The sequence below is a fragment of the Blastopirellula sediminis genome (assembly GCF_020966755.1).
Lineage (GTDB): Bacteria > Planctomycetota > Planctomycetia > Pirellulales > Pirellulaceae > Blastopirellula > Blastopirellula sediminis.
Map to the genome: position 1 here is coordinate 3743300 of NZ_JAJKFT010000010.1, position 57671 is coordinate 3800970.

The 57671-nt window shown below is 59.7% G+C and carries 44 protein-coding genes (1 of these 44 cut by a window edge); 18 read left to right on the forward strand and 26 right to left on the reverse strand.

Annotation, left to right across the window (positions count from 1 at the left end; translation table 11 throughout):
• Nucleotides 1-33 precede the first annotated feature (33 nt).
• The 4 genes from LOC68_RS26905 to LOC68_RS26920 are packed head-to-tail and all read right to left on the reverse strand — an operon-like array spanning nucleotide 34 to nucleotide 4036.
• A complete protein-coding gene (locus LOC68_RS26905) occupies nucleotides 34-249 on the reverse strand; it encodes a hypothetical protein (protein ID WP_230224896.1) in 216 nt (71 codons plus the stop codon).
• A gap of 19 nt (nucleotides 250-268) precedes the next feature.
• Nucleotides 269-1765, reverse strand: coding sequence for a glycerol kinase GlpK (gene glpK / locus LOC68_RS26910; protein ID WP_230224897.1), 1497 nt, complete (start codon nucleotides 1763-1765; stop codon nucleotides 269-271).
• A gap of 21 nt (nucleotides 1766-1786) precedes the next feature.
• Nucleotides 1787-3349 (reverse strand): glycerol-3-phosphate dehydrogenase/oxidase, encoded by a 1563-nt coding sequence (locus LOC68_RS26915; protein ID WP_230224898.1) that lies wholly within the window; start codon nucleotides 3347-3349, stop codon nucleotides 1787-1789.
• Nucleotides 3350-3373: 24 nt separating this feature from the next.
• On the reverse strand, nucleotides 3374-4036 hold the full coding sequence (locus LOC68_RS26920) for a hypothetical protein (RefSeq protein WP_230224899.1): 663 nt from the start codon (nucleotides 4034-4036) through the stop codon (nucleotides 3374-3376).
• Nucleotides 4037-4170: 134 nt separating this feature from the next.
• On the opposite strand from LOC68_RS26920, the gene LOC68_RS26925 reads away from it, so the two are divergent.
• Nucleotides 4171-5286 (forward strand): hypothetical protein, encoded by a 1116-nt coding sequence (locus LOC68_RS26925; RefSeq protein WP_230224900.1) that lies wholly within the window; start codon nucleotides 4171-4173, stop codon nucleotides 5284-5286.
• A gap of 63 nt (nucleotides 5287-5349) precedes the next feature.
• Here the strand turns inward: LOC68_RS26925 and LOC68_RS26930 are convergent, their stop codons facing one another.
• Complete coding sequence (locus tag LOC68_RS26930) at nucleotides 5350-5712, reverse strand: response regulator (protein ID WP_255670696.1); 363 nt, start codon at nucleotides 5710-5712, stop codon at nucleotides 5350-5352.
• A gap of 462 nt (nucleotides 5713-6174) precedes the next feature.
• Between LOC68_RS26930 and LOC68_RS26935 the strand changes: the two genes are divergently transcribed.
• The 7 genes from LOC68_RS26935 (at nucleotide 6175) to LOC68_RS26965 (ending at nucleotide 14563) form a co-directional block, all read left to right on the forward strand.
• Nucleotides 6175-6687: a chemotaxis protein CheW gene (locus tag LOC68_RS26935; RefSeq protein ID WP_230224902.1), complete on the forward strand. Its 513-nt coding sequence runs from the start codon at nucleotides 6175-6177 to the stop codon at nucleotides 6685-6687.
• Between the two features lie 132 nt (nucleotides 6688-6819).
• Nucleotides 6820-8904, forward strand: coding sequence for a methyl-accepting chemotaxis protein (locus LOC68_RS26940; RefSeq protein WP_230224903.1), 2085 nt, complete (start codon nucleotides 6820-6822; stop codon nucleotides 8902-8904).
• 110 nt (nucleotides 8905-9014) lie between these two features.
• Complete coding sequence (locus LOC68_RS26945) at nucleotides 9015-9893, forward strand: CheR family methyltransferase (protein WP_230224904.1); 879 nt, start codon at nucleotides 9015-9017, stop codon at nucleotides 9891-9893.
• A gap of 1 nt (nucleotide 9894) precedes the next feature.
• On the forward strand, nucleotides 9895-12873 hold the full coding sequence (locus tag LOC68_RS26950; RefSeq protein WP_230225202.1) for a chemotaxis protein CheA: 2979 nt from the start codon (nucleotides 9895-9897) through the stop codon (nucleotides 12871-12873).
• A 9-nt stretch (nucleotides 12874-12882) separates the two neighbouring features.
• Nucleotides 12883-13500, forward strand: a complete 618-nt coding sequence (locus tag LOC68_RS26955; protein WP_230224905.1) for a chemotaxis protein — start codon at nucleotides 12883-12885, stop codon at nucleotides 13498-13500.
• 48 nt (nucleotides 13501-13548) lie between these two features.
• On the forward strand, nucleotides 13549-14019 hold the full coding sequence (locus LOC68_RS26960; protein ID WP_230224906.1) for a chemotaxis protein CheD: 471 nt from the start codon (nucleotides 13549-13551) through the stop codon (nucleotides 14017-14019).
• 31 nt (nucleotides 14020-14050) lie between these two features.
• Nucleotides 14051-14563, forward strand: coding sequence for a response regulator (locus LOC68_RS26965; protein ID WP_230224907.1), 513 nt, complete (start codon nucleotides 14051-14053; stop codon nucleotides 14561-14563).
• Nucleotides 14564-14620: 57 nt separating this feature from the next.
• Here LOC68_RS26965 and LOC68_RS26970 read toward each other — a convergent pair whose 3' ends face one another.
• From LOC68_RS26970 to LOC68_RS26985, 4 genes are all read right to left on the reverse strand, one after another.
• Complete coding sequence (locus tag LOC68_RS26970) at nucleotides 14621-14929, reverse strand: polyhydroxyalkanoic acid system family protein (protein ID WP_230224908.1); 309 nt, start codon at nucleotides 14927-14929, stop codon at nucleotides 14621-14623.
• 77 nt (nucleotides 14930-15006) lie between these two features.
• Nucleotides 15007-15225, reverse strand: a complete 219-nt coding sequence (locus LOC68_RS26975) for a hypothetical protein (protein ID WP_230224909.1) — start codon at nucleotides 15223-15225, stop codon at nucleotides 15007-15009.
• Between the two features lie 150 nt (nucleotides 15226-15375).
• Entirely contained in the window at nucleotides 15376-16116 is a 741-nt protein-coding gene (locus tag LOC68_RS26980) for a (5-formylfuran-3-yl)methyl phosphate synthase (RefSeq protein ID WP_230224910.1), read from the reverse strand.
• Nucleotides 16117-16118: 2 nt separating this feature from the next.
• Complete coding sequence (locus tag LOC68_RS26985) at nucleotides 16119-16559, reverse strand: hypothetical protein (protein ID WP_230224911.1); 441 nt, start codon at nucleotides 16557-16559, stop codon at nucleotides 16119-16121.
• 387 nt (nucleotides 16560-16946) lie between these two features.
• Here LOC68_RS26985 and LOC68_RS26990 point away from each other — a divergent pair, with 387 nt between their 5' ends.
• Together LOC68_RS26990 and LOC68_RS28675 are read left to right on the forward strand one after the other, a co-directional pair.
• A complete protein-coding gene (locus LOC68_RS26990; protein ID WP_230224912.1) occupies nucleotides 16947-18593 on the forward strand; it encodes a sodium:proton antiporter in 1647 nt (548 codons plus the stop codon).
• 116 nt (nucleotides 18594-18709) lie between these two features.
• Nucleotides 18710-19882 carry a ribonuclease D gene (locus LOC68_RS28675; protein ID WP_230224913.1) on the forward strand — a complete coding sequence of 391 codons (1173 nt, stop codon included), beginning with the start codon at nucleotides 18710-18712 and terminating at the stop codon, nucleotides 19880-19882.
• 422 nt (nucleotides 19883-20304) lie between these two features.
• Here LOC68_RS28675 and LOC68_RS27000 read toward each other — a convergent pair whose 3' ends face one another.
• Nucleotides 20305-21969 carry an AAA family ATPase gene (locus LOC68_RS27000; RefSeq protein WP_230224914.1) on the reverse strand — a complete coding sequence of 555 codons (1665 nt, stop codon included), beginning with the start codon at nucleotides 21967-21969 and terminating at the stop codon, nucleotides 20305-20307.
• Nucleotides 21970-22693: 724 nt separating this feature from the next.
• Nucleotides 22694-24961, reverse strand: a complete 2268-nt coding sequence (locus LOC68_RS27005) for a DUF11 domain-containing protein (RefSeq protein WP_230224915.1) — start codon at nucleotides 24959-24961, stop codon at nucleotides 22694-22696.
• 145 nt (nucleotides 24962-25106) lie between these two features.
• Between LOC68_RS27005 and LOC68_RS27010 the strand changes: the two genes are divergently transcribed.
• Nucleotides 25107-25427: a tetratricopeptide repeat protein gene (locus LOC68_RS27010; protein ID WP_230224916.1), complete on the forward strand. Its 321-nt coding sequence runs from the start codon at nucleotides 25107-25109 to the stop codon at nucleotides 25425-25427.
• Between the two features lie 4 nt (nucleotides 25428-25431).
• Complete coding sequence (locus tag LOC68_RS27015) at nucleotides 25432-25953, forward strand: gamma carbonic anhydrase family protein (protein ID WP_230224917.1); 522 nt, start codon at nucleotides 25432-25434, stop codon at nucleotides 25951-25953.
• 8 nt (nucleotides 25954-25961) lie between these two features.
• On the opposite strand, the gene LOC68_RS27020 is transcribed toward LOC68_RS27015, so the two are convergent.
• Both LOC68_RS27020 and LOC68_RS27025 read right to left on the reverse strand, forming a co-directional pair.
• Nucleotides 25962-26525 carry a PSP1 domain-containing protein gene (locus LOC68_RS27020; protein WP_230224918.1) on the reverse strand — a complete coding sequence of 188 codons (564 nt, stop codon included), beginning with the start codon at nucleotides 26523-26525 and terminating at the stop codon, nucleotides 25962-25964.
• 85 nt (nucleotides 26526-26610) lie between these two features.
• A complete protein-coding gene (locus tag LOC68_RS27025; RefSeq protein WP_230224919.1) occupies nucleotides 26611-27450 on the reverse strand; it encodes a hypothetical protein in 840 nt (279 codons plus the stop codon).
• Nucleotides 27451-27711: 261 nt separating this feature from the next.
• Between LOC68_RS27025 and bioB the strand changes: the two genes are divergently transcribed.
• Complete coding sequence (gene bioB, locus LOC68_RS27030) at nucleotides 27712-28758, forward strand: biotin synthase BioB (protein WP_230224920.1); 1047 nt, start codon at nucleotides 27712-27714, stop codon at nucleotides 28756-28758.
• A 126-nt stretch (nucleotides 28759-28884) separates the two neighbouring features.
• On the opposite strand, the gene LOC68_RS27035 is transcribed toward bioB, so the two are convergent.
• The 10 genes from LOC68_RS27035 to LOC68_RS27080 form a co-directional block, all read right to left on the reverse strand.
• On the reverse strand, nucleotides 28885-30402 hold the full coding sequence (locus LOC68_RS27035) for a hypothetical protein (RefSeq protein WP_230224921.1): 1518 nt from the start codon (nucleotides 30400-30402) through the stop codon (nucleotides 28885-28887).
• Between the two features lie 152 nt (nucleotides 30403-30554).
• Nucleotides 30555-30992: a nucleoside deaminase gene (locus tag LOC68_RS27040; protein ID WP_230224922.1), complete on the reverse strand. Its 438-nt coding sequence runs from the start codon at nucleotides 30990-30992 to the stop codon at nucleotides 30555-30557.
• 63 nt (nucleotides 30993-31055) lie between these two features.
• Nucleotides 31056-31862: a hypothetical protein gene (locus LOC68_RS27045; protein ID WP_230224923.1), complete on the reverse strand. Its 807-nt coding sequence runs from the start codon at nucleotides 31860-31862 to the stop codon at nucleotides 31056-31058.
• Between the two features lie 185 nt (nucleotides 31863-32047).
• Complete coding sequence (locus LOC68_RS27050; RefSeq protein WP_230224924.1) at nucleotides 32048-33733, reverse strand: putative sensor domain DACNV-containing protein; 1686 nt, start codon at nucleotides 33731-33733, stop codon at nucleotides 32048-32050.
• A 37-nt stretch (nucleotides 33734-33770) separates the two neighbouring features.
• Nucleotides 33771-34766, reverse strand: coding sequence for a hypothetical protein (locus LOC68_RS27055; protein ID WP_230224925.1), 996 nt, complete (start codon nucleotides 34764-34766; stop codon nucleotides 33771-33773).
• A 182-nt stretch (nucleotides 34767-34948) separates the two neighbouring features.
• Nucleotides 34949-35542, reverse strand: a complete 594-nt coding sequence (gene leuD / locus LOC68_RS27060; RefSeq protein WP_230224926.1) for a 3-isopropylmalate dehydratase small subunit — start codon at nucleotides 35540-35542, stop codon at nucleotides 34949-34951.
• A 50-nt stretch (nucleotides 35543-35592) separates the two neighbouring features.
• The gene (gene leuC / locus LOC68_RS27065; RefSeq protein ID WP_230224927.1) at nucleotides 35593-37005 is read right to left on the reverse strand and encodes a 3-isopropylmalate dehydratase large subunit; all 1413 of its coding nucleotides are present in this window, start codon (nucleotides 37003-37005) and stop codon (nucleotides 35593-35595) included.
• A 252-nt stretch (nucleotides 37006-37257) separates the two neighbouring features.
• Complete coding sequence (locus LOC68_RS27070; RefSeq protein WP_230224928.1) at nucleotides 37258-38913, reverse strand: serine/threonine protein kinase; 1656 nt, start codon at nucleotides 38911-38913, stop codon at nucleotides 37258-37260.
• A gap of 213 nt (nucleotides 38914-39126) precedes the next feature.
• Complete coding sequence (locus LOC68_RS27075) at nucleotides 39127-39666, reverse strand: hypothetical protein (RefSeq protein ID WP_230224929.1); 540 nt, start codon at nucleotides 39664-39666, stop codon at nucleotides 39127-39129.
• Nucleotides 39667-39864: 198 nt separating this feature from the next.
• Nucleotides 39865-40656 (reverse strand): DUF1570 domain-containing protein, encoded by a 792-nt coding sequence (locus LOC68_RS27080; protein WP_230224930.1) that lies wholly within the window; start codon nucleotides 40654-40656, stop codon nucleotides 39865-39867.
• 220 nt (nucleotides 40657-40876) lie between these two features.
• Here LOC68_RS27080 and LOC68_RS27085 point away from each other — a divergent pair, with 220 nt between their 5' ends.
• A complete protein-coding gene (locus LOC68_RS27085) occupies nucleotides 40877-41902 on the forward strand; it encodes a ketoacyl-ACP synthase III (protein WP_230224931.1) in 1026 nt (341 codons plus the stop codon).
• 115 nt (nucleotides 41903-42017) lie between these two features.
• Nucleotides 42018-42572 carry a YqgE/AlgH family protein gene (locus LOC68_RS27090; RefSeq protein ID WP_230224932.1) on the forward strand — a complete coding sequence of 185 codons (555 nt, stop codon included), beginning with the start codon at nucleotides 42018-42020 and terminating at the stop codon, nucleotides 42570-42572.
• Between the two features lie 6 nt (nucleotides 42573-42578).
• On the opposite strand, the gene LOC68_RS27095 is transcribed toward LOC68_RS27090, so the two are convergent.
• Nucleotides 42579-43688, reverse strand: a complete 1110-nt coding sequence (locus LOC68_RS27095; protein ID WP_230224933.1) for a M24 family metallopeptidase — start codon at nucleotides 43686-43688, stop codon at nucleotides 42579-42581.
• A gap of 227 nt (nucleotides 43689-43915) precedes the next feature.
• Here LOC68_RS27095 and LOC68_RS27100 point away from each other — a divergent pair, with 227 nt between their 5' ends.
• On the forward strand, nucleotides 43916-44590 hold the full coding sequence (locus tag LOC68_RS27100; RefSeq protein ID WP_230224934.1) for a metallophosphoesterase family protein: 675 nt from the start codon (nucleotides 43916-43918) through the stop codon (nucleotides 44588-44590).
• Nucleotides 44591-44843: 253 nt separating this feature from the next.
• Here the strand turns inward: LOC68_RS27100 and LOC68_RS27105 are convergent, their stop codons facing one another.
• Nucleotides 44844-53450, reverse strand: coding sequence for a cadherin domain-containing protein (locus LOC68_RS27105; protein ID WP_230224935.1), 8607 nt, complete (start codon nucleotides 53448-53450; stop codon nucleotides 44844-44846).
• A gap of 662 nt (nucleotides 53451-54112) precedes the next feature.
• On the opposite strand from LOC68_RS27105, the gene LOC68_RS27110 reads away from it, so the two are divergent.
• Nucleotides 54113-55474 (forward strand): porin, encoded by a 1362-nt coding sequence (locus LOC68_RS27110; RefSeq protein WP_230224936.1) that lies wholly within the window; start codon nucleotides 54113-54115, stop codon nucleotides 55472-55474.
• 180 nt (nucleotides 55475-55654) lie between these two features.
• Complete coding sequence (locus LOC68_RS27115) at nucleotides 55655-57061, forward strand: porin (protein WP_230224937.1); 1407 nt, start codon at nucleotides 55655-55657, stop codon at nucleotides 57059-57061.
• A 25-nt stretch (nucleotides 57062-57086) separates the two neighbouring features.
• On the opposite strand, the gene LOC68_RS27120 is transcribed toward LOC68_RS27115, so the two are convergent.
• A protein-coding gene (locus LOC68_RS27120; RefSeq protein WP_230224938.1) for a peptidylprolyl isomerase crosses the window boundary here: on the reverse strand, nucleotides 57087-57671 show its 3' end. The gene runs 2826 nt beyond the window's last position; the window shows 585 of its 3411 coding nt (coding positions 2827-3411); its start codon lies beyond the right edge, outside the window; the stop codon is at nucleotides 57087-57089.

Genomic DNA, 57671 nt, shown 5'->3' on the forward strand with positions numbered 1-57671 from the left:
GAATCAACAAATCGCAGGAGGCGCCGCGGACATTTATGGAAACGTCAAGAAGCTGACCGCCAGCACGAGCAGCAGCACGCCCAGCACGGCGAGAAAAGTCCGCGATGAACGTCGTCCCCACCGTTTCTCGACCCACGCGACCTTTTTCAGGGCGAAAGCGTTGTCATGGTTCGACCACGCGGCCCAAATCGCTCCCAGGCCGATGGTCGCCGCTACGGCGAACATAAAGGGGTTAGGCGGAAGCTGCATAAAAATCTCCTTCTCTCCGCTATTCTTCTTGCGCCCAGTCGCGGCTCCGCCCAACCGCACGTAACCATTGTCCGTACATCTTTTCGATTTGCCCTTCGTCGGCGCTGGCGTCGAACTCGCGATCGAGTTGCCAATTGCGCTTCAGCGAATCGAAATCGTCCCAATAACCGACCGCCAGGCCGGCGAGATACGCGGCGCCGAGGGCAGTCGTCTCAAAGACCTGCGGGCGGCGGACCTTCGTTCCGAGCAGATCGGCTTGGAACTGCATCAATTCGTCATTGACTGCCGCGCCCCCGTCAACTTGCAACTGGGCGAGCTTCACCCCGGCGTCGCGCTGCATCGCTTCGACCAGATCGCGGGTTTGGAACGCCATCGATTCGACCGCCGCTCGGGCGATATGTCCGGCCGTCGTGCCGCGGGTCAGACCGAGAATCGTCCCGCGAGCCCGGGGATCCCAATACGGCGCTCCGAGGCCGACGAACGCCGGCACAAAGTAGACGCCGCCGTTGTCCGGCACTGAATGGGCGAGCGGTTCGATGTCGCTGGAAGTTTCGATGACGCCCAGTCCATCACGGAGCCACTGGACGACGGCGCCGGCGACGAAGACTGACCCTTCCAGGCAATAGGTCGTCTGATTACCGACTTTCCAGCCGACGGTGGTCAGCAGGTTGTTCTCGGAAGCGACCGGCTGATGCCCGACGTTCATCAGCATGAAGGCGCCGGTGCCGTAGGTATTTTTCGCGCTGCCGACATCGAAGCAGGTTTGCCCGAACGTCGCCGCTTGTTGGTCGCCGGCGATCCCGGCGATCGGAATTCTGCGTCCCAATATCGAAACGTCGGTCATGCCGTAGACTTCGCTGCAGCTGCGAATTTCGGGCAGGATCGCCGCAGGGACGTCCAGGATTTCTAGAAGCTCCGGATCCCACTCGAGCGTATGGATGTTCATCAACATCGTCCGGCTGGCGTTGGTCACGTCGGTGACGTGCAGTCGGCCGCCGGTCAATCGCCAGAGGAGGAACGAATCGACCGTGCCGAAACAAAGCTCGCCGGCTTCCGCACGGCGGCGCAGCGCAGGATCGGAGTCGAGCAGATAGCGGATTTTCGTGCCGGAAAAGTAAGGGTCGACGACCAGGCCTGACTTTTCGCGGATGAGAGCGCCATGTCCGTCATGCGACAACTGATGGCAGATCGGCGTCGAGATTCGACTTTGCCAGACGATCGCATTGGCGACCGGCTTGCCGGTGGCACGGTCCCACAGCAGCGTCGTTTCACGCTGGTTGGTGACGCCGATGGCGATAATCTGCTCGATGCCGATCTGGGCGGCGGCGATCGCCGCTTTGGCCGTTTCGATTTGCGTGCGCCAGATGTCTTCCGGATCATGCTCGACATGTCCCGGCGTCGGGAGGATCTGGCGAAATTCTTGTTGGCTTTGGCCGACGATCTTGCCGTGATGATCAAAGACGATCGAGCGACTCGATGTCGTTCCTTGATCAAAGGCGAGGATGTATTGTTGCACGGGCGTTTCTCACTAGGGGCGTCAGGAGACTCGTTTGCCGTAACGTTTCTGCAAACGATGGATGTAGTGGTCGACCTCGGCGTCGATCTCTTGACGCTGGAGCCAGCCGGCGTCGGCCAACTGTTCCGCCAAGACGCAAAGGCATTGTCGCGACAAATTGGGATCGAAGACAAGCATCAGTCGACGCTCGACCAGGTCCGAAAGGGTCTTTGCCGCGAGGTGTTCGATGGCGTAGGCTGAGTGGGCGATTGGAGCATTGACGTCGGGCAGCAGCGGCGCGTCGAGCGGAGTTTCGCCAAAGTTGGCGGGCGGCAACGCGCGGTCGCGCGAATTGCGGGGGACTTCCTGGCCGAGATCCGGGAGCACCACTTTCACAACGTCTTCGGCCAACGATCGACAGGTCGTCAGCTTGCCGCCGATGATCGAGTAGAGCGGAAATGGGGCGCCAGGGTGGCGATGCACGACGTGACTGCGTGTGATCGACGAGGTCGCTCCTTCGCCAACCGCCGGCAACGGACGAACGCCGCAGTAATGTTGCTGGATATCGTCGCGGGTCAAGCCGACGTCAGGGAAGATCATGTTGGTCGCGTCGATCAGGTACTCAATTTCGTCTGGTTCCGCGACCGCTTCGGCCGGATCGCCGTCGTAGCGAATGTCGGTCGTCCCGATCAAACAGGCGTTGTTCCACGGCAGGATAAAGATCGGTCGCCCATCAGCCGCTTCGGCATAGACGCCGCGGGGGCCAAGCGTCTTGCACAGGTCAGGCGCCCGGGTGATCAAATGGCTCCCTTTCGTGCCGCCGATCAAACGGGGCGACGGGACGTTCAGTCCGGCTAGGGCGGTATCGACCCAGGGTCCGGCGGCGTTGATCACCGCGGCCGGCGTGACGGCGACTTCGCCCCCGCCGTCGCTGCCATGGTTGGGATGAATCGTCGAGAAGAAGAGGGTTTCCGCTTCGCGGCGAACATGTTGATAGGTCCGCAGAGAAAAGGCGCCCCCCTCCTCTTTCGCCGCGGCCTGAGCGTCTTGCACCAGCGCCAGGACGAACTGCTCAGGAAAGGTCAGCTGCGCGTCGTAGTAGCTGAAGGCGGTGAAAAACTTCTCGGTACTCAGTCCAGACTGGGCGAACTGCGCGGAAGTGAGTCGACGATGTCCCGGCACCGCGCCGCTGGCGAAGCGATCGTACAACGTCAAACCGAGCCGAACGACCAGCGAACCGCGACCATCTTTGGGAGCGGCCCCCGTCTTGAAGAAGAACCGCTGGGCGCCGCTGATCAGTCCGGAAAAGCGATTGCCGACCGGGATGACCAATTCCAGCGGATGGACCAGTTCCGACGCCAAACGAAGCAGACGATCCCGTTCGGTCAGCGACTCGCGGACGAGGGAGATCTCGGCGTATTCCAGATAGCGAAGGCCGCCGTGAATCAGCCGTGACGAATAGCTGGTCGTACCGCCGGCGAGATCTTCCGCGTCGACCAGCAGAACGTCGGCGCCTTGCAGAGTCAGTTCGCGGGCGATGGCAGCGCCGTTGATGCCGGCGCCCAGCACCACGATGGGTCCCACATTGAAGCGATCCGTCGCCATAAGTTTCTCCGCTTTAGGGGCGGGCTAGTTTTCCTCGAGCTGGCGTTCCAAGTAGCCGACCTGGCTACGTACCGCATCAAGGTTCGGGTTTAAGCGAAGCGCTCGGCGGAAGTTTTCTAACGCCAAAATCACTTCCCCCTGGTGCAAGTTGCACTGGGCCAGACAAATCGCCGCCGGAAAATGGTACGGGTTGATTTCGAGCGCCTGGTGGTTGTCGCGAGCCGCCAATTCCCAGACCTGACGTCGGAAATAAGCTTCGCCCCGAAAGTGATGCGCTTCGGCATACCAGGGAGCATGGTGGATCAGCGTGGTCGCGTCAATCACAGCGTCATGCCACGACGCCGATCGGAGATGTCCGGCGACCCGTTCCAACTGGCGACGTTGATTGGTCGATCCGGCCCGGATCCAGAGGTTGCGAATGCCGTTCTCGGCGATCAGACGAACGCCGCGGTCGATATCGGTCAGCCCGCGGCCGACGATCGCGTTAGAGCCGAAGTCGGCCAAAAAGCAGAGGGCCAAAACGGCCGCACGGCGCACTTCCGGCGAATTGCTTTCCGCCAGGCGTTCCAGCGTGCCAAGTCGATACTGCCCCGAGACGTCGCGAATAAACGCAGCGGTGTTTTCTCGCTGCAGATATTGGCGATAGTACTTCAGCAGCGTCGGAGCGCGTTCCGGTTGTTCGTTCACAGGGGGGATACCATCAGCAGGATTGCGGCGACGGGAGGCTTGACGCGCCCGCCGAACAAGATTCGAGTGTAATTGGAGCGAAACGAAACGGCAAATTGTTCTGCCGGGAGCAGTCCGGGGCGATGGAGCAGAAAATGAAGGACTTTCGACGGTTTTTCTTGCCACTTTTGATTGTGGGGACGCTAACCGCGGGGGCTTTCGGCGTCGAGTGGAAGACCGGAGTTGCGTTTGAGAAACATCTCGAATCGGAGGTCGACCTGCAATGGGAGGACGTGCCGCTGCGGGACGCGCTCCAGCGATTGGCCCAAACGCAGGAGATCGCCTTTTTTCTGGACCGCCGCATCGATCCGGACCGATTGGTCTCGCTTAGCGCCAACGCCGTGCCGCTGGAGATGGTGGTCCAGATGCTCGCTCAAAAGGCCGGCGGCGGCAGTTGCCATGTCGGTTCCGTCGTTTATATCGGCCCTGCCGACACGGCGCGTGACCTGGCGACCGTCGCCGCCGTCCAGACCGACTTCGCCCGGCAGTCGCGCGATCCGGCGATGCGCGAGCTGGTTGCGGCCGAAGCGCTGAGTTGGCCCGACCTGACCGAGCCGCGAAAGTTGCTGACCGATTTCGCGCAACGACGCAAACTGACGTTCGCCAATCTGGACGCGGCGGTCTCGCATGACTTGTGGCGCGCCAGCGAGTTGCCGAAGATCGCGCCGGCCGAGACGCTCACCTTGTTGCTCGCCGGATTCGGGGCGACCTACCGCTTTGGGAAAAACGCTGCGGGCGAAGCGCAACTGCAACTGATTCCCCTGCCCGAGAATCCCCAGCTGACCCGTCGCATTCCGTTTCGTGGCGATCTGAATGACGCGGCGTCCAAGATCAAAGCGGAGTTTCCGGAACTCGGAGTTGAAACGCAAGCCGGCGCCGTCATCGTGACCGGCCGGTTTGAAGAGGTGACGCTAGCCGGCAAGATGCTCCGCGGCGAGACGATCCGCCGTATGGACGTGACTCCCGCGAAAAAGCTCTACACGCTGGAAGTGAAACAACAGCCGCTTGGCGCCGTGCTCGCCAGTCTGGCCAAGTCGTTGGCGCTGAAGGTCGAAGCGGGAGACGACGTCGAAGAGACGCTGCATCAACGCATCTCCTTCTCCGTCGACAAGGTCGACGTGTTGCAACTGCTGCAAGCGACGATGGCCGAAGTGCCCGTGCGTTGGGAGCTCAAAGACGACGTGCTGACGATTACGCCGAACAAGAAATAAAAAACGCCCGAACGTCGACATGCAACGTAGTCGGGCGGCGGTGTTCGAAGTGGAACGCTCAGCTTAGCAGCCGTGCTTTTCCAGCTTTTCGCGAAGCGTGTCGGCCGTGAACGGCTTGACCAAATAGTCCGAGACGCCGGCTTGAATCGCTTCCAAAACGCGCGACTTTTCGGCTTCGGTCGTGACCATCATGATCTTGACGTCCTTGTCGATCTTGCGAATCTCTTGAACGACTTCCAGGCCATTCTTGCCCGGCATGTTCCAGTCGGTCAGCACCAGGTCGAAATCGCCCGGCTTGAAAATCTTGAGCGCTTCGTCGCCATCCGCCGCTTCGGTCGCGGTCGGAACGCCTACGGCTTGGAGCGAACGGAGAATGATTTTGCGCATCGTGCTTGAGTCGTCAGCAACAAGAACTCGAGTGGACATAGAACTGGTGACTCCTGAGTCTAACCCTATGAATTGCGTAATAGGGCGCCGCCGTCATTAGCACGCGCCACTGCCCACCTGTCTTGGGCTAACGAACGATAGGTTGCGGCGACCGCTCGTCAAGCAATCCGATGGCATACGTCAGGAAAAGTTTGTGATTGCGGGTCACCGTGCGGAGCGGCCGCAATCAGGCAGCGCCCTGCTCCTTCGACGCGATCGCTGCAACCGAACGGCGCCGGTCCGGTCGTAACGGTTGGTGAGTCTAGGGCAGCAGGGCATCCCCATGAAGTTGGGAAAACTAATCGGCTTGGCTAATTTGTGCGGGGTCCCGTTGCCGAATTCTCCAAGGAACGACTTGTCCTTGGGGGCAAATCGGGGGGAGCGAACGCGGTGCGACGACCAAAGTCGACGCGCGGCGGCCGCTTCAGGACTAGTTTTCCACAACAAGCAAGGAAACGAATCTTGTCCGCCACGATTCAAGACATCGGTTCGGAGCGTATGACGAGCGGTACGCACGGCGAAACCGCCAACTCAATGCAGTTGGTCAGTTTTCGTCTCGCTCAAGAGGAATACGGCATTGAGATCACCCGCGTTCAGGAAATCATCCTGATGGGCGAGATCACGCGAGTTCCGCAAACTCCGGAGTTCATCAAGGGACTGATCAATCTTCGCAATACGGTCATTCCGATCGTCGACTTGCGTCGCCGCTTTGGCCTGCCGGAAGAAAAGGCCAGCGACGAAACCCGCATCATGGTCATGAACGTCGCAGGCAAGACGATCGGCATCATTGTCGACGCCGTCAGCGAAGTCTTGCGAATCGGGAAAGATCAGATCGCTCCTCCGCCGCCGACGGTGGCCGGTTTGGGGCGAGACTATCTGACCGGTTTGGTCAAGCTCGACAAACGACTGCTCATTCTGCTCGATATGGACAAGATCCTGACGAGCGGCGAGAGCGTCATCGTCGAGTCGCTATAAGCCTGTGCTTTGCGACTACCCTTGCAAATGCCGACTGGAAAACCAGCCAGGTTCGCATGACCTAGGTCCGCCTACCCGCCAATTTTTCATACCTTTACGCATTCCAACCTCCGATTCGAGAAAGCGATAGCGATGGCAGCCACCAATTCACGCACCAAACCGACCGCGGGCGATCAACTGAAACGCGAACTCTCGCTCGCCAAGGCGATGAGCGACAACTCCCCCATCAACATTCTGGTCGCCGATCGCGACCTGGTCATCACCTACGCGAACGCCGCCAGCATCAACACGCTGAAGCAACTGCGGAAGTTCCTGCCGATCGATCCGGAAAAGATCGTCGGACAGTCGATCGACATCTTCCACAAAGACCCGGCCCACCAGCGCCGCATGCTGGCCAATCCGAGCAACTTGCCGCATCGCACCACCATCCAAATCGGCGATCAATACGCTGACCTGCTGGTCAGCCCGACCTTCGACGCCGCCGGCGAATACCTCGGCCCGATGGTGACCTGGGAAGTGATCACTGAAAAGCGTCGCTTGTCGCAAGCCGCCGCCGAAATGACCGCGATGGTCGAAAACGCGCCGATCAACATCATGTTGGCCAACCGCGACAACGTCATCACCTACTTGAATCCGGCCAGCGTTCGCACGCTGAAGACGCTGGAAAAGCATCTGCCGTGCAAAGTGGACGAGATGGTCGGCCAGAAGATCGACATCTTCCACAAAGATCCGTCGTACCAACGCAATATTCTGAAAGACGCCGGCAATCTGCCGCGTAACGCCACCATCGAAGTCGCTGGCGAAAAGCTCGATCTGCTCGTCAGCCCGACCTTCGACGCGGAAGGCAAGTATTCGGGCGCCATGGTGACCTGGAGCGTCGTTACCGAAAAGTTGAAGCTAGAAAAGGCCGCGGCGGAAAAGACGGCGATCATCGAAAACGCGCCGATCAACCTGATGCTGGCCGATCGCAACGGCATCATCACCTACATCAACCCGGCCTCGGAACGAACCCTGCGTTCGATCTCGTCGATTCTGCCGATTCCGGTCGAAAAGATCGTTGGCGCTTCGTACGACATTTTCCACGCCAATCCGAGCAAGCAGCGTCAGCTGCTGGCCGATCCGAAGAACCTGCCGCACAAGACGAGCTTCGAGCTTCGCGGCGAATGGTTCGCTCTGGAAGCGGCCGCCATTTACGACGACAAGGGCGAGTACATCGGCCCGATGGTCTCGTGGGAACTGATCACCGATCGCGTCAACGCCGAGAAGGCCGAACAAGCTCGCTTGGAACGCGAACGGGAAGAGCAGGAAATCCTGAAGACGAAGGTCGACTCGCTGTTGGGCGTAGTCGAAGCGGCGGCCAAGGGGGACCTGACTCGCGAAGTGACGGTTGAAGGCGTTGATGCCATCGGCACCTTGGCGGGCGGCTTGAAGAAGATGGTCGTCGACCTCCGCGACGTGATCGGCCGCGTGATCGAAAGCGGCAGCCAGTTCGCCGAAGGCGCCGGTCTGATCGCCGAGAACTCGCAGCAAATGGCTCAAGGCGCCCAGACGCAAAGCGCCTCGGTCGAAGAAATGAGCGCCTCGATTGAAGAGTTGACTCGCTCGATCGAAGCGGTCAAAGACAACGCCGGCGAAGCGAACAAAGTCGCCGTCGACACCAGCCGCATGGCCGAAGAAGGGGGCGCCGCCGTTCAGAAGTCGGTCGAAGCGATGGACCTGATCAAGAACTCCTCGGAGCAGATCAGCGAAATCATCCAGGTGATTTCGGAAATCGCCAGCCAGACCAACCTGCTGGCCTTGAACGCTGCGATCGAAGCGGCCCGCGCCGGCGAACATGGCCTCGGCTTCGCGGTCGTCGCCGACGAAGTTCGCAAACTGGCCGAACGCTCGAGCGAAGCGGCCAAGGAAATCTCGTCGCTCATTAAAGAGTCGACCCAACGCGTTCAGGACGGCGCCAAGCTGAGCGAACAAGCCGGCGCCTCGCTCGAGAAGATCATTCACGGCGTCGAAGCGACCGCCGCGAAGATCGCCGAGATCGCGACTGCGACCGTCGAACAGGCTCAAAGCGCCAACGAAGTCGCCAACGCGATCCAATCGATTTCGCACGTGACCGAACAGAACGCGGCCTCGGCGGAAGAGATGGCATCGAGCAGCGAAGAGTTGGGCGCGCAAGCCGAAACGTTGCGTAACCTGGTTTCGCGGTTCCGCACCGAGTAACCATCCGTGCGGTCGGTAAGGCTCCTCGCAAACGGGTTGAGAGGAGCTGCGAGTAAACGATGACGCCCCCAATTGCGGGGCGTCGGGGCGACGAAGAAAGCAACGAGACGATGACCGTAAGACCTAGCCATGAACTGGTGACCGACTTGCAACTGAAGCGGTACGCCAAATTGATCTACGATGTCGCCGGCGTGGAAATCTCGCCGCAGAAGAAGCAGTTGCTCTCGAATCGCGTGCGTCGACGGTTGAAAGTGACCGGCATCGCCAATTTCGAGGACTACTACGAGACGCTCGTTTCGTTGCCGGTCACCGACGACGAATGGGATCACTTCCTGCAAGAGGTGACGACCCACGAAACTTATCTGTTTCGAGACGATAGCAACTGGAACTGGTTTCGCAACGAGTACTTGCCGCAGTTGACGTCGGAAGCTCGGCTCGGCGTGCGGAAGAAGTCGCTCCGCGTCTGGTCGGCCGCTTGCAGCACCGGCGACGAAGCTTGCACCGTCGCTTGTTGCGCCGCCGAAGGGCTGGCCGGACAAGCTGGCTGGGACGTCAAGATTGTCGGCACCGATATCGGCGTTGGCGCCGTCCGTGAAGCGAACGCCGCTCGCTTCGGCGAACGGTCGATGCGACTTGTTCCGGAGCCGCTGAAGAAGAGATTCTTCGATCAAGCGAAGAATACGCCGTTTTGGACGCCGAAATCGCAGCTGCGAAACATGATGTCGTTTCGGCAGCATAACTTGCTCGATCCGCTCCGAGAACGCCCGTTTGACGTCGTCCTTTTGAAGAACGTATTGATCTACTTCAATACCGAGTCGAAGAAGCGCGTCCTCGAAAACGTCAATCGCGTCATGCTGCCGGGTTCCATCCTGGTGCTGGGCGCCGCCGAAGGAGTCAGCGATCTGCTGGACGGATACGAACGAATTCGTCCTTGGTTGTACCGATGCGTCAATGCGGCCAGTCCGCCAAGCGGAAAGGCGGGTGTCTAAGATGACCGCGCCCGGGCAGGATGAATTCTTCGACAATCTGCTGAGCGACTTCCTCGACGAGTCGTCGCAGCTGATTGATCGTCTCAACGACAACTTGTTGGAACTGGACGAGTGGGCCAAATTGGCGGCCGAAGATGAGAGCGCCATTTTGGACGCCGATCTGGTGAACGACATGTTTCGTTCCGCACATAGCGTCAAAGGGTTGTCGGCGATGCTCGGGCTTCCGAACATCAATTGCCTGACCCATAACGTCGAAAACATTTTCGACGCCGCTCGCCGCGAAGAGCTGAAGGTGACGTCGCATGTGGTTGAGGTCGTCTTCAAGTCGGTCGACCTGCTCGGCGCGATGCTTACCCAATTGCGGGAAACGTCGTCGGACGACGTCCCCTGCGACGAGATGATCGATCAAATCAAAGCGGTTCTGGAACAAACCGGCTCGGTGCGTGAGCAAACGAGCCAGGCGGACGCCGAAGCGTTTCTGACGACGAGCGACGACCAGCCGGTCGCGGACACGAGCCCGGTTGCGGACGAGACCGTGGGCGCCGACGCGATTCGCGCCGAAGTGGCTGTCCTTTTCGCCGGCGTCGCCGACGAAGCCGAAATTCCCGCCAAGTACTGCTCGATCTTCATTGACGAAACGGAACTTGCGGTCGACGAATTGAGCGACGTGCTACTGGCGATCGACAGCGGAGTGGGTGAAACGGCGGAAGCGGCGACCAAGACGTTGCTCGTCACTTCGCACCGGATCAAGGGATCGGCCGCTTCGATCGGCTTGAACCGTCCGGCGCGACTCGCCCACGTGATGGAAGATATTCTGCAGGAAATCCGGGACTCCGGCGGAGTCGTCTGGGGAGACCTGGCCGACGCGCTGCTGCCTTGCGTCGACGGGATTCGCGTTTACGTCCAACAACTGAAGCAAGGCGCTGATAAGACCGACAGCTTTGAAGAGCTGACCGTTGATCTGCTGTCGGCTTGGCGATGTCGCGATGGCTCCGATTCGTCTCCCACGGCGACCGCTCCGGCGGAGTCGGCCCAAGCGGCCGTCGTCACGCCGACAATCGCACCGGGACTCGACGACGAAGGCGGCTACCGAATGGAGCTGGTCTTCGATCAGAATCTGCCCCTCTCGACGCTCAAGGCGCAACTGCTGCTGGAAAAGGTGAGCCGAGTCGGCGAAGTTCATCGCAGCGTTCCTTGCTACGAAGATCTCGATCGGTTGGAGCATGTCGACAGCCTGACGATTGACATCTCGACCGACGAAACGCTCGAGTCGCTCTACTCGTTGGTCGACGTCTCGGGCGTCGTCTCAGCGAAGATCTTCACTCGCGAAGAGCCGATCAAAGCGGCGCCGACGCGCGAAGTCGCTCCTCCACCGGTTCAAGCGGCCGCGCCTGTTGCGACTCCGGCGCCGGCGAAAGTCGAACACTCGGCCCCGGTCACGCCTCCCGTCGCTGAAAAGAAAACTTTGACGCCTGCGGCGCCGCCAGCCAAAGCTGCGCCGGTTGCGACGAAGCCCGCCGAGTCGACCGCCGCTGCGGATCGTACGAAAGCGACCGACGCCCTGGCGAAGCCGGCCGAAACGTTGCGTGTCGATATCGAACGTCTCGATCAGTTGATGAACCTGGCTGGACAGCTGGTGATCAACCGAGCGCGTTTCGAGCAGTTGACTGACGGGCTGCGGGAATCGCTTCCCCACAAGTCGTCGCAGCACAAGATGGCCAATGTGTGCGGGCTGAGCGGCAAGTTGCTGCAGATGATCGACGGCGTCGATCCGGCCACGGGCAAAGGGCAAAGCGAATGGAACGCGATCAAATCGCACATTCGGATGTTGCACGCCGATCTGGAGTCGATCGCCCGCGAGAACTCGCGCTACGCGACTCTCCGTAATCGCTCGAACGAATTGCATGAAGCGGTCCACCAGTTGGAACGCGTTTCGGACGGCATCCAGAAGTGCGTGATGGATACGCGAATGGTTCCGATCGGTCCGCTGTTTGGACGGTTCAAACGGGTCGTACGCGACGTGTCACGCAGCAACGGCAAAGACATTCGTCTCGACATTTCCGGCGAAAAGACGGAACTCGACAAGCGGATGATCGACGAGTTGGGAGATCCGCTGATCCACATGGTCCGCAACTCGGCCGACCACGGGATCGAATCGCCCGAAGTTCGCAAAGCGGCCGGCAAGCCGCCGCAAGGGACGATCAAACTCGACGCGTTCCATCGCGGCAACAGCATCATCATTCAAGTGACCGACGACGGCAAAGGCCTCGACCCGGTTTTGATTCTGCGGAAGGCGATTGACAAAGGGATCGTCGATGCGGCCGAGGCCGAAAAGCTGAACAATCAGCAGATTTTGCAATTGATCTGGGAACCGGGCTTCAGCACCGCGGAAAAGATCACCGAGATCTCCGGTCGCGGTATGGGAATGGACATCGTCCGCTCCAAGATCGAAAACGTCAACGGCGTCGTCGAAGTCGACAGCACGCCGGGTAAGGGAGCGACCTTCACGATCAAGTTGCCGCTGACGATGGCGATTTTGCCCAGCTTGATGACCCGCATCAACGGCGAGACGTTCGCACTGCCGATCGAGTCGATTACCGAGATCGTCCGCATTCCGCGTCATGACTTCCAAACGGTTCAAGGGGTGCAAACGGCCTCGATTCGCGGCCGCGTCATTTCGGTCGTGCGCCTGCACGAGCTGTTTGACGGCGAACCGGAACCCCAAACCGGCACTATTGGCGCAACTGATGCGACCGTCGTCGTAATTGGCCAGGAAGGTCGCGAATTGGGATTGGCGGTCGACGACTTACTTGGAGAGGAAGATATCGTTGTGAAGTCGATGGCGGAGAACTACGAGAACGTCGTAGGACTCTCCGGCGCCTGCATTCGCGGCGACGGTCGAGTCGCTTTGATTTTGGATCCTTCAGCCATGATTGACGCGGCGTCGCAACGCCGCAACTCGCCGATCGGCGTGAAATAAGGGAAGCAGATGTCAGATAAATCTCACAATAGCGGTATGCATCTGGAGATATTGCACCAGATCTTGAGCGCTGCGACGCATGAAGCCTCGGCTGCGATGTGTCGCTGGACCAGCGGCCTGATCACGATGTCGTTGGACGAAGTGCGCGAGATTCCGTTGGAAGCGGTTACGACCGAGTACGACTTTGGGCTCGATATGCTGACGATGGTCGTGCTGACGCTCAATGGCGAGATCGGCGGCTCGATGATCCTCTGCTTCGACGAAGACAATGGCCGCGATCTGGCGGCTTCGCTACTAAGTCGCAAGGAGCGCGGAGAAGGCGACTGGACGCCGCTCGAGCGATCGGCCTTGTGCGAGACCGGCAATATCCTGGGTTGCGCCTACCTGAACGCACTTACGCGTCTCTTGTCGGTTGAACTCGTGCCGTCCCCTCCCTACTTCATTCAAGATTACGGCGCCAGCGTGCTGGAGCAAGCGCTCATGGAGCAAGCGGCGATTGACGACCAAGTGATGATCTGCCGCACCCGGTTTACCCGTGGCGATCAAGAGTTGAACTGGAACGTCTTCTTCGTTCCTAACAGTCAGATGCGGCAAATGATGGAAGAGTCGCTGCATATTGACGCGTAGACGTAATACATCGGGCGGAAGCGGAATTGGCAGGAATCGGCTAGACGCATGGTTACAGCAGAACAACTAAACGTAGGGCTAGGGCAAATCGTGCTCGCCCGCAACGACGAAATACTCGCGTCGATTTTGGGGTCATGCATCGGCGTGGCGATCTACGATCCTTCCCAAAAAATTGCGGCGCTGGCCCATGTCGTCTTGCCCCTTTCCGGAGGACGCCCCGGTTCGCCGGGACGATTCGCCGATACCGCAATTGCCGCCATGTTGCAGGAGTTGCGTAATAAAGGCGCCAACCCTCAACAACTGCGAGCTAAAATTTCGGGCGGCGCTTGTATGTTCGGCAACAGCCAGATGAGCATCGGCGACCGCAATGCGGAAGAAGTTCGCCGTCAATTGAAAGACAAGAAGATCCCCTTGATCGCCGAAGACGTCGGCGGAACCAAGGGACGCAAAGTTTTGTTCTCCCCTTACACGGCGCAGATGGAAATTGTCATCAACGGCGTGAACTCCAAGATCATCTAAGAAGCGGATTTCCGAGCGTAGGATCGAAATTATGTCGAAGCGATTACTAGTTACCGACGACGCGATGATCATTCGAGAAATGATCAAAGAGACTGCGATCGCTGCGGGCTGGGAAATTGTCGGTGAAGCGGACAATGGCCTGGCCGCCGTTGAAGCGTATCGCGAACTGCGTCCCGACGCGATGACGCTCGATATCGTCATGCCGGAGTACGACGGCATTTACGCGCTCGAGAACATTCGAAACGAGTTTCCGACGGCACGGATCCTGATGGTCAGCGCCATCGATCAAACCAATGTGCTGAAAGACGCGCTTCGCAAAGGGGCGACTGACTTCATCATCAAGCCGTCGAGCCGCTGCGCCGTGCAAAGCGGCATTATGCCGGCGGTGCAAGCGTTCCTGCTTCGCTGCGAAAAAGAACAGGGCCTCCCCTGCCCGATCGACAAGCCGTGCGGCTGCATCGAATGTCGCGACGTCCGTCGCGTCGTCGAGCAATGGGACGAAGTCCGCGGATCGAAGGAAAGCGGCTCGCTCGCCGGAGCGTAGTTCGCAACTAGTCGAATGCCGCCGCAGTTCGTTGCGGCGGCGAGTGAACGTCCGCGACTACTTGCTGCGGACGATCTTTTCGAGTTCTTCGCCGATCGACTTCTCAATGCGGCCTTTGAAGAGCATCGCGGCGAACGGAAGGCTTCCCTTCACGACGACGATCTCTTCGAAGACTTCCATCGTGCCGGCGATATCGACTCCCATCGTCCGGAACGAGAAGCTCATCACGTGACCTTCCCACGTCTGCTGCATGTCCTTGACCTGGCCTTCAAACCGGCCTCGCATCTTTTCGAGTACCCACTGCACGCGTTCAATCGCGGCGTCTTGTCCAAGCGTGTGGGGTTTTTCGACGTGAAATCCTGGCATTCGATGACTCCGCGCCGATGGATCGACGCTAACGAAGGTTTTTGGTACCCGGACTATTCTAACGCAAATCCAGAGCGTTAGATCGAAAAAGACCGGGCAGCTTCATTATCATCGAAAGTACGGCGATCGCTAGGATGCCACAAGGGGAGCCCTTTCTCCAAGCGAGCGGCCAGAATGTCGAGTTTCTCTGAGGTGCCAGGCAAAGCGTCCGTCGATTCGAAATCGCCCGACGTTTTGTCGGTCGGTTCATAATCCCAGATGCCCATCTTGATCGCTTCAAGTACGGAGCTTGGCACGATAGAGTCTCCTACGGTGTGGATAGAACTGGAGTGGGGTGGCGCTGGGCCATCGTGCGTATTCAAGAAGAATCGCAAGTTCTCAATTCGACGCGCTCCGCCATTGGCGCCAAATCGGAACGGACAGTATCAAGCCGCGAATATAAAAAGTCAAGCAAAACGTGACTTGTCATTGCTCGCGTAGTGAACCTTTCCTTCGCCAACAAATGAATTCAATTTCGCTTTCAAATCGCGAACTCGTTCTCGATTAACGCGACTCGTTCGCGACCCTTCGCATGCGGCGCCGCGTACCGCCAGAATGTCGGCGCCGGCACTAATTGCGGCGGCGAAATGCTCGGCCGTCAAAGAACCGCCGCACGCAACTTTCATTCCCGCTTCGTGAATCGTGGCAATTGCCGCCGTTAGTTCACTGGGCGTGAAAAAATCAAACAGCGTTTGGCCATCTTTCACCAGCGTGTCGAACAAAATCGTCGTCGCCGAAATCTGACCACTCCAACGTAATACGTCATGTAGTGGAGGACATTTCGCCCGCGACTGGTCCACATAATAAACCGCCACGCGAGCGCAACCGCGCGGCACTTGCTCATACGCGCGAGCGGCGAGCGACATCCAGATGGCGGAATCCGCCATGTTGGCTAACCCGTATTTGGCCATGCTCGCCCCCCGAAAAGAATCGGCGTCGAACCTTCTCTCTCCGTCGCTGATCTCCCCCAGTGCGACGCTGACTGGGACCTGCGCTCTGACCATTTGAATCACGTCGCGCCAAACTTGCGGATCGGCGGCGCCGAGCGATCCTAGCGACGGTTCTTTCACATCGATCAAGTCCGCTCCGCCGGCGAGCGCAGCGCTCGCTTCTTCCGCCGAGCGTACCGAAACCAACAACTGCGTCATGTTCATTTTCCTGTCGCCGTCGTCCGTTTCTTCGCTTCGACCAACCAGCGATTCAACTCCAGCACTTTCGCTTCGGCGATCGGTTCGCACCAGGTTCCATCCAGCGTGACGTAGCCTTCTTTCCACTCGCCGTAGTCGGCCGGCAAGTCCCGTTGTTTCCATTCCCGTGCGCGATCGGCCAAACGAACGACGACTGCGATCGACTCACGCGGATCCGCTCCGCATCGCTGGTATTTGGCTGCGCCGAGAAAGAAGCATTCGACCGCTTCCAGCGGAATGCGAAAGACGCTTGCATCGGGAAACCGCAGCACGACGTGCGTGCGGTCGTAACAGATTCGCGGCGCGTTCCACATGCGAAATGCGACGCCGACTGCAACGATTGCGGCGGCGAGCAGTCCCAGCGAAACTCCCCACGTCACCGGATTGCGCAGCAGCGCAAACAATCCTCCGCAAGCGAAGAAAACCGCGGAAAATATCGAGGCGACCTGGGCCGACCGCCGGTTGGCCATCAGCCAGACAGTCGGAGGATTTGGGCTATTCATGATGACAGGAAAGTGGGGATGCGCACGATTATCCCGACTGTAATCTGGCGCAAGACGTTGATGATAGAAGAGATGCGGCCAGTCGCCAACAAATTAAGGCTTGTTAATGCCGCCTTGGCGGCAATTTGCCCTCGTGGTAGCTTGTTTGTCGTTGCTAGTGACCTACCTTTGCCGGAACTAGCGTCAAGGCGATTTTGCTGAAATAGGCGATTTCTCCCGGCGCTTCCCACCTGCATAGCATGCCAGCCGATCGCTTTGGCGAGCATGTCCGACCTCGGAAGTAGAGTCATGTCAGACGCGATCATCAACTCCGACCACAGCGAATCAGCTTTCTCTGGAACGTCCATGTCGCACGATCACCACCACGAGGGCGGTTCCGATCGACCCGTTCTCATCGCCATCGGCGTCATCCTGGTCGCCTTCATCCTGGCCACGCTGGCCGGATGGACGCAGCCGACGGTGGCGCATGTCGCCGCCGAAGCGCACGGCGAAGCGGTCCATGCCGAAGCGGCTCACGCCGAACATGGTGAGGAAGCGGCGTCCCATGGCGAAGAGCACGCCTCCGGCGATCATGGTCACGCCCATCCGGCGCCTCATCCGCTAGCGGTGATTCCGTTTATCGCCTTGTTGGGCGCCATCGCGGTCTTCCCGCTCCTGGGCTTTACCGCTCACTGGTGGGAAAGCAACAAAAATCGCTTCCTGGTCGCGGTGATCCTCGCTGGCGTGACCCTCCTTTACTACCTGATCCTGTATGTCGAAGCGGGATTTGGCGCCGCCCTCTCGCGCGTCGATCACGCCATCCTCAAAGAATACATTCCGTTCATCGTCCTCCTCTTTTCGCTCTACGTCATCTCCGGCGGGATCCGAATCGAAGGGGATATGGCGGCCCATCCGTCGACCAATGCAATTTTCCTCGCCGTCGGCGGCGCCTTGGCCAGCTTCATCGGCACCACCGGCGCCGCGATGCTCTTGGTTCGCCCGTTGATCGAAACGAACAAAGAACGCAAATACGTTCAGCACACGGTCGTCTTCTTCATCTTCGTCGTCTGCAATTGCGGCGGTTTGTTGTTGCCGATCGGCGATCCGCCGCTCTTCCTCGGTTACCTGGAGGGTGTCGACTTCCTCTGGACGCTGCGCGAGTTGTGGATGCCGTGGCTGATGGTCAACGGGCTGTTGATCGCGATGTTCTACGCCGTCGACAAGTTCTACTACTATCCGCACGAAGCGAAGTCCGACATTGCGAAAGACGAAACGCAAACGACCCCGCTGCGCATTCGCGGTTTAATGCCGAACGCGTTGCTGTTGGTCGGCGTGATCCTCTCGGTCGCGCTGCTCGATCCGCAAAAGCCCTTCCCCGGCACCGACTGGCATCCTTACGTCTATCTGCGTGAAGTGGTGCAGTTGGCGCTGGTCGGTCTCAGCCTGGCCCTCGGTTCGAAGGCGGTTCGTACCGACAACAAGTTCAACTACCATGCGATCGTCGAAGTCGCCGCTTTGTTCGTCGGCATCTTCATCTGCATGCAGCCGGCCCTTGAACTGCTCAATCTTCACGGTCCGGACCTCGGAATCGACACGCCTATGAAGTTTTTCTGGATCACCGGCAGTTTGTCGGCGGTGCTCGATAACGCTCCGACCTACCTCGTCTTCTTCCGAACGGCTGACGCCCAACATGTGGGAGAACGGCTGGTCGACTTGCTCCATCACAGCGGCAGCCCCGATGGGGCCGCGGCGACCATGAAACTGATGGCGATCAGCTTGGGCGCCGTCTTCATGGGAGCGATGACCTACATCGGCAACGGCCCGAACTTCATGGTCCGGGCGATCGCCGAAGAATCAGGCGTCCGCATGCCGAGCTTCTTCGGATATGTGCTCTTTTACAGCCTGCCGATCCTGCTGCCGGTCATGATTTTGATGGCGCTGGTCTTCCTGCGATAAGCGGCTGCGGCGTCGCGGCGACCGGGGCAAGCTCCGCATCGCCGCTAGTCGTACGGCTCGTGACTTAGTACGATCGAGCAAAGTCCCGTCTTTCGCTCCAGCGTATAAATGCAGCCGTGAACTACGAATACGTCGAAACGCAGTCCCAACTTGCCGACCTGTGCGACCGCCTGCGCTCGCAGTCGCACATCTATTTCGACACCGAATTCGTCTCGGAAGACGTTTATCTCCCTGATTTGTGCCTGGTCCAGATCGCGGCGGGCGACATATTGGCGATTGTTGATCCGAAGCGGATCGACAGCATGCAGGTCTTTTGGGACCTGATCGCCGATGGGGACCACGTCTCGGTCGTCCATTCCGGCCGCGAAGAGTTCCTCTTCTGCTACCGGGCGACTGGCAAACCTCCGGCCAACTTGTTTGACACGCAGATCGCCGGCGGGCTGATCGGGATGGAATATCCCGCCTCGTTCGGCAACCTGATTCTGCGGCTGCTCGACGAGAAGCTGCCGAAGGGAGAAACCCGCACTGACTGGCGCGTTCGCCCATTGAGCACGCGGCAGATCGAATACGCGCTGAACGACGTCGCTTATCTCGGCCCTGCGGCTCGCGAGCTCGAAAAAGAGCTGGAGCGGCTCGACCGGGTCGCCTGGATGCAGGAAGAGATGCAGTCGTGGCAAGACGCGTTGGTCGAATCGACGCAGCGCGCCCGTTGGCGAAACGTCTCCGGCACCGGCAGTCTCAGCCGCCGCTCGTTGGCGGTCGTGCGCGAACTTTGGAAGTGGCGCGACAAAAAAGCTTCCGCCGCCAACATTCCGGCTCGGCGGATCTTGCGTGACGACCTGATCGCCGAACTGGCGAAACGAAAGTCGGCGAACGTCAAACAGATCCGCGCGATTCGCGGCATGCAGCGAAGCGACCTGAATCGCTACTTCGAAGAGATCGGCGAAGCGATTCAAATCGCCCTCGACATGGACGAAGCCGATTGCCCCTCGTCGCAGCCGAACTGGAACCAGGGGAAACAGTACGTCGTGCTGGGGCAGTTCCTCTCCGCCGCTCTCGGCAGCATCTGCCGCGAAGCGAAAGTGGCGCCGAGTCTCGCTTGCACCGTGCAGGACGTCCGCGACCTGGTCGCCTATCATCTTGACGGCGCCCCCGAGAAACCATCGCTCGCCCAAGGCTGGCGAGCCGAAGTGATCGGCAAAACGATCGAAGAGCTCCTCGACGGCTCGCTAGTCGTCCGTGTAGGAGATCCCCACGCCGTCGAACCCCTCTCCTTCGACCGCCGCTAATCTGGCGCCGCGCCCAATAGTAGCCCGAAGCGCAAGCGAGGGAAAAGCGGCCGGGAAGAAGAATAGAACACGGAAGCCACGGACGAGTCACGGCAAGAGAAAGCCCCCAAGCAGCAAGCGCGCCCAATAGTAGCCCGAAGCGCAAGCGAGGGAAATGCGGTCGCAAGCAGAGCGAACGTTTAGAATCGCCAACAATTCTGAATTGCCAAACAGCGCACTCTTCCATCCGCCCCAACGGGGCGAACTAACCTAGCCCAGGGTAAGTCGCCAACGGCGACGCAGCCCTGGGTCACGGTCATTCATTTTTTTGCGAAGCCCCAAAGGGGCGCGCTAAACGAGCGCCGGATTCCGGTCAAAACCAACCGACTGGACCGCCACGCCAATTTTTTTTCGCAGGGACGACGCAACTTGATCGTTTCCATTTAGATCGCCCCGTTGGGGCTTACGTCATTCATGCACATACCAACCCAGGGCTGCGTCGCCGTTGGCGACTTACCCTGGGCTAGATTAGGTTGCCCCGTTGGGGCATTTTGAAGAGCGTCGGTTGAGGTTGGCGGATTGACTGGACCGCTGACGCGACTTTTTTCGACCGTCGGACTGGACTCGACCGCGTCATTTTTTTCTTGGGCCGGCGTGATCAATCGATACCTCGGATAACACGACTGTTTCTCGTTGACGATCTTTTCAATCTCCCCCGCCGCGACCATCCGATCCCACGCCCGGGCGAACTTCGTGCCGTTCATGCCGCAGTTTTCGCGGACTCGCAACTTCGTCGCGTGCGCCTCGCCGAGGTCGGTCATCGCCAGGCGAATTCGCGACCGCATTCGCTCGTCCATCGCGGCGTCTTTCAGACGCTCGGCTTCGTCTCGCAATGTTTCCGCTTCGTGCACGATCGTTTGCCAACGTCGCCCTACGCCGGTCAATCTTCCTTCCTCGACATCGACGCCCCATTCGCCCCCTTGGCCGGCGTAGCCGCCGAGCGTTAGCCAGAGTCGATGCTCTCCACTTCCCGGCGCATAATCTTGGCGGCGATTCACGAGGAGCCACTGCTGCGCGAAGTCGAGACTGCCGGCGAGAATCGACGCTTCCAACTTGCCAGGCTTCATTTCTTTCCGCGTTTGGACGCAGAGAATTGGCGTGGCGCCGTTGTCGAGACAACACTGCGCAAGCGTCTGCAGCGCTTCGGCTTGCTTTCGTTTGCCGGTCGAACTTAACCGAATCGCATCGATCACCACCACTTCCAACTCGTGCTTCGTGATCCAGTCGCGGAGTTTGCCCAGGCACTCCGGTTCGGCAGGATTGTCGGTGGTGAGCATCCACATCAGATTGTTCCGATTTGGTGCCGCCTGCCGAGCTTCACCCCACCGCTGCGTAAGATCGGTCAGAGTTTGTTGTTGATGGCTACTGCCGGCGAAGCCGACTCGCAGCGGTTTTTCCGCGGCGAACTGGCCAAGGAATTTGCCGCCTCTCGCCAGTGCCGCACACAGATCGACCGCGAGCGAACTCTTTAACGTTTTGCTGGGACCGACGATCACCGCCGGTTCGTTACGGGTAAGAAAGTTCGCAAGCAGCCACTCGCGCGGCTTTTGTTCGGCGAACAGTTCTTCGGTGGTCAGCGTTCGAAACGAACTTCCGCCGCCGAGTTCAAGCCGCACAATTTCGCCATCCCGCGGCAATTCGACTGGTTCCGGTTCCTGCGTCAGTCGTTTTCGTAAGGCCGCCGCGTAGTCGGCAAGGTTGTTCATGTCGCCGCCGGAATGCATCACCGCTTGAATCAGCGCCGAAGCGGTCAGCTTGTCGTAGCCGTAGGTGAGGAGGTCGGCGAGCAACTGCTGGTCGTCTCGATCTTCGTCGCCAGTGAGGTGCAGCCCGAGGAGGGCTGAGTAGATGTCGCGATGGCACGGCACGCGAAAAACTTGCAGCGGGAGCGCATCTTCGCTTAAGCGTTCGGGGTACATCATCATGCAGGCGAGCCATTGCGCTTCGACGAACTCTTCGTTGGCCGAGATGCTATTCGCGTCTTTGCTCTTCTTCTTTTGCTTCGCGCGCAGCAGCGCCCCGAGGCGCCGGATTCGGGCCTTTCGCATTGGCGTTTTCCTCAAGCAAGCGCGCACGGCCATCCCGGCGAGAGTTTCGCGCTTTGGAAAAAAGAGGCCTCGGTCCGATCACGAGGCGTGAAGAAAAAGGGATGCTGGGCGGTTGATCAGACGCCCGCATCTTGAGGGGTGTAGTATACAAAACGCCAGTGCGTTTTGCAAGAGAGATTTATGGTCCGGGTAGGGTGGGTGGCCCGACCAGTCGGTGACGACTGGTTGGGTCGCTTTAGCGACAAGATGCCGCGCCATGCGGTTGGAAGTTGTTAAACGTGCGATTGCTTTGTGACCGGATGGCGCTGCATCTTGTTGCTGCGCAACCCAGCCAGTTCTTTGAGGGAACTGGCCGGGCCACCCTTGCTTTAGAACTTGCGGGCGCATTCACTCGGCTTGCGCCTCGGGTTAGTGTGGGGAGTTGTCCGCCTTCGTCATTGGCGACTTCGTGCTTGATTCGTCATTCGAGCTTCGACATTCGTCATTCACTTGCGGACGCATTTCCCTCGCTTGCGCTTCGGGCTACTATTGGGCGCGCTGTGGGCTACTATTCTTGCCGTGTTCTTACCGTGACTCGTCCGTGGCTTCCGTGTTCTATTTCTTCTTCCGGACGCATTCCCTTGCTTGCGCTGCGGGCTAGTTTGTGCCGCGTTGCGGGTGGGGATGAAAAAAGCCTGTCGGGTTACGACAGGCTTTTGCTTGCTGAGGAGCTTTCGCGGTTTAATTAGCGAAAGCGGCTGTACGGGGTCGGCGAGAGCGGAGTCGGCTCGGCCGGGCGTTGCGCTTCCATCAGCGGCGTCTTCAGTGGAGTGGGCTGCGGATTCGACGGTTGCGAGAGGACCCCTTCGCCGTAGAAGCGAGTCGTCTCTTCGCTGGCCAGCTTGGTGACCGGTTCGCGGCAGCGAACTTCGGCCCGGAAGCTGTGGCTGCCGGCGGTCAGGGCCTTGGCCGAAACCTTCAGGACCAGGTTCTTTTCGGGGCCGAGCGACTGGATCGGGCTGAAGATGACCTGACCGGCGTCGATGTTCGCCTGGCCGCCCGAAACCTGCGTCGGTTCGATCCCTTGCGAGAACTGAACGGTGACTTCGATTCCTTCGGCCGCCTTGGTGCCGCGGTTTTCCAAACGGAATTCATAGGTCACTTCTTCGCCAACCGGCGCCGGACCCTTCGGATCGTTGACGTACAGTTTGAGGTCGGCGACCGATTCAACCATGGTCGTGACGTTTTGCGAAGCGAGCAAGCCGTCCGACGATTTGCAGTTGGCGAGGATCGTGTTGTTGCCGCCGACCATCAGCGTGCAGTCGAGCTTCAGCGGGCGAACCGCTTGGGCTTCGAGGGCGCCGATGTTCCAAACGACTTTGTTGCCGACCGCGTCATACTTGCCGCCGTCGGAGCACGATTCAAACTTGGCGCCGGTCGGCAGGGTCGCTTCGGCGACCACTCCGGCCGCTTGGGCGTTGCCGTTGTTGCTGACGTTGAGCAGGTAGCTGGCCGAGGTTGCGGCGTATTTGACCGGAGGACCGTTGGCGACCAGTTGCAGATTCGCACGACGAACGGTGACCGCTTCGGTCGCTTGAGCGCGAAGGCCCCCTTCCGCGAACGCTTCGGCCGAGATCTTCAATTCGCCCGCCTGGCGAGCGGCGAATTCGACTTCGATCACCTTCTTGCCGCCCGGCTGGATGCTGCCGATCTGGTCGAAGGTGGTCGGATCTTGGCCCGCCTTCAGCGGCATCAGGGTGATGCCGACGTTCTCGGCGACGCCGCTGCCCGGGTTGGTGATCACGATGCTATAGATTTGCGTTTCGCCGAACAGCACTTCGCTGGGGCCTTGAATCGCCATGTTCAGCTTCGGTTCGAGCACGTTGACCGTGGTCGACGCGCTGGCCGCCGAGAAGGCGACGTCGACGCCGAGGTCAAAGCCGCGGTTGTTACGCGTGGCGAGTTCCAGGTTCAGCGTCCCTTCGGCGCCGGCCGGCAAGACCGGCATCTGCCAAACGATGAAGTTCGAGGCGCCACCCATCGTGTTCGCTTGGGCGGTACCCATCGCAGCACGTTGGTTGACCAATTCGACTCCGTGCGGAGTTTGAATCTTGATCGCCACGTCGCGAGCGTCGACTTTGCCGAGGTTCTTCGCGACCACCTGGAAGACCGACGGCTTACCGACGACCATCGACTTCGGGCCAATCGTCTCAACCGCGACGCTCGGCGAAGCGACCGTTAGCAGCGACCCAGCGGTCGGATTGGGAGTCGCGGCCGGCTGGTCGTCCTGTCCGCCATCGAATCGCATCGGGCCGGGGCTCGACGCGGCGGGAGCTTCTTGGATCGGCGCCGGTTGGGCCGTTTCGGCGGCGCCGGAGTTCCAACGCGAGATCGGCGCCGGAGCGGCCGGCACATCAGGCGAGAAACGGCTGCCGCTGGTCGCGGCCGGCGGAGTGACGCTCGGCGTCGCTTCGGGAGCGGCGGCGGCTGGGTTGAAGCGTCGCGACGACGGCTGCGGCATGGCGGCCGGTTCGGTCGGTTGTTCGAGTTGCTTGGGAGCGGCCGCAGGTGGGGTTTCGCCGTTTTCCATCGCCGACAACGCGGCCTGCAGGGCCGGCGGCAAACCGGCGACGCTGGAAGCTCCGCCCGGAGCGGCCATGTCGCGACGACGACTCGAGGGCTTTTCATCCTCTTCCGCAGCGGTGAGCTGGGTGGTCGGGGCCGGTTGATCGGTGACCGACAATTCGACCGGACGGCGGATCGGCAGCGCGTTGCCGGGGGTGAATTTTTGCAGCGGAATCTCTTCTTCGGCCGCAGTCAGGCGAATCGCCCCGTGCGAATGGCCGTCGTCCAGCGCAAGCGCATGAACGGCGCCTGGCAGATGGTCGGCGATTCGGCCCGGCTCGGCGGCGTTGCTATCGTTCGCAGCGGCTTGATCGCTGGTAAGATAATAGACGCTGACGGCCACCAGGACGCTGGCGGTGACCGAGATGAGAATGGCTTTTCGGAACATGCTGAAACCCAACTGGGGGATAGAAATCGGTGGTCTCCGTTGTCGTATCGGTCGTAGCGGTACGCACGGTTTAATGCAATTTGACGGTAGCGAAAAATAGAGAGACTTTGACGGCGGTAACGCCGCTCGGGAGAAGGTAGCCAGGATGTCGAGACGAGAACAGATCGAAGCGTTGCTAGCGGATGACCCCAACGATGCGTTCCTGCTGTACGGCCTGGCGATGGAGTACCGCAAGGAAGGCGCTTACGACGAGGCGCTGACCCGCTTCGATCAATTGATCCAGCAATCGCCCCCGTATGTCGCCGCCTTTTTCATGGCCGGTCAAATGCTGGCCGAAGCGGGACGCGTGAACGATGCCAGAACCTGGCTTCGCAATGGGATCGAAGAAGCGCAGCGTCAGGGGAACGGCCACGCTGCTAGCGAAATGTCGGAGCTGCTGATGACGCTCGGGCAGATGGGAGAGTAGCACGATGACCCGGCCGCTGGAGATCACATTTCACGACCATTTGATTTCGGCGACCGCCTGGATCGCGCCGACGGCGACGGTGATCGGCAACGTCACGCTAGGCGCCGAGTCGATCGTGCTCTACTCGGCGGTCGTCCGGGGTGATAGCGAGGAGATCAAGATTGGCGCCTCGTGCAACATCCAGGATGGTGCTGTGATTCATGCCGATCCCGGCTTTCCCTGTTTGCTGGCCGATCGGGTCTCGGTCGGCCATCGCGCGATCGTGCATGGCGCCGTGGTGGAAGAAGAGGTGCTGATCGGCATGGGCGCCATCATCTTGAACGGCGCCAAGATCGGCGCCGGATCATTGATCGCCGCTGGCGCCCTGGTGACGGAGAACGCGGTTATCCCGCCTCGCAGCGTCGTGATGGGGGTTCCCGGCAAAGTGGTCCGGCAAACGACGGACGAAGATCTGGCCCGGATTCGGCATGCGGCTGAGCATTACCGCCAGGCGTCGGCCCAGTATTTAGAGGCGTACGAGGGTTAGGCGACGCCCTACCCTTTCGTCTTCTTCACCCCGCAGCCGCCGACGAGCGAACAGGTCGAGCAACTGCTGCCGCAGCTGGGGCCTTCGTCGGTGCCGCAGCCAGGGCCGCAACCTTCGTCCAGCAGCTTGGCGAACTCGCGAATCCGGACCTTCGCGTCGTACGTTTCGGCGAGACGCTCGGTCAGATGTTCCACTTCCGGCGAGACTTCGCCGAGGAAGTAGAAGAAGAGGGATTGGCCGTCGAAGAGTTGTTCGACGTCGATCAGCACCGCGTCGAGATTGCGCTCGGTCAGTTGCGAGACGCAGGCCGCCATCGCTTCTTGCTTGTTCTTTTCGAGCCGCTCCAGCAGCAGTTCGTCTTGCGGCGTCATTCCCCGCAAGATCGAGCCGTCGGTATCTTGGCCGACGTCGGTTGCGGGACTGAGGATCTCTCCCACTTCCAGACCACGCGAGGTGCGACAAACGACGCGCATCCCACGTTGATAGGCGACCGCGTCGACCGAAACGAAGCGGCCAATCTGGCCGACAGCGCCGACGCGGACAAGATGAGTGCGGTGAATCGTCGAAATCATGCGGAGCCTTGCAGTTGGGGTAACTATCCCCAATTTTGACCTGCCAGAGGCGATTCGCCAAGCGGCGGTTGGAGGATCGCGCCCGTTAGTGCGCCCCCTGCACCTTCAACAGCTGCTGAAACGTCGACCAGAATTGCATCCCCTGCTCATACTGCTCCGGCGACATCTGGTAACGATAGGCCTGCAGATAGTCGAGATTCTGCTGCGTGTAGTCGACGTACGAGTAGTCGCCGCTGGCCATCGGATTGACCCAGTCGACGTCCCCCGGCTCGCGCTGACGGACGAACGAGCCTTGGTCGTCGATCACCATGTTTGCGAACAGCACCGGCAGCTTCATCTGCAGCTCGCGATGCATCTTCTCTTGCGGCGAGAGGTCCGCGGTCGCTTCTTCCCACGCGTCGGCGACGTTCTTCGGCGTGCGACTGTCAGGGAAGCGGATGCCGAGTCCCAGGCCGGTTTGCGTCAAACCGTCGAAGTTCAAATCGACCTGGGCCGGCGGCGGAATCAGCAGATTGAGCGCCCCTTCTTCGTTCAAACCGTCAACGCGAATTGGATCGGCCAACCGCTGCACATGCTGGATCGTCGCCAGTTCGCTTTGCGAAAGACTCTTCAGAAAGTTCTGCGGATCTTCGTAGCCCCCTTCGCTGAGCGCCCGGACCAGCAGATCGCCGTAGTCCTGCTTCAGCTGCGCTGGATCGTAGTCGGCGGCGTAGCTGGCCGCTTTGGCGGGGCTGAACCAGTTCTCCCAGCTGCTGCGGACATCCTCGGCGAGCGTTAGGTCCGAGGAGTAGTCATCCGCCGATGCGTAGCCAGTGCGTCCCGTTTGCTCCAGGATTTCGCTGAACAGGCTCTGCAGCTGTTCGTTGGCCGAGGCCGGCTTGGCGGCGGTCGTCGCTCCGGCGGCCGACGTGGCGTCAATTTGCATCGCGGATTTCCCCCCGCAGAATTCGCTGCAATTTTGCCCCCAAGTTGGGGTTTGAAGGGGTATTTCGGCAGCGAAACGGGGGAGACTTCAGCCTCTTACGCTGCGATGGAGGGAGTTCTCTGGTTCTGCGCACCTTCGGCGCCAGGATAGGAAGACCAGGAGAAATGGCGAGAGCGGCCTCCGCCGACCTACCCACCTTTGCCGCTTCGATTTACAATACGGGGCGTTTCTAACACCTACTTTGGGCGAAGAGATTGATTGATGGCGATTGTTGAAGACGCGACCCTGACCGTCGAAAACCGTTGGATGAAGCTGGCTCAAGACGTTTTGGGCGGAGCCCGGCTGAGCGAAGAAGACGGCCTGGCGATTTTGCGCAGCAGCGACGACGAATTGCTCGACCTGCTGTCGGCCGCCTTCGCGATCCGCAAACGTCACTTCGGCAAAACGGTTCAGCTCTATCAGCTGATGAACGCCAAGAGCGGTCTCTGCCCCGAGGATTGCGGCTACTGCTCGCAGTCGAAGGTCTCCGACGCCGAGATCCCGAAGTACAACTTCCTCAGCCGCGAAAAGCTGATGCAAGGCGCCGAGATCGCCGCCGAGCGCGGCGTGAAAACCTACTGCATCGTCATCTCGGCCCGCGGTCCTAACGAACGCGAAATGAAAGCGGTCGAAACGATCGTCCCCGAGATCAAAGAGAAGTACGACCTGAAGATCTGCGCCTGCTTGGGCTTGTTGTCGCAAGATCAGGCCGATCGCTTGAAGGCGTGCGGCGTCGACCGCGTTAATCACAACGTCAACACCAGCAAAGATTACTACGAGAAGATCTGCTCGACCCACACCTACGAAGATCGTCTCGAAACGCTCTCGGCCGTTCGTAACGCAGGCATCGAACTTTGCAGCGGCGGGATCGTCGGCATGGGCGAAACCGATCTCGACATCGTCCGCATGGCGAACGAACTGCGCGACCTGAACGTCGAATCGATCCCGGTCAACTTCCTGAACCCGATCGAAGGGACGCCGCTGCACGAGCAAGGTCGCGACCTGACGCCGCGCCGCTGCTTGAAGATCTTGGCGATGTACCGCTTCGCCAATCCGCAGAGCGAACTCCGCATCGCCGGCGGCCGCGAGATTCATCTCCGCAGCCTCCAGCCGCTCGGTCTGTACGCGGCCAACTCGATCTTCCTCGGCGATTACCTGACCACCGCCGGTCAGCAAGCCGAAGAGGACTACCGCATGCTGGAAGACCTCGGCTTCGAGGTGACCAAGTGCGACGAAGCGATCGTTGGTCGGAAGCGTCTCGAGAACTAGAATCCGCTGGTGCTGGCGCCATGCTCTTGCGGCGTCTTCGCCGGATGAGCATGTCTTTGCCCTGGTAAGACGTATTGAAGACATGCTCTTCTCGCGAAGACGCGATAAGAGTATGGCGCCTGGCGTCTAGAGCTTTTTGAGCATCTCCGCCGCCGTTGATTCAAAAATCTCCTGCCACTCGGGCGCTAGTAGGCAATCGCTGTCTTCCTGCGCGCCGCCGCGGTTTTGCATTTGCTCTACCGTCGGGCAGTAATAGATGTAGCCGTTGGTGTAGCCGGCGACGAAGGTCAGGTCGTGCGGCGATTTCCGTTTGATGTTCATGCCGATCGGGCTCGTCAGTTCGCCGGGGAACGTCACCATCACGAAGTCGCCGATCCGCAGGCCGACCAGTTCGACGTCGATCGTCCGCTTTCCAGAGTCGATCATCTTCTGCTGGTGCTTGCGCAGTAGCGCCCGGTTCGTTTGCAGCCGGGTCAATTGCTCCATGACGAAGACGTTCTGCAGGTAGGCCTGCATGTCCCGTTTGTTTTGGGCGTCGAGCGTTTTCAGATCCGCTTTTTCCTGGGCTTCGTCGTAAAAGTAGCGGTGCGAGTAGTGGGAAGGAAAGTCAGGCGACAGCTTGTACTTTACCGTCAGCGCCAGGAAGGTCTTGAAGTTGAGGGTCGTGCCGCGCAGTTTGCTCAGCAACAGCTTTTCTTCGGCGTCCAGTTCCGCAATCCGATCGGCCAGATCGCTGCGCGGCAGCGTCAATGATTGGTTGAACATCATCAGGCGGTCGTCCGGCTGGCACTCGATTTGGCGAACCGCCTTCAAAACGCTGAGCCCCAGCAAGTTGCCGAGCGGTTCGGCGCTGCGGGGATGATCGACATCCTTGTAGTAAGCGGGATTGATGTCGCCGGCACACCCTTGCAGGAACATCGCCAGCGTCCCGTCGCTCAGGTTCTCTTCGATCACCTTCGACGAATAGCCGATGATGTCGGCCGTGTTGGCGCCGCTGGGAACCCCTTGAATCGGATGGCAGGCGAAATTGTAGATCACCGCCAACGTCTCGCCATTTTCACGATTCAGGCGCACGACGCCGATCTCCGGATCAGTCGGCGCGACGCCGGCGATTTCCTCATCCGGCGGCAGCGAATAAGCGTGCCGCACGTCGACTTCCTTGCCGTTCTTCAGTTTCAAGCGGCGGTTTTCCATGATCCGGTCTTCGCTGCCGCGACCGGCGCCAATCGTGACCGGCGTCAGTTGGCTGACCGCTTGCTTTACCGCTTGGACGGTTTGGTCGGTGATGTCGGGCAGGATCACGCCGTGACAATGGCTCGCATTCGCCAAGACGCCGGTTGGCGGAATGCCGAGCTCCGCTTCCAAACGCTTGCGAACTGTCGGCAGATAATCATCCTTCACGCGTCCCAACTCGCCGATCGCCACCGCATCGACCGAGATCAACACCGCCGTCTGCGAGTCGTCTTTGATCACGATCGCTTTGACGAACATCGGATCGTTGGCTGGACCGGCGCTGTAGTCGGTGATGTCGACCTTGCCGGTCCCGGCGAGCAGCTTGCCCGGTTCGGCCGCAGCGGCGGCGCTCGCGGCGGCTAGCGAGAGGAAGACAAGACAAAACGCACAGCGAAGGATTTTCGACAGCATAGCGACAGGCTCCGATCGCGGATCGATGCGGTAGGTGAGAAATCTGGCGGGGCGGCGGAGATTGCGAAAATGATGCCTCGTGCAATCACCAGCGTCAGATTATCCCAGCCATCGTCGGCTGTCAAATTTTCGATTAGACGGGAACGGCCTTGTTAGACGCCGATATCCTCGTTCCACAGTTCCGGGCGAGCGGCGATAAACTCGCGCATCAGCTCAATGCACTCTTCGCTGTCGACGATTTCCAGCTCAACGCCGCGGCTGCGGACGTAATCTTCGGGCCCTTGGAAGGTCCGATTCTCGCCGATTACGATCTTCGGAATCTTGTAGAGCAGCGCCGTCCCGCTGCACATGTCGCAGGGGGAGAGAGTCGAATAGAGAACCGACCGCTGATAGTCCTTGGCGGTCAGACGTCCGGCGTTTTCGAGGCAGTCCATCTCAGCGTGCAGGATGGCGCTCCCTTTCTGCACGCGACGATTGTGCCCGTGCCCGCGGACCTGGCCATCGACCACTAAGACCGATCCGATTGGAATGCCCCCTTCGGAAAGCCCTTTGCGCGCCTCTTCAATGGCGAGTTTCAGAAATTCGTCCATAGTCTCGATTTCACAACGCAACAGGTTGTTCCGGAAATGATGATCAACTCAGCCCTGGTTATTTTACGTCCCACTCGGTTTGGCGTTCAAGCTACGCTGAAATTCCTCGCAGAAAGTTCGGCGTTCAGGTTCGCCACTGGTTGCGTTCAGAAAGTGAGGAGTTGACGGCTTGAAATGCTCTGCAACCTTTCGGAGAAAATCTTCGATGGCTGCATGGGAACAGAGCGACTCTTGGTTGGCTCCGACTAGCTTCTTGAATTTTTCGTCCACTCGATAGAGCCAATATCGGCAGAGATAAATCTGAGGCTCTTCCGCCGCATGGTAGAAACCGCTGCCATTTTCAATGTTCCCCATCGCATCAAAGCAGCGGTTAAATCTCGACATGCCATAGCCGACCTTAGGTAGCCCATCGCCATCGGAGCGAGTCGCCTGATAGGTGTACTCAACATCGAAACCTCCGACCGTTGGGGTCGCTTTCAATAGGCTGGACTCCCAGTCGGAGTGTTTAAAAAATTCTTCCGCATCATAGGAGGCTCCTACCATGGCGAAGTTGGCGAGAGCGCCCTTCGGATCATAAACGAAGCGAAACAAGGAATAATGTTCTTTGCCGTCCCGGTTAAGTCGTTCTAGCCACAGGCCTTCGAGGATGCTCTCGTGAAAATTTAGTCTGCGAAACCATCTCGCTTGAGGAAGCCAAGTAATCGCCAGCATGCGTATTACGATCTCGACAAGTAACGGACTGACGACTGCCGAAATCAAGGCGCTTAATAGAAAGGATACTCCCAAGTAGAAAAGAATGACTTGGGTGACGTAGAATACGATTCCGCTTAGGGCGCCCAGTCCCCAATTGATCCACTTGTTGTTAAACATGGCTGCGATCTTCTATGACTGTCGAGACGTAGTTTCGTCTTCTTCGTAACAGTCAGAATTCGCGGCGTCAAACTAAAAGCTGCGTCAATATGAGGGAATTTCCGCATTAGACATTCGTGATTGGTCATTAGACATTTCCCGACGCATTCCCTCGGCTCGCGCCTCGGGCTAGTGTTGGAGTTTTCTTAGCCGGCTTCTTCCAGCCACTTTCCATCGCTGATGTTGTCGATCGTCACCGGGCGCCAGGCGATCGTCTTGCCGCGCCAGCGCATCAGGGCGGTGATCGTTTCGTCTTCCGACATCACGAAGATCAGGCCGCTTTGCATTTGGCTGGCGAGCCACGCGGCCGATTGGTGACGCGTGCCGAAGCTGGTCAGGTCGAACCGTTCGACGCGACTCGCGGCGACGTCGCGGGCCTTGTAGATCTCGGTGACGTTGCCGACGTTGCGAATCATCACGCCGAAGCCGAGGACGCTGAGATCGGTCCCCAGCAGCAGCGCTCCGTCGGGACTGGCGAGACTGCCGATCGCATATTCGGCGTCACGGACGGCTCGTTCCGACGACTGGAGCATATCTTTCCAGACGTTGAAGCCCTGCATGTTGCCGTTGCGACGATTGCGGGCCGCCATCTCATCGGCCGCCGCCCAGTGCGAGGCGAGACGGGAGAGGAACCGCCCGTTGGAGAGCTCTTGGATTTTCCCTTTGAAAACTTCGTCCGCGGAAAAAGTTCGCGGGCCGATGTGCGGGCCGCTCAGGTCGAGCGTTGAACTTGGCGACGATTCGTTCTGCGCCGCTTTGGCGCGCGACCAGCGGCGACTCTTTTGTTCGCTGTTGCGATAGATGGCGATCGAATCGCTCAGGGCGATGTCGTATTTCGACTGGAAGATGTCGTGGTCGCTTTCGCTTAACCGCGCGTATTCGGCGATGTCGGCGATCACGATGATGCCGCCATGACCGAAGTCGACCGCGCGGCGGACGAGACGCTGGATGATCGGCAAGATCGAAAGCCGACAGGGCGCCGTTCCCAGCTTCTTGCTGTCGAGGAATCGCCGGAGGGGGCCGTCATCGCGGAAAATCGGCAAGTAGTCGGTGACGACGGCGCCCGACTTGTATTCGCCAACCCGATAGTCGAGCACTTCGGCGACCAGGTGGCCGGGCGCGCGAGATCGGAGCAATACCGGATGGGGACCAACCGCCGACCACTGCGACGTTTCCCCCATCATCGAGTTGTGGAGCGATCGGCCGCGGGCGACCATCCCCCAGATCTCGAACTGGCCGTTACTCTCTTGCGCCAGAATCGAGGTCTGGCCAGGATCGATCGCGGGGCCCAGCTTGATCAGGTTGGCCGGCGTCAGCGGCAGCGGTCGTTTCAAGCGAAACAGACTGACGTTCCGCTCCATGTCCGATTCCTCGAAGACGGTGCGGGGAATCAGCTCGATGCGAAGTGCGTAGGAGATCTGCTCTTCTTTTTCGAGGCTGGCGAAATAGAGGGAGCTGACCGAATGGCGGACCAGTTCCAGCGACGGCGCGGTCGGCAAACGGCGCGACTCTTCGTAGACCAGTTGGGCGAACGCATCGGGATAAACCAGCGGCGGGCTGAGCGAGTCTTCCGCCATCTTCGGTTCCGGCAAGTCGACGCCGGAGACCCAGGCCGGGTTCGTTTCGAGCGAGTACTTTCGATGTTCTTCCATGTCGTGCCGCTTCATCCGATCCATGTCAGGCACAATCTTATTGTCAGCGCGAATATAATCGATGCCGGCCAGCGGCTCGAACCCCAACTGCACCTGAAAGCACTCCAGGTGCTCGCGAATATCGGCCTGGTCGTGAGAGAACATCACGACGCGACCCTCTTTCGTCAATCCGGCGAACATGAACCTCCTCTGTCCTTCTCTCCGCTTGGATGTCGCGCTACAAACCGGGCTGAATCTTCAACACGCGGCCCCCCTTCTCTCCCTCGCCGAACTCCGTGATGTAGAGCGTGCCATCTTTGGCGAAGTCGAGGGCGGTCGGTTTCATCAGGTCGATGATCTTGGTCGCTTTGGCGGCTTGCTTGCCGTCGACGCGGACGGCGTCGATGCGAAACAGGCCTCCTTGCGACGGATCGTGCCAGCTGAAGTCGACCGCGTACAGGCGACCGGTCTTCGGGCTATAGGCCAAGCCGACGATGTCGCTCAGTCCGGTCGGCAACGACATCAGCAGCCCTTTTTCTTTGACGTCGTAAAAAGTCAGCAAGCTATCCCCTGGCGTCGCGATCTCCCCCATCTGGCCGACGACCGCTTCCTGACGCGGGCTGATCGTGATCGCGGCGGGAGCGTCGACCTTGGTCAGCTCTTTGGTGGCGATGTAGCGGATCAGCGGCTTGAAGTTCGATTTGTCTTTTTCGGCGGCGGCGAGCCAACCTTTTTCGTCATCGCCGTTGGAGGTGGTGACGATCCAGTCGACGTTATCTAATTTTACCACCGCGACGCCGTAGAAGTTTCCTTCCCCTTTGACTTCTCCTTCGGCGACCAGCGGTCCCAGCTTTTGCACCGGCTTGTCGAAGGTCGACTTTTGTCCGAACTCGTAGATCGCAACAAAGTCTTCGCCGTCCGGGTCGCCGCCGCCGCTGACCACGATGTGGTTTTGATCGAGGAAGGCGAGGCCGAGCGGGCCGATGTCGTAGGTCGGATCCATGCCGTACTTATCGAGCGAGAAGCCGGTCACCACATCGACCGCTTTGCCATCTTCGATGCGGGCGACTCGTCCGGCGGCGCTCTCGGCGATGTAGACGTCGCCGGACTCTTGCTCAACGGCGACGCCGGTCGGATTGGCCAGGCCTTCGATCACCACTTCGGTTTCGACGTCGGCTCGCAGGAGTGCGGCGGCGGAGAGCAGACAGGCCAGCGGCAGGAGATATTTGCGCATCAAGATTCGTCCAGCGAAGGTTCAAAAGGAGTCGGTGTGCGATTCTCTAATTATGCTCCGCCAGCGCGATCCGCCGCAACAGCAGCGTGAATTGGATTGAACCTTAGGATTCAGCTTGGCGCACAAAAAAGGGGACGCTGGATGCGTCCCCAATGTGGCTAGATTTTCGCTAGCAAGCGCTTTTACAGGCCGTTCGCCTTTTCGAAGGCGACGATCTTGTCTTCGTGCTGCAAGGTGAGCGCGATGTCGTCAAGGCCGTTCAGCATTTTCAGCTTGCGGGCTTCGTCGATCTCGAAGTTGAACAAGAGGCCGTCATCATCGGTAACCGTTTGCGCTTCGAGGTTGATCGTCAACTGGAAGCCGGGACCGACCTGCTTCGCCTTTTCGAAGATCTCTTCGACCTGCCCTTCGGTCAGACGAACCGGCAAGAGGCCGTTCTTGAAGCTGTTGCCGTAGAAAATGTCGGCGAAGCTGGGAGCGATCACGGCGCGAAAACCGTAGTCGTCCAGCGCCCAAACGGCATGTTCGCGGCTCGAACCGCTGCCAAAGTTACGACGCGCGACCAGGATCGACGCCGAAGCGAGACCGGGCTGATTCAACTCGAAGTCGCGGTTGGGCGAACCGTCGTCGTTAAAACGCCAGTCGAAAAAAAGGAACTGGCCGAAACCGGTTCGTTCGATCCGCTTCAGAAACTGCTTCGGAATGATCTGGTCGGTGTCGACGTTGGCCCGGTCCATCGTAGCGACGACGCCGGTGTGGGTGGTGAATTCTTTCATGGTCGTTATCTAGCTCGCAAATGCGGTGATGGTTGGAGGGAAGCGATCGACTAGCAGTACTTCCAGTCGCGGATGTCGACGAAGTGACCGGTCACGCCAGCGGCGGCGGCCATCTCCGGAGAGACGAGATGGGTGCGTCCCCCCTTCCCTTGTCGACCTTCAAAGTTGCGGTTGCTGGTCGAGGCGCAACGTTCGCCCGGCGCGAGCTTGTCGGGGTTCATCGCCAGGCACATGCTGCAGCCTGCTTCGCGCCATTCAAAACCGGCTGCGCGGAAGATCGCGTCGAGCCCTTCGGCTTCGGCTTGCTCTTTGACCTGACCGCTGCCCGGCACGACCATCGCGTGGACGCCGGCGGCGATCTTGTGACCTTTGACCACCTTGGCGGCGGCGCGGAGGTCTTCGATGCGAGCGTTGGTGCACGAACCGATGAAGACGCGGTCGATCTTCACTTCGGTCAGCGGCTGACCAGCGGTCAGACCCATGTAGTCGAGCGCGGCTTGCGTCGACTTCTGTTCGGTCGCGTCGCTGAAATCAGCCGGCGACGGAACGTTGGCGATGACCGGAGCGACCTGGCCGGGGTTGGTTCCCCAGGTGACCTGCGGAGCGATGTCCTTGGCCTCGAAGATCAGAACTTCGTCGTACTTGGCGCCTTCGTCGGTCGGCAGCTGCTTCCACTTCTCGACGGCGGCGTCAAAATCTTTCGGGGCGAATTCGCGGCCGCGGACGTATTCAAAGGTCGTTTCGTCCGGAGCGATCATCCCGGCGCGGGCGCCAGCTTCGATCGTCATGTTACAGACGGTCATCCGCTCTTCCATCGTCAGGTTGCGGATCGCTTCGCCGGTGTATTCGATCACGTAGCCGGTACCGCCGGCGGTCGTCAGCTTGCCGATCACGTAGAGGATCAAGTCTTTGGCGGTGACGCCGGGAGCGAGCTTGCCGTTGATGCGAACTTCCATCGTCTTCGGCGTGGTTTGCAGCAGCGTCTGCGTCGCCATGACGTGTTCGACTTCGCTGGTGCCGATGCCAAACGCCAACGCGCCGAAGGCGCCGTGCGTCGCGGTGTGGCTATCGCCGCAGACGATCGTCATGCCGGGCTGGGTGAGACCCAGTTCCGGACCGATGACGTGGACGATCCCTTGCTTGCGGTCGTTCAGGTCGTAGAGACGGACGCCGAACTCCTGGCAGTTGCTGCGGAGGGTATCGATCTGCTGCTTCGAGATCGGATCGACGATCGGCAGCGAGCGGTCGGTCGTCGGAATGTTGTGGTCGGGAGTAGCGACGTGGCGATCAGGGCGGCGCAGTTTGCGGCCAGCCAGACGGAGCCCTTCAAACGCTTGAGCGCTGGTCACTTCGTGCACCAGTTGCAGATCGATGTAAATAATCGCCTGCTGGCCCTCTTCTTGCAGAACAAGGTGGTTGTCCCAGATCTTCTGGAACATGGTACGGGGGGCGGATCCGCTCATACAGTTACTCCGATAGTCGCCAACAGCGCCGATGTCGCAGTTGGCCGCAGTTGCCAGGAAGGTGGGGTTGCAGGAACAGTCCCTCCCAGGCGGGAAAATGGACTGTCAGCAAACTATTTAAGATAGCCGAGATTTCGCCGATTGGCGAGTCGCCGCGCGGCTTTCGGTCGAGAGAGATTTGGCCGGGGAAAGGTTCGTCGGCCGCGGAAACCCGCCTCCATCGACTGGGGGGAAGCCCCCGCATGGCCCCGATTAGGCGAAGACTTCTTCTTCGTTCACCGGAATTCGCCGTTCGTCCGCGTTCCACCACTGCTGGGCCAACCGGCGGTTCCACTGCCCTGCCGCTTCGCAGCGATCGAGCGCTTCCGCGAGTTCCACCGCCGTCTGGTAGCGGTCTTGCGGCTGTTTCTCAAGGCAGCGAAGGACCACCGCGTCGAGATCGGACGGAATGTCCGGGTTGACCTGCGACGGCGGAATCGGGCGTTCGTGAGCGTGGGCGATGATCACCTTGATCGGGCGATCGTAGTTGAACGGGGCCTGCCCGGTCAGCATGAAGTACATCAGGGCGCCGAGCGAATAAATGTCGCCACGAGCGTCGGGCTCATGCTCGCCGGAGGCTTGTTCCGGCGACATGAAAAGGGGCGACCCGGTGATCGACCCTTCCTGCGTCAGCTGAGCGTCTTCTTCGCCGGCTTGGATCGGCTTGGCGAGCCCGAAGTCGAGCAGCTTCGCGACGTCGTAGTGACCGCCGCGCTGCGCGGCGAAGACGTTCGCCGGCTTGATGTCGCGGTGGACCAGACCTTTGGTATGGGCTTCCGAGAGGGCTTCGCACGTTTGCGACATCAGGTAGATCGCACGCTGCGGCGACATCGGGCCGTATTGCTTGACCAGGTCCGAAACCGACAGCCCCGGCAAGAACTCCATCACGTAATAGAACGTGCCGTCGGCGGTGCGACCGTAGTCGTAGATGTCGATGTTGTTCCAGTGGGAGAGCTTCGACGAAAGGCGGACTTCCCGCTCGAAGCGAGCCAGAACGCGACCGTCGGCGCCTTTTTCGGGGCGGATCAACTTAATCGCGCAGGGACGCTTCATCAGCGTGTGCTCGGCCAGATAGACCTCACCCATGCCGCCAGAGCCGATCATCTTTCGTAGATGGTATTGGCCCAGCTGTTTGGCGCGGAACGCTTCTGATCGCAGACGGTTGATCGTGTAGACGCCGAAGACGGCGACGCTGCTGCAGACGAGCATCACCAGCACGGTCTTGCCGACCATGTCGACGTTGTTGGCGATCGCGAGTCGCGCGTCGGGCCAGGCGAACCAGCCGATCGCCATGACCAACGCCGGGGCGATCGCCATGGCGCCGATCACCACCGCGGCTCGCGGCCATTTGTTGGGAATGAAGAGCGCGTAGGTGAAAATCAACAGCAGCCAGATCGGCGCTGGACTATGAATCATGTGGTTCGACGCCGTGCATTCCCCCATCGCGTTGAATTGGATCCAAAAAGTAAATACCGCCGAGGCTCCGAAGATCAGGGCCTCTTGCATGTAGAGCAGCGGTTTGCGGTTGTCGCACTTGGGGCAGAGGTAGAGCCCCATGAGCAGCAGCATCGCGACCAAGGCGCAGTGGAACAGGAGCAGCTCGAAGCTATCTCCCTCGGTGTACCGAAAGATGTACTGCCAGAGGTGAAACAGCAGGAACACCCCATAAGAAGCGGCCAAGGCGAAGGCCGCCATCCGCAGACGCAAGCGCAACAGCGATTGGGTGATCGCCGAAAAGTGGGGGCTCGTACCTTCAACGACGGAGACGTTGGGAGCGAGCGAGCGGGACGCATCGGTCGACTCCGATGGCGCGACGACCGTCTCGTCGATTTCTGGATGGGGAGTGGTTGCGTCAGATTGGCTGCGCATATTCGCCGTCGCTTGTGATCGTCAATCCAAAGTCGTTTCAACCTTAACCTCCATCGTAGCCATTACGACGAAGGAAGGCGAATCGCGTCCCATGGCGATTTGCTTATTATTCGCGCCGCTGGGAGAAACGCCAATCCGTCGGGCGGAACTGGCGTTTTCCCTTCTTATACTCGACGAACCGGCGAAAGGATTCGTTTGCGAATTTCTTGCAGCTTAAGCGGCGCGACGGGCAGAATTGGAAGTGGCGAAGTGCGAAAGTGAGAGCTTTTCGATATGGAGACCATTGTCCCCTAAACGCTCCCAGAAGATGACGCTCTTTTCCGTTAACATTCGCGGTAACCAGCTGATCGCCGCGTTGACGTCGCTGGTCTCTTGGTCAGCCGCGATCAACAGCAGCTGCGTATTGGGCAAGCTGTTGGCCAAGCGAGGGAGCGCCATCGACGCCGTGCCGGGCGTCAGCTTCACTTTCGCGCCGGTCGCGACAAGACATTTGTGCGCCTGCTTCAGCGCCAATCCATCCTTCTTTTCGCGGGCTTCGAACATATCGATGCCGGTGTACTCGATTTGCGTTTCGCCGGCGTATTGCTGGGCGAAATCAATCAGTTTCTGCGCGAGAACGCCATCCCCGACGCCGATCTGAACGATACGCGTGATCGGCGCATGTTGGCGGATCTCGCGATAGATCTCGCGCTGATGGGCCGGCGAGGAAAGGTGAGCCTGGTAGAGATAACGCAGGAAACGAACGGCGGTCAATTTGAGTCCCTTCAAAACGACGCCAGATGGAATTGGTGGATGCGGCGGCTATCGCAAAGCGAATACCGCCACGTGGAGATAAACTTCGACCGACCGCGAAGCGGAAAATGAGGAAATCTACCAGGTTCGGTTTATCGATACTTTGGCAGACTGCGCAGAATGGCGTGGGTGCGTAAATTTCTGGTCAGCAGGGCTTGGTTAAGAGCCGAGCGTCATCAGATATCGCCTGCAGTCCGCTTCCGGATCAGCGAATTGACCACGGAGGAAATAGGAAACCGGCGCCGGCGGCTGTTGGCGCTGGGCCGAGAGATACTGACTAAGCGCCTGCTGAGCGCCGACCGGGCCATGTCGCAGGAAATGGACCCAGGCCCAGCAGTGGCGATATTGGCGATCTCCCATCTCGTCGACGCTGCGGAGTCGCTCGAGCGTTACCAGCGGAGAGATCTCCCCCATTTTCGCTTCCTGCACGACCTGCGGCAGGTAGTCGCCCCGATTGCGGCGGTTGCCCTGCGGCGGTTCAAAATATTCGGCGATTCCCTCGTCGAGCCACAGCGGCAGATCCTTGTGGGCCTGATGGATCAGGGAATGACAGCATTCATGTCGTAAGTCCGTCAGCAGATGGGGCGAGCGATGGGCGAAGACCATCGGCACATCATTGGCCTGGATAAATAAGGCCCGCCGCTGCGGTACGCCAGGAAAGTAGCGCGTGACGTACTCACGATAGGTGGAAGCCGACGCAAACAGATAAACGTGGATCTCGGTTGGCTGTTGGGGCAAAGTAAGAAAGGTAGCGAGATCGCGGCGAAGGCCGGCCAGCTCCCCTTCGAACTGGGGAACGGTCTCGATCGCAAAGTCGGCGTGGATGGCAAACGGCGGGATCTGCCGTTCATCTGGCCATTCTGGGGTATCTGCCCAAGCAAACCATGGAGCGCTTCCGGCCGCCAGTGCGGCCGAAACGAAAAGTCGCCGGGAGATGCGGTGCGAACTCATGACCCGGCTATCCGTAACTGATCTGCGATGAAGTGTCCATGAAGCGAGCGAAGCGTAAAAAAAACGACGCTTGCAAGTCAAGGTCGAACGTCTCCTGCGCCAATCCGGTCTTCCCTACTTTCCCAGATTCGTTAAGCTCTGTTAGGCAAACAAGTAACGGTAAATGATGTCCACAGCACGGCGACATCTTCCGCTTGGGTAATAAAGCAAAGGACGCTTTGTGAAGTACGCGTCGATCGGACCGATCGCTATCCATTTGCCGGAACGGATCGAAACGAACGAACAGCTGCAGGCAGAGTTCCCTCAGTGGGACATGAACCTGATCGCCGCCAAGACGGGGATCGATCAACGTCATGTCGCCGCCGAAGGAGAGTGCGCCTCCGATCTGGGCGTGAAAGCTGCGCTCCGTCTGTTTGAAGAACATGCGGTCGATCCGAAGTCGATCGACTTTCTGCTGTTCTGCACGCAAACCCCGGACTATCCTCTGCCGACGACCGCTTGCTTGATGCAAGATCGACTTGGCCTGCCGACCAGCTGCGGCGCACTCGATTTCAATCTGGGCTGCTCTGGGTATATTTACGGCCTGGCGATGGCCGACGGCTTGATTCGCTCCGGCGTCGCGCGTCGCGTGCTGCTGATCACGGCCGAGACCTATTCCAAGTACATCGCCCCCGATGACCGCAGTATTCGCACGATTTTCGGCGATGGCGCGGCGGCGACGCTCGTCGAAGCTAGCGACAAGCAAGAGCTCTACGGCTTCCAGTTTGGAACCGACGGCACCGGCGCCGACACGCTGCTGGCGACCGAAGGTGGCGCGCGACCGGCCGAAGATGCGATTCAACCGCGTCATCGCAAACGATGGAGCAGCCGGTTGTACATGGACGGCCCGAGCCTCATCAGCTTCACTGTTGGCGCCGTTCCGCAATTGGTCGAGAACATTCTCGCCGCGGCGTCGATGGATCGTCAGCAACTCGATCTCTATCTGTTCCATCAAGCGACCCGCAAGATGCTCGAGCAGTTGCAAGAGCGGATGGAGCTGGACGAAAAGCGGATGCCGATCGAGCTGAGCAAGTATGGCAACACCGTCTCGGCGACGATTCCGATCCTGATCCACGACTTGCGGAAACAGGGACGCCTCGAAGCGCATCGCAAGCATGTGATGGTTGGTTTCGGCGTCGGTTGGTCGTGGGGCGGTTGCATCTGGCGCGATCCGTACGGCTCGAAGGCGTACGTCGAATCTGACTAACTGTCTGGCCCCTGGCCAAAAAGTGCGCACCCTAGTTTTTTGCGGCGGTCGGAACAAAAATAGAGGGAATCAGGCTTTCGTTCGCTCGTTAGTTCGCCGCACGAGGTTTCGCACCATGCAGTCGCTCCAGGGTCAATTGCTGATTGCGTCGCCTCATTTGCCTGATCCCAACTTTCTGCGGACCGTCGTCTTGATGGTCCAGCATGACGAGGAAGGCGCCTTGGGGCTGGTTCTGACCCGTCCGACTGAGCTGACGATGTCCGCCATGTGGCAGGAAGTCGCCGGGGAGGAAATCGAGGACGAGAGCCCGGTTTATCTGGGCGGTCCGGTTCAAGGGCCGCTGATGGCGCTGCATGGGCATCCGCCGGCCGGAGAGATCGAAATCTTGCCGGGGGTCTATTTCGCGAGCGACAAAGAAAACATCGAAAAACTCGTGCGCGACGAGATCGAACCAAAGCGGATCTTTATCGGTTACTCAGGCTGGGGTCAGCATCAGCTCGAGGCCGAGATGGACGCCGGGGGTTGGCTATTGCTGCCGGCCGTAGCCGACCACGTCTTTACGACCGACGTGGAACGGCTCTGGAAGGAAGTGACCGGCAAGATCGGCTCCGACATCATGCGGTCGACGCTCCATCTGAAGGGAATGCCGACCGATCCCAACATGAACTGACCTGCGTTAGGTCAGTCCAATCGGGAAGTCGGAAAGGAGCTCAACGCCGCTGGAGGTGACCAGGTAGTCGTTCTCCAGACGCATGCCGAACCGCAACTTCTCGTCGTAGAGGCCTGGCTCGACGGTGAAAACGTCCCCTTCGGCGAAGAGGTCGTCCCAGCACGAGTTGAGGTGGGGCGCTTCGTGCGGGAAGAGGCCGATGCCATGTCCCAGGTGATGATCGAAGACGCCGATCGGCGCGGCGCTTAGAATCGCAACGACTTCGTTGAACAGCTCTTTGCAGCTCTTGCCGGGGCGAACGGTCCGCTTCACGTGATCGAACGTTTGCATCACGTATTCCCACGCTTGCTGCTGTTCGTCGGTCGGCTTGCCATTGACGGCGATCGTGCGGCAGTTGTCGGCGAAGTAACCCCGAAACGCCGGGCCGAGGTCGAGGATGTAAAGTTCTCCATCCTGCGTCAGGCGATCGCGCGGCGGCCCCCCCTTCTCTCCACTGGCGTAGTCGTTGCCGGTGCCGGTCAGCATTTCGCCATATTCTTTGACCGCGGCCGCTTGCAGCGCGTTGAAGACGTTCAGTTCGCTGACGCCGGGGCGGACCATGTCGCGGGCCACCTCGTACATGCGGGCGGTGCCGTCGATCGCCTTCTTCAAACGCGCAAGTTCATCGGGATCCTTCTTGCGGCGGAGTTGATAGAGCGTCGGTTCGACGTCAACCAGCGTTGCGTCCAACTGCTGCGACATGTGGAGCGAGAAGGTCGAATACTCGACGCCGATCTTGCTCAGCTTGCCGCGCGACTTCAGGTAGTTCAGCAGCACTTCGCTGCTCGCCTGACGCTGATCGTTGCGTAGCGTACAGAGCCATTGCGCTTCGTAGGTCAAGATTTCGTCGGCGGCAGCGGCGGCCGGAGGTTCGTTCGGAGCGACCAGCGTCGCGGTTCCGTCGGCAAAGAGAACGGCGACCGGTTGATGGACCCAGGCGAAACGCGGACCGACCAAATACTGAATGTGTTCGATCTGCGTGACGATAATCGCATCGAGCTCAACCGAGGCGAGTGCGTTCCAAAGTCGTTGCTGGCGTGCGCGGCTTGCATCGATGTTCAGGTCCAGTTCGCTCATTGCCTCTCCTCATGATTGATAAACATGGTCGCTAGTCCGGGGGCGTCCGCCTGACGCCGCTGGGTAAGGCCAAACTAATGGAATCCCGCTTCCGCGAAAAGTGGGGAGACCACGTCGTTTTTGATTGACTTTTGGGGGCGGAAGGCCAAGGGAAAACGCTCGCCCCATTTCGCCATTCATGACGTAGAATATGGGCGCCAAGCAATTCACCCTCGATAGTGCAGACGATGACTTCTCGTTCCAGAATTTTCACGATCGGCGACGTTCATGGATGCCGCGACGCGCTCGCCGGGCTGCTGGCGCTGATCGCGCCCCGCGTGGACGATACGGTCGTCATGCTGGGGGACTATGTCGACCGCGGGCCTGACTCGGCCGGCGTGATCGACCTGCTGCTCGAGTGGAGCCAGCGCTGCCGGATGATTTTTCTGCGTGGAAATCATGAAATCATGATGTTGAACTCGCGGACCAGCAGCGAACAGCTTCACTTTTGGCGCGAATGCGGCGGCGCCGAAACGATGCAGAGCTACGGCGGAAGTCTCACGAAGGTCCCTGACGTTCACTGGGATTTCTTGTCGGCGACGATCCCCTACTTCGAGACCGATCAGTTCTTCTTCGTGCACGCCAACTATCAATACGATCTGCCGCTGGAGGATCAGCCTCCGCTGTTCCTCTATTGGGAGCATCTGCGGCCGCTGGCGCCGCGCCCGCATGAGAACGGCAAGCAGGCGTTCGTCGGGCATACGCCGCAGAAAGATGGCGTACCGGGGGACTACGGCCATCTGGTGGCGGTCGATACCTTTTGCGTCGGCGGCGGCATGCTGACGGCGGTCGAATGCAATTTGCTCGATTGCTATCAGGTCGATCGTGACGGCGGATCGCCGATGACCTTTCCGTTACGGTAGTGCGACGTCACGCGAAAGTATTCGATCATTTGGCGCCATGCTCTTGCGGCGTCTTCGCCGGATGAGCATGTCTTTGTCCTGTTTGATACGCATTGAAGACATGCTTATCCCGCGAAGACGCGGCAAAAGCATGGCACCAGTAAATTGTCATGTGACAATTCGCTAGTTTGCCGTACGAATGCGGTACTTCGAAATAAAAAAGGTCGCCTTCGCAGGCGACCTTTTTCGGTTGGCTCTGGGAATCGAACGGCGATTAGGCCATTTCGATTTCGTCCCATTCGGCGAACAGATCGTCGACCGATCCCTCTTCGGCGTCGCCCGCTTCGGTCGAATCGATATCCGAGATGGTCGATTCGATCAGCGTCGAGTCGTCGAAGTAGGAGTCGACGTCGGTCATGACTTCCGAGATCGATTCATGTTCGGCGGCCGCGTAGTTCGACAGCGTCTTGAACGCGATGCCGCTTTGCTGCAGCGTCTGGCGGGTCGATTCGGGCATCACCACCGCGTAGCCGGTGCGACCGCTGACGTCGGCCAGGTTGGCGACGTCGTCGCCCAGCACGAAGCTGGTCGTCAGCGGAGCCGATTCGATGTCGTAGGTCGTCGTTTCGGTAACCGGGCTGATGATGACCGAGTTGTTGACGAAGGCCGACTCTTCGGTCAACGCAGCATGGCTGCTATCGACGGTCGTCGACGAGTCGGCGGCCGCGTAAGCGGTCAGGATCATCTGCACGTCGAGGGCCGAGATCTCTTTGCGGACGCCCGGAGCCAGGTAGGGGCTCATGATGTCTGACGAGTAGAGATCGGGGTCGAGGTGTTCGCCGCGCGAGTCCATTTCGACGGCGTACAAGTCGCCGACGAAGATGGTCTGGCCATCGAACGTTTGCAGTTGATCGCCGAACGCCGAGTACTGCGGCATGAAGCCGTACAAGTGACCCAGTTCGTGCAGCATCACGGTGTACAGGTCGTACTGACCGCTGCTCGGACCATTGGTCAGATCAGTCGACCAGCCGAAGCCGGCGCCGTCGTCGTCGATGGTCAGCACGCCGCGGACCGGCAGGCCTTCTTCGTCCAAACCGACCAGCTTGGCTTCACCCAACTGAGCGCCGCCCAGGTTGGTGACTTCCAAGCGAACGTCAAGCGGCTCGTCCAAGCCAAGGGCATCGGCCCAAGCTTCGTTGGCGGCCTTGAAGATCGAGTCGATCGTATCCGGGCCGCTGGTCACCAGACCGCTGCCGACCCACAGTTGGGTGAACGTGGTCGGGTAGATCAGGTTGTAGGCGGTCGCCTTGCTGACGCCGACGTTACGAACCAGCTGCGTCAGGTCTTCCAGCGACGTGTAGCCGTCGTTGTTGAAGTCGGTGGCGGCCGACAAGGCGTTGTCGACGGCGATCGACGTGGTGCCGACGTTGCGGACGAACTGCATCAGGTCGATCAGCGAAACGTTGCCGTCGTCATCCAGGTCGTAAGGAACCGCCCAGACGTCGACGCTCGGAGCTTCGCTGGTCGCGGCGCGGGTGAGTCCGACATCGGCCAGTTCCAGCTGACCGCGAGTGATTTCCAGGCCGAGGTCGGCCGGACCATACTGCAGACCTTCTTCGATCGACAGGCCGTCATTGACCAGCGATTGGAATTTGACGCGGCCAAGCAGGACGAAGCCGCCCTTGCCGACGCCATCAGCCAAGGTGCCGCTGCCGAGGTTCGTGATCAAGCCGGAACCGTCGCTAATCAGGCCGGTACGGTTTTGATCGAACGACGAAGCGTATTCGATCTTCACGGCGCTGAAGAGGTCGGTGTTGTACTTCAGGTCGACGGCGCCCGACTGGATACCGGAGGCGTCGGCCGTGTTGGCCCACACTTCCACCCAGAAGGTGTCCCATTCGCTCAGCCAGGTTTCGCTGACCGGCAGCGCGGCGATTTCGCCCGAAGCGTCAACGGTGGTCGGAGCGTCAACCACCGAGAGGAAGACGCCGCTTCCTTCTTCCAGCGGTTGCCCGCCGTTGGCGGAGACGGTACCCATCAACGGCGGATTGACGACGCCGCCATTGTAGGTCGCGATAATCTTACCGGCGGCGAACAGGTCCATGGCGAACCCGACGGTGTCCAACGCATCCGAACTGAACAGCAGACGGTTGAGGTCGAGCGAGATCGTAATGTTGTCGTCGGTCAGGTCATTCGCCACGCCGGCTTCGGTGGCCTGAATCGTCGAGTTTTCCACCCCGCTGCTGCTGACCGTAAAGCCAGCCATCGACGTCACGCCGCCAATCGTCGTCGTCTGGGTAATCGCGAGCGTGCTGACGACGTCGCCGCTGTCGAAGACGAAGTCCATCGCCGTCGAATCGATTTTGCCGATGCTGGCGCCGAAGAAGGGGCCGTTGATATCGAGCGTGATCGGCGAGGAGAGTTGCAGGCCTTCATTGCGGATCGCAATGTTGGTCGACGTCCCTTGTTCCAGACCGTAGTTCGCGGCAGCCGTCAATTCCGCGCCCGCCTTATTCGCGGTGGCGGGAGTGTAATTGCCGGTGTCGCCGAAATTCAGGTCGGCGCCAACGATGCGGACTTGGGAAGTTCCGCCAAAGGCGTCGAGGATTTGCACGTACAGGTTGCCCGATACGGCGCCGGTGGCCCCGGTGGCGCCTTGGGCCGTCATCGCGGAACCGTCGAGCGTGCTCTTGGACAAGTCCAGGCCGAACGGAGTGCTCGCGATGTTGAAGACCAGGAAGTCGGTGACGACTTCGGTCGACGTCGAGTTTTCCGAGACCTGATCGTAATTGACGGTGGCGACCTGCGACTCGGTCGTACCAGGCAAGGAAGTGCCGGTGCCGGTAGGATCGAGCAGGAACTTCAGCGGACCGCCGTTCGGATCTTGGAGCGGCGTCGGGTCCTCATAGTAGAGCGAGATCAACTGGTCGGTCGTGCCCGGTTCCATCAGGTTCTGGTCGAGCGTGAATTCCAGCGACGCGACGCGGACGTAATCGCCGGCGTCCATATTCGGGAAGAAGTAGGCGCCGTTGCCCGTTTGTTCATTGGGGTTAATCGACGACATCAAGCCGACGATGTTGAAGATGTAGCCGTCATCGCCGTTGGTCGTGAAGGTCGGCTGGAGACCGGCGATCGGCGTGTTGGCGAGTTGCTCAAATCCGCTGGAGACGACGTTGAGGTAACGGTTGTCGTATTGCAGGTTCAAGTTGAACAAGCTGAGGCCGTCGAAGTAGACCCGACCCGGAGCGGCCTGGTCGATGCCGTAGTTCATCGAGATCCAGACTTCGTAGTAGAACGTGTTGTCCAACGCGTTGTCGGCGACCAGAACCAGGTTGCTGGAGCCTGGGAGATCTGCGGAAGTGACGCCGCCGTTGGTGCCGTCGTCGGTCGAGAGGGCCTTGACCGCACGGATCTGGACGTCGACGACGTTTTCTACCTCGAACTTGATCGTCAGATCGGCGGTCGCCGAGAAGAGGCCGCCGGCGTCTTCGGCTTGGATCGTGATCGTCTTCGGCAGTCGGCTTTGCGACGGCAGGTAGTGGAACATCTGGACGACCAGTTCGCCGGTCATCGTGTCGACGCTGATGTCGAAGAACGAATCGTTGGCCGAATAGGTCGGCATGCCGACGATCGAGAAACTCAAGGCGCTGATCGCGTCATCGACGTCGCTGAAGATCGGGTTGCCCAGCGAATCGACGATGTCGCTGATCGCGAAGCGAAGTTCGTAGCCGTCACGGGTGTTGTAGACCCCTTCGCCGGCGTAGTTCGGGTTGCCGCCGACGAACAGCTGCGATTCGTCAATGACGATCGCGGCCGGAGTTTCGCCGCTCGTTTCCGGAGCTTCGTTGACGTTGTTGATGTTGATCGTGACGGTCGATACCGTGGCGGCCGACAGACCCAAGCCGTCTTGGTCAGTCACCGAGACGGTCAACGCATACTGGCTGGTCGTTTCGGCATCGAGCATCGCGCCGGCGGCGACGGTGATGACGCCGTTGGAGTCGATGTTGAAGTTTTCGGCGCCGGTGCCGCTCAAGACGAACTTGAGCTGTGAGAAGCTGGCGTCGCTGGCCGGCGTGACGCCGTCGTCGCCCGAGTCGGGATCGGTCGCCGCAACGGCCGGGCCGTTCAGAGCGTCGCCGACCTTGGTGGTGCTGTCCGGCGCCATTTCGTCGATGTTGAACGTGAAGCTCGGGGCGTCGAAGGAGGGAGCTTCGTTGACGTCGGTGACCGTGATGTTGATCACGACCGGGACGGCGGCGCCGCCGCGGTTGTCCATCACGTTGATGGTGATCGGAATCACGCCGCTGGCGAAGGTCTGACGGATCGTCTCGTAGTTGAGCTTCGTCGAGTCGGCGACCGCGACGGTGTAGACGTTGGTCCCCATCCCGGTTTCGACCAGCTTGAAGGCGTCGGAGAACGCCGAGACGGCGATCGTCGGTACGCCCACGGTGTCCATCGGATCGGCGTCCGACAGGCTGAGGGTCACGGTCGGCAGCGCCGTGTCGTTCGCCGAGTTTTCGGCGATCGTGGTGCTGGTGCCGCCCGGAGTCGCGATCACCGGCGGGATGTTTTTCAGAACCCGCAAGGTGAAGTGGACCAGGCCGACGCCAACGTCGGCCGAGGCGGTCGAACCGCCTGGGTTGTTGTCCGCATAGGTGAAGCTGATGTCGTAATCGGTGAAGTCGCCCATCGGTTCGGCAATCACCTGGGCCAATTTGATCGTCCCGTCCGATTCCAGTGTGAAGAAGCTGGTGTTGCCGGCCTGGGTGTAGAGGATCGTATCCCCTTCCGGATCGGCGCCGATGTTGAGAATCGAGAAGAGGTTCTTGCCGCCTGGCAGTTCCATGCCGACCATGTTGTTGAGATCGTCGAACAGGACGTTCAGCGTACCGAGTTCGACGACGCCGGCGGTTGCCGTGAGCGGCATATTGCTGCCGTCGAGCGGTAGCGGGAGTTCGTTCCGCTGGTTGACGTCGATTTGGATCTCTTGCGAAGTGGTTACGTCGCCATCAAACGCTTGAACCTTGATGGTGTAAGACGTATCGCTTTCGTAATCGACTAGTTCCGGCTTGGCGACGACCAACTTGTCGTTGACGATCGCAAAGATGCCGTTGGGGTCGGTCGACGCGTCGATCGTGTACATCAACATGTCCCCGTCTTGGTCGGTAAACGCCACCGACAGATCGAGCGAAGGGGAGACTTCCGTGTCGTCGGCCGGAGTGCCGGCAGTCGGCGGCGCGGCGGCGACGAATTCGTCCACGCTGAAGGTCAGACCGCCGCCGTAGACCGGGGCGTCGTTTTGATCGGTCAGGTTGACCGTGATCAGGTAATCCCCGAAGCTGCCGACGTTGTCGGTAACGCGAACCGTGAACGTCAGCGGCGTGATGGATTCGAAGTCGAGCTTGGACGAGTCGTTGACCAGGACGCCGATGCTGTCGTTCGAGAAGGTTCCGAGCTTGAAGGCGCCGCCGGCGTTGGTCAGCAGAGTGGCGCCCTTGATGCCGTCCATTTCACCGTTCTGCTCCGAGAACGTGAGCGTGAACGCGAGGTCGTCGTTGGGGAGATTTTCCGGCACGTCGAACGTCGTTTGATCGACGACCGGGGGGAGGTTGTCGAGCACGCGGATCGTGATGGTCCCGTTGACGCCCAGCGGCGTCGTGGGGTCATCGTCGACCGCATTGATGTTGAGCGTATAGTCGCCTGGAGTGACGGGCCCGGTGTAGTTGATCGTGCCGTCGCTGTTCACCGTAAACAGCGAGTCGCCGGTGCCGCCGCCGGTGCTGCTGAAGGTGAGAACGTCGCCGAAATCGGGGTCAGTGACGTCGATGGTCAGCCCCGTGCTGCCGCCGCTCATCGACTGCAGCAGCAGTTCGGTAATCGGATAAAGCGTCGTGTTCAAAACCGGCGCTTCGTTGACGTCGTTGATCACAACGTGCACGGTAACCGGAGTGCTGCTCAGAGCCGGCGTTTGGTCGTCGGTGACGACGACCTTCAGGTCGAACGTGTTCGGCATCGATTCAAAGTTGAGCGACTTGCCGGAGGCGAGCGAGATCGCGCCGGTGGCGCCGTCGATCACGAACAGGCCGCCGCCGTCGCCGTTCGTGTCGAACGCGTAGGTCAGGTTTTGCAGGCCCGCGCCGTCGGCGTTGTCAGGATCGGAGCTGGTGAACGAGCCGCCGGTGAGTATGACCGCGGTACCCGGCGCCGAGTTTTCGTCGATGTTGCCGCCGGTCGGGGCGGTGTCGATGGTCGGAGCTTCGTTGACGTCGGTGACGCTAACGGTGACGGTGACTTCGCTGCTGGTCTCTACCGGCGAACCGTTGTCAACAACCACGACCTTCAAGTCGAAGGTGTTCGGCATTTGCTCAAAGTTGAGCGATTGCATCGGAGCCAGCGAGATGGCGCCGGTCGTGCCGTTGATCGCAAACAAACCGCCGCCGTCGCCGCCAGCGGCGAACTGATAGGTGAGGGTTTGCAGGTTTTCGCCATCGGCGTTGTCCGGGTCGGCGCTCGCAAAGACGTCGTTCAGCGAAACGAGGGTTCCCGGCGCCGAGTTTTCGGCGATCGTGCCGGCAGTCGGAGCGTTGGTGATCTCGGGCGTTTCGTTGAGGTCGTTGACGCTGATGCTGACCGTGATCGGCTGGCTGGTAAGCGTACCGTCCGAAACGACGACCGACAGCGTGTAAGACTTGGTGACTTCGTAGTTGAGCGTGTCGCTGGCAACCAACGAGATGACGCCGGTGGTTGCGTCAATTTGGAAGATGTTCGGAAGCTTGCCGGCGCCGGCGTCAGGGACGATCGAATACGTGAGCGTTTGCAGGTTCATCCCGTCCGAATTGTCCGGATCGAACGCTACGAGCGGCGCGCTGAGGGTGACGACCGTACCGGCGGTGCTGTTTTCGTCGATGTCGCCAGCGACCGTCGTCGGCGCCAGCGTCGGCTGTTCGTTTACATCCGTGACGTCGATGGTGAAGGTGACGCCGGCCGAGGTCAGGCCTTCGCCCGGGTTGTTTTCGAAGCCGTCACCCTTGTTGTCGGTCGCTTTGACGGTGAAGGTCAGGAAGCGAACGCCGTTTTCAAAGTTGAGGGCGCCACCCGGATCGGAGATCGTAACGATACCTCCCGTGCCGACCGTGACGACCACGCCGGAGGCGCCGAGCGACGCCTTGTTTTCATCAAGGGCGTCGACGCCCAAGACTTCATACGAGAGCGATTCGCCCGCGTCCTTGCTGGCGGCGGTCAGGTCGACCGTGAAGCCGCTCAGCGTCAGCGGATTGTTCACGTTGGTCGGGGTCGTTTCGCCGAGGCTCGATCCGTCCAGGCTCGTGCCGTCGATGACCGGAGTCTGGTTGCGGACGATCTCAATAGTCGTCGTGTCGCTGTTGCCGGCCAGATCCGAGTAGTTGACCTGCAGCGTGTTCACGCCGACCGCCAAAGCTACGTCGTTGATCGTGATCTTGCCGTCCTTGTCGCTGTCGGTCACCTGGACGCCGCCGATTGAAACGGTGGAGCCGGCTTCAACGGTCACGGCGAAGTCGCCGTTGTCGTCGATGGTGCGAGTGGGCGAAGCGTCCATTTCCACGACATTGTTCGTCAGCGTGATGCCAGGCGCGGCGATGGCGCGATCGATGTTGACGGTGAGGATGGAGCTATCCATGCTCATGTTGCCGGCGGCGTCGTAAGCGACGGCCTTGATGTCGTAGCTGCCGCTGGTGACGAATTGCGACGTGAGGCTGAACTGCACGGCGCCGGAGCCTGAGTCGAGCTTGGTCCCGGCCGAAACGCCGTTGACGAACAATTCGACGAGCGAATCGGCTTCGGTCGCAACGTCGAATACCAGCGTGTTGGCGTTGGTCAGATTGTCAGTGTTGGAAGTTCCGCTGTCGCTGCCGGCATTCAGGTCGACCGACGGAGTGGTCGGATCGGTCGAATCGAACTCGAACGTAAACGTGATCGGGGTGGAGTAAGTGTTCCCCAGGTCGTCGGTCGCGTTCAGCATCAGCGTGTACGGACCACCGACGGTGACGTCGGTGCCGAACAACGCTTCGAGGTCGTTCCGGCTTAGGCCGAACGTGATGTTGCGCACATCGGCCGTGTTCGATTCGGCGATGGTGTGGTCGAAGATGCTGACCGAGCTGCTGTCGCCGCTGATCGTGGCGGCGGTGATGTTGCTGAAGTCGGTGATCGTGCCGCGAATCGCAACGTCGGTGGCGCCGGGAATCACATTGGTGACGCCGTCGGTGGCGCCGCCCGGATAGCCAACGGCGGTCGAATCGTTGACCAGGGCGACCGTGATCGTCGGCGGGTCAATGTCGCCGATCAGGTCGAGCTTAACGGTGACGTTTTGGTTCTTCTGAACCCAGCTGAGTTCGTTGGAATCGACCTTGCCGTTCTGGTTGAGGTCGAACTCATAGTCGTATTGCGACTGGTTCAAGTCGATTCCCCAAACCGACTTGTAGTAGAGCGCAGTATTTTGGTTCCCCGTGCCGGCCGCTTGGATCTGCGCGGCGCTGGCCTGCATGTATTCCTGTTCGGAGGTCATGCCGCTGCCGTTCGCGTCGCCGAAGAGGAAGATTTCGGCTTGGAACTCGCCGCCGCCGTTGCCGCCGACTTCGATCGTCAGCGTTGAAGTCCCCATCTGAAAGAAGACCAGGCTATCGGTCGTGCCGTTGACGTTGGCCATGGCGCTAACCGGCGTGATCACCTGCGAAGGCATGTCCTTCACATGGATCAGCGGAATGCCCGGATCGAAGTTGCCGGCGGTTCCCTTGATCTTCAAGCCGACCAGTACGGACGAAGCGCCGCTGACATGGTCGAGCGTGATGTCGCGAGTCGTCCCCGCAGCGATGGTAAGGTCTTCCACCAAATCGATGGTGGTCAATGCGAGTAGATCGCGAATTTCCAGCCGTTCGCTCGCTAATTTCTGATGCGCCTGACGCCGACGAGCGCGTCCGTGCTTGCGAAGCTTGCGATTATTTTCACGAGTCCAATCTGTGTTTTTCATGCTATGCACCGACCACCCAAGATCCGGGGGAGATTTGATAGTTTGGGGGGTTAAGGAGAGAAAGGGGGAACGAGGACCGCAATAGACTTGGAACGAATCTAACCGTCGGGAAAAAATCCTGGGTTAGAGAGGGGGTAGCGTTCTACGGAGTTCCATTTAAATCAGCCGGTTTCGGGATTTCAACGAGAATGCTGGCACTCTGTTGATGTTGATCACCTAGTTTACCTAACTCACCTTCTCGTTGTGCTGCTTGTAGGGGATCTGTCAGTAGCGCCTTGTGTGATACTGTGACGCATCAAGGTTTGTGTATGTGTTTTATGTGAAGATATTCCGATTAGCGACTCTGTGCGGCCTTGGTGGCAATAATCCCTTTGGTACCAATCATTTCGATCAAACTTTGGGGAGTGATTGTTCCGAATGAACTACTGCCTGCCGCGTCCATTTGCGCGGTACCGTCCCGCCGTCGCTATCCAAAACGAGGTGGGACGCCCTGTAGGTCCCACGGGGGGCGGGGGGATTTTTGGTCAAAGGAGTGCAGGATGTCGCACTACCCAAACTGGCGACTTTTTCTACTAGCGGGCGCCCTCACCATTGGGCGTGCGTGTTTTGCGCAAGACATTGGCGTCGAGCCAGTCGTCTTGGCTCCCTCCGTCGAGGTGGCGCCAGTCTCCTTTGAGGATGTAGAAATCCAGCCGATTGCGTTGACCGACGAGATTCAGCCAGTTAGCTGGGGAGAACCCTGCTGCAACAACTATAACGTTGGCTGCTGCAACAACTGCGGTCCTCGCGATTGCGGGTGGTTCCATGACGCCTGGATTTCGCAGGGCTATACCGCCAACTTTGATCATCCGGCCAGCAACTTCAATACCCCGCTGACGTTCAACGATCGCGCTGACGAATACCAGATGAATCAGCTTTACCTGGCGATGGGTAAAGAGGTCGACGCCGAAAGCTGCTGCTGGTCGTTGGGCGGTCGGGTCGACCTGCTCTACGGTTCCGACTACTTCTTCACGATGGCTAACGGCCTGGAACTGCACACCGACGGTTCGCGGAAGTGGAACGGCGACGGTCCCCGCGATGGCGGCAACGCGGCCCTGTACGGTCTGGCGATGCCGCAGTTGTACGGCGAAGTCTACGCGCCGATCGGGAACGGCCTGCGAGTGAAGTTCGGCCACTTTTACACGATCATCGGTTACGAATCGGTGATGGCCCCGCAGAACTTCTTCTACTCGCACGCTTACACGATGCAGTATGGCGAACCGTTCACGCACACCGGGGTTTTGGGGAGCTACACCTTTGGCCAGCACTTCACGGTGCATGCCGGGATCACCAACGGTTGGGATAACTTCGACAACCTGAACGGCCAGTGCTCGGCTCTGATCGGCGCCCAGTACGCGAACGACGTGTCGTCTCTCTCTTACTCGTTCATCAACGGCAAAGAGGACATTAACGGTCTCAACAACCGCTTCCTGCAGTCGATCGTTTACACCCGCAAGCTGGGCCAGCGTTGGACCTACGTCTTCCAGAGCGATCTGGGCATCGAAGACGACGGCAAGCTGGACGAAAGCTTCAATCCGGACACCGCTTTCTGGTACGGCATCAATCAGTATCTGTACCTCAAGTACACCGACACGGTCGACTTGGGCGTGCGGCTCGAATGGTTCCGTGACGAAGACAACGCCCGCGTGATTGCGATCCCGATCGAAGCGTTCTCGAAGGGGGGCAACTACTACGAATTGACGCTCGGCGCCAACTGGCGGCCGTGCGACTTCATCAACGTCCGTCCGGAACTGCGGTACGACTGGTCGAACGTCGACCTGCTCGGCGCCCAGGGCCCCTACGACGACTTCATGAAAAAGCAGATGTGGACCGCATCGTTTGACGTGATCTTCAAGTTCTAACAGCCGGGGGCATGCTGTCGCTGCTGGCGTCGGCCCCCCGGAAAATCGTTACAACCGTTAGAATCGACTGGAGCGACTTCGGCCGAAGGGCCGATAGGTTGACTGTGAAGGCAAGGTTTACGCGCGAATAGAGCCTTGCCTTTGATTTCAGTCTTCCCCCTGGCCTTCAGGCGATTCAATATGTCGCGTTACCTAATTTGCGCCGCTGTCCTGCTCGCGAGTGCTCCGCACATCGCTTGGGGTCAGCAGTCGCTGTTCTCTTCGGATCGAGCCTACCGACCTTCGCGCGGATTGTCGGAAACCTCGGCTCCCATGGTCGAAACGCCTACCGCCGTTTCGTACGTTGAGCCGGAAATGGCGTCGACCGAAATGGGGGAAGTCTACGATTCGACGGTCTATCAGCCTGCTTGCGGCTCCGAGTGCAGCGGCTGCGAAACGTGCTGTCCTGGTTTGTTTGATCGCTTCTTCGTGAATGGTTGGCTCGATCAGGGCTTTACCGGCAATCCGAACGCTAGCGGCTCGAACGGCCCGGTCGGCCAGAATGGTCCGTTGATCTTCAACGACCAGGCCAATGAATACATGATGAATCAGCTCTATCTCTCGATGGGGCGTGCGATCGATCCGTGCAGCTGCTGCTGGGACATCGGCGGGAAGGTCGATCTGCTGTACGGCACCGACTACTACTTCATCCAGGCGAACGGTCTCGAGACCCACGCCGACGGCAGCCAGCACTGGAACAGCAACAACGGTCCCCGTAATGCGGGAACGGCCGGTCTGTACGGTCTGGCGATGCCGCAGGCCTATGTCGAAGTGCTGGCTCCGGTCTTCGGCGGCGTTCGCGTGAAGATGGGGCACTTCTATACCATCCTCGGTTACGAATCGGTCAAAGCGCCGGAGAACTTCTTTTACTCGCACACCTACATCATGCAGTACGGCGAGCCGTTCACGCATACCGGTTTGCTCGCCAGTTGGGATAGCTCCTGCTGCATGACCTGGACCGCTGGTTTCACTCGCGGTTGGAATAATTGGGAACAAGACAACGGCTGCACCGGCTTCATTGGCGGCTTCAGCTGGCGATCGCCGGACGAAGCGACCAAGTTGCGGATGGGTGTGGTCGCTGGTCCTGAGGATCCGGAAGGAGACAACTATCGATCCGTGGTCGACGTCGTCTTGCAGCAGCGTCTCGCTTGCCGCTGGACCTACGTGCTCAACTTCAATTACGGAACGGAAGACAACGCTCGGGTGACGACCGACAGCACGCTCGACAGCGCGTCGTGGTATGGGATCGCCAATTACCTCTACTACGAAGTCGATCGCTGTTTGGACCTGGGGCTCCGATTCGAGTGGTTTGACGATCGAGACAACGCTCGCGTCTTCGCCTTGCCGAACGACAACATCACCCAGGGCGGTTCTTATTACGACGTGACGCTTGGCGCCAACTACCATCCGAACGATTGGCTGGTCGTGCGTCCCGAAGTTCGCTGGGACTGGTCCGACATGACGGCGCCGGGCATCAACGGCGCCTTTGAAGACGGGACCTCGAAGAATCAGTTCACGCTCGGCTTCGACGTGATCATGGTCTTCTAAGACCAGATCATGTGAATTCCGTCGATCAGGCCTCAGCCATCGCCTGATCGACCAGGATCTGGAAGATCGCCATCTCTTCGGGAGCGAACAGGAATCGCTGGCCAGGAGCAAGCGTGTTGGCGAACAGTGCGTTGGCGGTTTCGTCGCCGTCGCCGAGCAACTCATGCAGAATGACGCTGAGCAGATCGATGCCGCCGTCGGCGTCTCCGTCTGCGATCGCTTGCCAGGAGTTGGTTCCGCTCGAGTTGAATTCTTCGTTGAGCGTCGGGGTCGAATCGACGAACCAGCCTCGGCCGGCCGCGTCGATATCCAGGTAGATCGTCCCGTTGTTGCGGTAGCTGAGCTGCGAGCCCGGCAAGTCGACGATCTGGAAGTTGGTCGTGACGACGTAATTGAAGATGCTCAGTTGGCTGTAGGCGTCTTCGACCATCGCGGTTGCGGCGTCGAATACCGGCTGAACCGATTGGACGTCGATCGAGGTCACGGCGCCTGCTGATGCCGTTCCGCCGGCGGTCAGCGGCTCTTCGGCGAGCCGAACGGCCAGGTAGTTGAAATCGTAAATGATCTTGCTGCCGCCGCTAACGCTGGTCCACGACTCTCCCAGTTCGCG

What these genes read in the sequence shown, in the direction of transcription:
- LOC68_RS26905 (WP_230224896.1), bottom strand. Translation starts at nt 249, where the DNA reads ATGCAGCTTCCGCCTAACCCCTTTATGTTCGCCGTAGCGGCGACCATC.
- LOC68_RS26915 (WP_230224898.1), bottom strand. Translation starts at nt 3,349, where the DNA reads ATGGCGACGGATCGCTTCAATGTGGGACCCATCGTGGTGCTGGGCGCC.
- LOC68_RS26925 (WP_230224900.1), top strand. Translation starts at nt 4,171, where the DNA reads ATGAAGGACTTTCGACGGTTTTTCTTGCCACTTTTGATTGTGGGGACG.
- LOC68_RS26930 (WP_255670696.1), bottom strand. Translation starts at nt 5,712, where the DNA reads ATGTCCACTCGAGTTCTTGTTGCTGACGACTCAAGCACGATGCGCAAA.
- LOC68_RS26940 (WP_230224903.1), top strand. Translation starts at nt 6,820, where the DNA reads ATGGCAGCCACCAATTCACGCACCAAACCGACCGCGGGCGATCAACTG.
- LOC68_RS26945 (WP_230224904.1), top strand. Translation starts at nt 9,015, where the DNA reads ATGACCGTAAGACCTAGCCATGAACTGGTGACCGACTTGCAACTGAAG.
- LOC68_RS26950 (WP_230225202.1), top strand. Translation starts at nt 9,895, where the DNA reads ATGACCGCGCCCGGGCAGGATGAATTCTTCGACAATCTGCTGAGCGAC.
- LOC68_RS26955 (WP_230224905.1), top strand. Translation starts at nt 12,883, where the DNA reads ATGTCAGATAAATCTCACAATAGCGGTATGCATCTGGAGATATTGCAC.
- LOC68_RS26960 (WP_230224906.1), top strand. Translation starts at nt 13,549, where the DNA reads ATGGTTACAGCAGAACAACTAAACGTAGGGCTAGGGCAAATCGTGCTC.
- LOC68_RS26965 (WP_230224907.1), top strand. Translation starts at nt 14,051, where the DNA reads ATGTCGAAGCGATTACTAGTTACCGACGACGCGATGATCATTCGAGAA.
- LOC68_RS26970 (WP_230224908.1), bottom strand. Translation starts at nt 14,929, where the DNA reads ATGCCAGGATTTCACGTCGAAAAACCCCACACGCTTGGACAAGACGCC.
- LOC68_RS26980 (WP_230224910.1), bottom strand. Translation starts at nt 16,116, where the DNA reads ATGACGCAGTTGTTGGTTTCGGTACGCTCGGCGGAAGAAGCGAGCGCT.
- LOC68_RS26990 (WP_230224912.1), top strand. Translation starts at nt 16,947, where the DNA reads ATGTCAGACGCGATCATCAACTCCGACCACAGCGAATCAGCTTTCTCT.
- LOC68_RS27000 (WP_230224914.1), bottom strand. Translation starts at nt 21,969, where the DNA reads ATGCGAAAGGCCCGAATCCGGCGCCTCGGGGCGCTGCTGCGCGCGAAG.
- LOC68_RS27005 (WP_230224915.1), bottom strand. Translation starts at nt 24,961, where the DNA reads ATGTTCCGAAAAGCCATTCTCATCTCGGTCACCGCCAGCGTCCTGGTG.
- LOC68_RS27010 (WP_230224916.1), top strand. Translation starts at nt 25,107, where the DNA reads ATGTCGAGACGAGAACAGATCGAAGCGTTGCTAGCGGATGACCCCAAC.
- LOC68_RS27015 (WP_230224917.1), top strand. Translation starts at nt 25,432, where the DNA reads ATGACCCGGCCGCTGGAGATCACATTTCACGACCATTTGATTTCGGCG.
- LOC68_RS27020 (WP_230224918.1), bottom strand. Translation starts at nt 26,525, where the DNA reads ATGATTTCGACGATTCACCGCACTCATCTTGTCCGCGTCGGCGCTGTC.
- LOC68_RS27025 (WP_230224919.1), bottom strand. Translation starts at nt 27,450, where the DNA reads ATGCAAATTGACGCCACGTCGGCCGCCGGAGCGACGACCGCCGCCAAG.
- bioB (WP_230224920.1), top strand. Translation starts at nt 27,712, where the DNA reads ATGGCGATTGTTGAAGACGCGACCCTGACCGTCGAAAACCGTTGGATG.
- LOC68_RS27035 (WP_230224921.1), bottom strand. Translation starts at nt 30,402, where the DNA reads ATGCTGTCGAAAATCCTTCGCTGTGCGTTTTGTCTTGTCTTCCTCTCG.
- LOC68_RS27040 (WP_230224922.1), bottom strand. Translation starts at nt 30,992, where the DNA reads ATGGACGAATTTCTGAAACTCGCCATTGAAGAGGCGCGCAAAGGGCTT.
- LOC68_RS27045 (WP_230224923.1), bottom strand. Translation starts at nt 31,862, where the DNA reads ATGTTTAACAACAAGTGGATCAATTGGGGACTGGGCGCCCTAAGCGGA.
- LOC68_RS27050 (WP_230224924.1), bottom strand. Translation starts at nt 33,733, where the DNA reads ATGTTCGCCGGATTGACGAAAGAGGGTCGCGTCGTGATGTTCTCTCAC.
- LOC68_RS27055 (WP_230224925.1), bottom strand. Translation starts at nt 34,766, where the DNA reads ATGCGCAAATATCTCCTGCCGCTGGCCTGTCTGCTCTCCGCCGCCGCA.
- leuD (WP_230224926.1), bottom strand. Translation starts at nt 35,542, where the DNA reads ATGAAAGAATTCACCACCCACACCGGCGTCGTCGCTACGATGGACCGG.
- leuC (WP_230224927.1), bottom strand. Translation starts at nt 37,005, where the DNA reads ATGAGCGGATCCGCCCCCCGTACCATGTTCCAGAAGATCTGGGACAAC.
- LOC68_RS27070 (WP_230224928.1), bottom strand. Translation starts at nt 38,913, where the DNA reads ATGCGCAGCCAATCTGACGCAACCACTCCCCATCCAGAAATCGACGAG.
- LOC68_RS27080 (WP_230224930.1), bottom strand. Translation starts at nt 40,656, where the DNA reads ATGAGTTCGCACCGCATCTCCCGGCGACTTTTCGTTTCGGCCGCACTG.
- LOC68_RS27090 (WP_230224932.1), top strand. Translation starts at nt 42,018, where the DNA reads ATGCAGTCGCTCCAGGGTCAATTGCTGATTGCGTCGCCTCATTTGCCT.
- LOC68_RS27095 (WP_230224933.1), bottom strand. Translation starts at nt 43,688, where the DNA reads ATGAGCGAACTGGACCTGAACATCGATGCAAGCCGCGCACGCCAGCAA.
- LOC68_RS27100 (WP_230224934.1), top strand. Translation starts at nt 43,916, where the DNA reads ATGACTTCTCGTTCCAGAATTTTCACGATCGGCGACGTTCATGGATGC.
- LOC68_RS27110 (WP_230224936.1), top strand. Translation starts at nt 54,113, where the DNA reads ATGTCGCACTACCCAAACTGGCGACTTTTTCTACTAGCGGGCGCCCTC.
- LOC68_RS27115 (WP_230224937.1), top strand. Translation starts at nt 55,655, where the DNA reads ATGTCGCGTTACCTAATTTGCGCCGCTGTCCTGCTCGCGAGTGCTCCG.